This is a genomic window from Aquibium microcysteis, assembly GCF_014495845.1.
GTDB lineage: Bacteria > Pseudomonadota > Alphaproteobacteria > Rhizobiales > Rhizobiaceae > Aquibium > Aquibium microcysteis.
The window spans coordinates 2,716,095-2,773,765 of the sequence record NZ_CP061080.1 but is presented as its reverse complement, the minus strand read 5'-3'; the positions used below and the strand labels follow the sequence as shown (position 1 = coordinate 2,773,765).

The 57,671-nt window shown below is 68.1% G+C and carries 44 protein-coding genes and 1 pseudogene (2 of these 45 cut by a window edge); 31 read left to right on the top strand and 14 right to left on the bottom strand.

The window, feature by feature from the left end; genetic code table 11:
• The 6 genes and pseudogenes from IAI54_RS12875 to IAI54_RS12850 form a co-directional block, all read left to right on the top strand.
• A protein-coding gene (locus tag IAI54_RS12875; protein WP_187972709.1) for an ABC transporter permease subunit crosses the window boundary here: on the top strand, positions 1-851 show its 3' portion. It extends 16 nt beyond the left edge of the window; 851 of the gene's 867 nt are visible here — the last part of the coding sequence; its start codon lies off the left edge, out of view; the stop codon is at positions 849-851.
• On the top strand, positions 851-1,882 hold the full coding sequence (locus IAI54_RS12870; RefSeq protein WP_187972708.1) for a branched-chain amino acid ABC transporter permease: 1,032 nt from the start codon (positions 851-853) through the stop codon (positions 1,880-1,882). Before IAI54_RS12875 ends, IAI54_RS12870 begins: the two co-directional genes overlap by 1 nt.
• Positions 1,875-2,591, top strand: a complete 717-nt coding sequence (locus tag IAI54_RS12865; RefSeq protein ID WP_187972707.1) for an ABC transporter ATP-binding protein — start codon at positions 1,875-1,877, stop codon at positions 2,589-2,591. The genes IAI54_RS12870 and IAI54_RS12865 overlap by 8 nt, the downstream gene beginning before the upstream one ends.
• Before the next feature lie 4 nt (positions 2,592-2,595).
• Positions 2,596-3,276 (top strand): annotated as a pseudogene (locus IAI54_RS12860) (ABC transporter ATP-binding protein); the annotation flags it as partial.
• Between the two features lie 339 nt (positions 3,277-3,615).
• Entirely contained in the window at positions 3,616-5,130 is a 1,515-nt protein-coding gene (locus IAI54_RS12855; RefSeq protein WP_187973149.1) for an amidase, read from the top strand.
• Positions 5,131-5,249: 119 nt separating this feature from the next.
• Positions 5,250-6,950, top strand: a complete 1,701-nt coding sequence (locus tag IAI54_RS12850; protein WP_420838304.1) for an AMP-binding protein — start codon at positions 5,250-5,252, stop codon at positions 6,948-6,950.
• Positions 6,951-7,014: 64 nt separating this feature from the next.
• On the opposite strand, the gene IAI54_RS12845 is transcribed toward IAI54_RS12850, so the two are convergent.
• On the bottom strand, positions 7,015-7,992 hold the full coding sequence (locus IAI54_RS12845; RefSeq protein WP_187972705.1) for an alpha/beta hydrolase family protein: 978 nt from the start codon (positions 7,990-7,992) through the stop codon (positions 7,015-7,017).
• Between the two features lie 744 nt (positions 7,993-8,736).
• Between IAI54_RS12845 and IAI54_RS12840 the strand changes: the two genes are divergently transcribed.
• From IAI54_RS12840 to IAI54_RS12830, 3 genes are all read left to right on the top strand, one after another.
• The gene (locus tag IAI54_RS12840) at positions 8,737-12,801 is read left to right on the top strand and encodes an autotransporter outer membrane beta-barrel domain-containing protein (protein ID WP_187972704.1); all 4,065 of its coding nucleotides are present in this window, start codon (positions 8,737-8,739) and stop codon (positions 12,799-12,801) included.
• Between the two features lie 118 nt (positions 12,802-12,919).
• Complete coding sequence (locus IAI54_RS12835) at positions 12,920-13,588, top strand: invasion associated locus B family protein (RefSeq protein ID WP_187972703.1); 669 nt, start codon at positions 12,920-12,922, stop codon at positions 13,586-13,588.
• The gene (locus IAI54_RS12830) at positions 13,585-14,046 is read left to right on the top strand and encodes a hypothetical protein (protein WP_187972702.1); all 462 of its coding nucleotides are present in this window, start codon (positions 13,585-13,587) and stop codon (positions 14,044-14,046) included. The genes IAI54_RS12835 and IAI54_RS12830 overlap by 4 nt, the downstream gene beginning before the upstream one ends.
• Positions 14,047-14,116: 70 nt before the next feature.
• Here IAI54_RS12830 and IAI54_RS12825 read toward each other — a convergent pair whose 3' ends face one another.
• Positions 14,117-15,265, bottom strand: coding sequence for a LysR family transcriptional regulator (locus tag IAI54_RS12825; RefSeq protein ID WP_235679349.1), 1,149 nt, complete (start codon positions 15,263-15,265; stop codon positions 14,117-14,119).
• On the opposite strand from IAI54_RS12825, the gene atzF reads away from it, so the two are divergent.
• From atzF to hpxZ, 9 genes are all read left to right on the top strand, one after another.
• Positions 15,228-17,060 carry an allophanate hydrolase gene (gene atzF, locus IAI54_RS12820; RefSeq protein ID WP_187972701.1) on the top strand — a complete coding sequence of 611 codons (1,833 nt, stop codon included), beginning with the start codon at positions 15,228-15,230 and terminating at the stop codon, positions 17,058-17,060. The two genes, IAI54_RS12825 and atzF, sit on opposite strands and share 38 nt — an antisense overlap.
• Before the next feature lie 78 nt (positions 17,061-17,138).
• Positions 17,139-18,242 (top strand): BMP family ABC transporter substrate-binding protein, encoded by a 1,104-nt coding sequence (locus IAI54_RS12815; protein ID WP_187972700.1) that lies wholly within the window; start codon positions 17,139-17,141, stop codon positions 18,240-18,242.
• A gap of 904 nt (positions 18,243-19,146) precedes the next feature.
• Positions 19,147-20,256, top strand: a complete 1,110-nt coding sequence (locus IAI54_RS12810) for an ABC transporter permease (protein ID WP_187972699.1) — start codon at positions 19,147-19,149, stop codon at positions 20,254-20,256.
• Positions 20,253-21,173, top strand: coding sequence for an ABC transporter permease (locus IAI54_RS12805; protein ID WP_210321243.1), 921 nt, complete (start codon positions 20,253-20,255; stop codon positions 21,171-21,173). Before IAI54_RS12810 ends, IAI54_RS12805 begins: the two co-directional genes overlap by 4 nt.
• Before the next feature lie 10 nt (positions 21,174-21,183).
• On the top strand, positions 21,184-21,906 hold the full coding sequence (gene biuH, locus IAI54_RS12800; RefSeq protein ID WP_187972698.1) for a biuret amidohydrolase: 723 nt from the start codon (positions 21,184-21,186) through the stop codon (positions 21,904-21,906).
• Between the two features lie 74 nt (positions 21,907-21,980).
• On the top strand, positions 21,981-23,459 hold the full coding sequence (locus IAI54_RS12795; protein ID WP_187973146.1) for an ABC transporter ATP-binding protein: 1,479 nt from the start codon (positions 21,981-21,983) through the stop codon (positions 23,457-23,459).
• A gap of 1 nt (position 23,460) precedes the next feature.
• On the top strand, positions 23,461-24,144 hold the full coding sequence (locus IAI54_RS12790; RefSeq protein ID WP_187972697.1) for a cysteine hydrolase family protein: 684 nt from the start codon (positions 23,461-23,463) through the stop codon (positions 24,142-24,144).
• Positions 24,137-24,913 (top strand): 5-formyltetrahydrofolate cyclo-ligase, encoded by a 777-nt coding sequence (locus IAI54_RS12785; RefSeq protein WP_187972696.1) that lies wholly within the window; start codon positions 24,137-24,139, stop codon positions 24,911-24,913. The genes IAI54_RS12790 and IAI54_RS12785 overlap by 8 nt, the downstream gene beginning before the upstream one ends.
• Positions 24,913-25,305 (top strand): oxalurate catabolism protein HpxZ, encoded by a 393-nt coding sequence (gene hpxZ / locus IAI54_RS12780; protein ID WP_187973145.1) that lies wholly within the window; start codon positions 24,913-24,915, stop codon positions 25,303-25,305. Before IAI54_RS12785 ends, hpxZ begins: the two co-directional genes overlap by 1 nt.
• Positions 25,306-25,402: 97 nt before the next feature.
• Here hpxZ and IAI54_RS12775 read toward each other — a convergent pair whose 3' ends face one another.
• The 11 genes from IAI54_RS12775 to IAI54_RS12725 form a co-directional block, all read right to left on the bottom strand.
• Positions 25,403-26,869: a sigma-54-dependent transcriptional regulator gene (locus tag IAI54_RS12775; protein WP_187972695.1), complete on the bottom strand. Its 1,467-nt coding sequence runs from the start codon at positions 26,867-26,869 to the stop codon at positions 25,403-25,405.
• Positions 26,870-26,984: 115 nt separating this feature from the next.
• Entirely contained in the window at positions 26,985-28,691 is a 1,707-nt protein-coding gene (locus IAI54_RS12770; RefSeq protein ID WP_187972694.1) for a methyl-accepting chemotaxis protein, read from the bottom strand.
• A complete protein-coding gene (locus tag IAI54_RS12765) occupies positions 28,688-29,836 on the bottom strand; it encodes a protein-glutamate methylesterase/protein-glutamine glutaminase (protein ID WP_187972693.1) in 1,149 nt (382 codons plus the stop codon). Before IAI54_RS12765 ends, IAI54_RS12770 begins: the two co-directional genes overlap by 4 nt.
• A gap of 8 nt (positions 29,837-29,844) precedes the next feature.
• On the bottom strand, positions 29,845-30,726 hold the full coding sequence (locus IAI54_RS12760; protein WP_187972692.1) for a CheR family methyltransferase: 882 nt from the start codon (positions 30,724-30,726) through the stop codon (positions 29,845-29,847).
• Positions 30,727-30,768: 42 nt separating this feature from the next.
• Complete coding sequence (locus IAI54_RS12755; RefSeq protein WP_187972691.1) at positions 30,769-31,239, bottom strand: chemotaxis protein CheW; 471 nt, start codon at positions 31,237-31,239, stop codon at positions 30,769-30,771.
• 12 nt (positions 31,240-31,251) lie between these two features.
• Positions 31,252-33,078, bottom strand: coding sequence for a methyl-accepting chemotaxis protein (locus tag IAI54_RS12750; RefSeq protein WP_187972690.1), 1,827 nt, complete (start codon positions 33,076-33,078; stop codon positions 31,252-31,254).
• Between the two features lie 59 nt (positions 33,079-33,137).
• The gene (locus IAI54_RS12745; RefSeq protein ID WP_187972689.1) at positions 33,138-34,838 is read right to left on the bottom strand and encodes a methyl-accepting chemotaxis protein; all 1,701 of its coding nucleotides are present in this window, start codon (positions 34,836-34,838) and stop codon (positions 33,138-33,140) included.
• Positions 34,839-34,901: 63 nt separating this feature from the next.
• Complete coding sequence (locus tag IAI54_RS12740; protein ID WP_235679348.1) at positions 34,902-35,369, bottom strand: chemotaxis protein CheW; 468 nt, start codon at positions 35,367-35,369, stop codon at positions 34,902-34,904.
• A complete protein-coding gene (locus IAI54_RS12735) occupies positions 35,366-37,414 on the bottom strand; it encodes a chemotaxis protein CheA (RefSeq protein WP_187972688.1) in 2,049 nt (682 codons plus the stop codon). Before IAI54_RS12735 ends, IAI54_RS12740 begins: the two co-directional genes overlap by 4 nt.
• The gene (locus tag IAI54_RS12730) at positions 37,411-37,779 is read right to left on the bottom strand and encodes a response regulator (protein WP_187972687.1); all 369 of its coding nucleotides are present in this window, start codon (positions 37,777-37,779) and stop codon (positions 37,411-37,413) included. The genes IAI54_RS12735 and IAI54_RS12730 overlap by 4 nt, the downstream gene beginning before the upstream one ends.
• Entirely contained in the window at positions 37,776-38,114 is a 339-nt protein-coding gene (locus tag IAI54_RS12725; protein ID WP_187972686.1) for an STAS domain-containing protein, read from the bottom strand. The genes IAI54_RS12730 and IAI54_RS12725 overlap by 4 nt, the downstream gene beginning before the upstream one ends.
• A gap of 405 nt (positions 38,115-38,519) precedes the next feature.
• Here IAI54_RS12725 and IAI54_RS12720 point away from each other — a divergent pair, with 405 nt between their 5' ends.
• The 13 genes from IAI54_RS12720 (at position 38,520) to IAI54_RS12660 (ending at position 57,086) form a co-directional block, all read left to right on the top strand.
• Entirely contained in the window at positions 38,520-41,897 is a 3,378-nt protein-coding gene (locus IAI54_RS12720) for a transglutaminase family protein (protein WP_187972685.1), read from the top strand.
• Positions 41,898-41,901: 4 nt separating this feature from the next.
• Positions 41,902-44,307 carry a circularly permuted type 2 ATP-grasp protein gene (locus tag IAI54_RS12715; protein ID WP_187972684.1) on the top strand — a complete coding sequence of 802 codons (2,406 nt, stop codon included), beginning with the start codon at positions 41,902-41,904 and terminating at the stop codon, positions 44,305-44,307.
• A 13-nt stretch (positions 44,308-44,320) separates the two neighbouring features.
• Entirely contained in the window at positions 44,321-45,217 is an 897-nt protein-coding gene (locus IAI54_RS12710; protein ID WP_187972683.1) for a transglutaminase family protein, read from the top strand.
• 100 nt (positions 45,218-45,317) lie between these two features.
• The gene (locus IAI54_RS12705) at positions 45,318-45,701 is read left to right on the top strand and encodes an MmcQ/YjbR family DNA-binding protein (RefSeq protein WP_187972682.1); all 384 of its coding nucleotides are present in this window, start codon (positions 45,318-45,320) and stop codon (positions 45,699-45,701) included.
• Positions 45,702-45,969: 268 nt separating this feature from the next.
• Positions 45,970-47,151, top strand: a complete 1,182-nt coding sequence (locus IAI54_RS12700) for an ABC transporter substrate-binding protein (protein WP_187972681.1) — start codon at positions 45,970-45,972, stop codon at positions 47,149-47,151.
• Positions 47,152-47,238: 87 nt separating this feature from the next.
• Entirely contained in the window at positions 47,239-48,054 is an 816-nt protein-coding gene (locus IAI54_RS12695) for a branched-chain amino acid ABC transporter permease (RefSeq protein WP_235679402.1), read from the top strand.
• Between the two features lie 4 nt (positions 48,055-48,058).
• Complete coding sequence (locus IAI54_RS12690) at positions 48,059-49,048, top strand: branched-chain amino acid ABC transporter permease (RefSeq protein ID WP_187972679.1); 990 nt, start codon at positions 48,059-48,061, stop codon at positions 49,046-49,048.
• On the top strand, positions 49,045-49,806 hold the full coding sequence (locus IAI54_RS12685) for an ABC transporter ATP-binding protein (RefSeq protein WP_187972678.1): 762 nt from the start codon (positions 49,045-49,047) through the stop codon (positions 49,804-49,806). The genes IAI54_RS12690 and IAI54_RS12685 overlap by 4 nt, the downstream gene beginning before the upstream one ends.
• A complete protein-coding gene (locus tag IAI54_RS12680; RefSeq protein ID WP_187972677.1) occupies positions 49,799-50,515 on the top strand; it encodes an ABC transporter ATP-binding protein in 717 nt (238 codons plus the stop codon). The genes IAI54_RS12685 and IAI54_RS12680 overlap by 8 nt, the downstream gene beginning before the upstream one ends.
• Before the next feature lie 51 nt (positions 50,516-50,566).
• Positions 50,567-51,529 (top strand): VOC family protein, encoded by a 963-nt coding sequence (locus IAI54_RS12675; RefSeq protein WP_187972676.1) that lies wholly within the window; start codon positions 50,567-50,569, stop codon positions 51,527-51,529.
• 194 nt (positions 51,530-51,723) lie between these two features.
• Positions 51,724-53,136, top strand: a complete 1,413-nt coding sequence (ligM, locus tag IAI54_RS12670) for a vanillate/3-O-methylgallate O-demethylase (protein WP_187972675.1) — start codon at positions 51,724-51,726, stop codon at positions 53,134-53,136.
• A 352-nt stretch (positions 53,137-53,488) separates the two neighbouring features.
• Entirely contained in the window at positions 53,489-54,409 is a 921-nt protein-coding gene (locus tag IAI54_RS12665; RefSeq protein ID WP_210321242.1) for a methylenetetrahydrofolate reductase, read from the top strand.
• Between the two features lie 193 nt (positions 54,410-54,602).
• Positions 54,603-57,086, top strand: a complete 2,484-nt coding sequence (locus tag IAI54_RS12660; protein ID WP_187972673.1) for an EAL domain-containing protein — start codon at positions 54,603-54,605, stop codon at positions 57,084-57,086.
• Between the two features lie 125 nt (positions 57,087-57,211).
• Here the strand turns inward: IAI54_RS12660 and IAI54_RS12655 are convergent, their stop codons facing one another.
• Positions 57,212-57,671 carry the 3' portion of an enoyl-CoA hydratase/isomerase family protein gene (locus tag IAI54_RS12655; RefSeq protein WP_187972672.1) on the bottom strand. The gene runs 293 nt beyond the window's last position, so the window shows 460 of its 753 coding nt (coding positions 294-753); the start codon falls outside the window, past its right edge; the stop codon is at positions 57,212-57,214.

Here is a 57,671-nt window from a genome sequence, read left to right as displayed (position 1 = left end):
TCTTCACCCTCGAAATCCTGTATTCCATCGCGGTTCTGGTGCTGATCAGCGCGGGGCTCGCGGTGGTGTTCGGCATGATGCGCGTCATCAACCTCGCCCATGGCGAGTTCATGATGATGGGCGGCTATGCCACGATCATTGCGGTGCAGGCCGGGATCAACGTCTACATCGCCATGCTGATCGTGGCGCCGCTGGTGGTCGGGGTGATCGGCCTCGTCGTGGAGCGGCTGGTGATCCGGTTCCTCTACGGCCGGCTTGTGGATACGATGCTCGCCACCTGGGGCCTGAGCCTCGCCTTCACCGGCGCGGCGGTGATGATCTTCGGGAACACGACGACCGGCGTGTCGACCCCGATTTCGGGCTTCACGCTCGGCGCCTACCAGATCAACGGCTACAACTTCTTCATCATCGTCGTGTCGATCCTGCTGCTCGTCGCCGCCTATGCCATCCTGCGCGGGACGCGGCTGGGTCTCGTCGCTCGCGGCACCATGCAGAGCGCGGACATGGCGGCCGCTCTCGGCTACAGCCCGGACCGCGTCTACATGAGCACCTTCTTCGTCGGCTCCGCTCTGGCTGGTCTTGCCGGGGGCGTGCTCGCCCCGCTGGTCGGGCTGGTGCCGACCTGGGGGTCGGCCTACATCGCCAAGGCCTTCATCACCGTGATTTCCGGTGGCGCCTCGATCGTGCTCGGCCTGCTGTCCAGCGCGACCGTCTTCGGCCTCGTCTCGCAGACCTTCACCTTCCTGTCCGGTCCGGTGATCGGCGAGGTCGCGCTGCTGGTGGCGGCCATCGTCCTGCTGCGCCTCCTGCCGCAAGGCATCACCGGGCGCTTCTTCAAGGGACGGCTGTGATGGAGGCGATCAGGCTTCGCGATGCCGCCTGGGTGGTGCTGGCGGGCATCGTTCTGATGTTCGTCGCCCCGCTCGTGCTCAACTACTACACGCTGACGCTGCTCGTGATCTACGGGTTGCTGGCGCTCAGCCTCGGGCTGATCTGGGGTTTCGGCGGCATCCTGTGCTTCGGGCAGGCCGCCTTCTACGGTCTCGGCGCCTATGCCTATGCGGTCTCGGCCGCCAACATCGGCGAGAGCACGGTGCCGATGCTGATCGCGATCGCGGTGCCCTTCGTCTTTGCCTTCCTGCTCGGGGCCATGATGTTCTACGGCCGGCTCACCGACGTCTACATGGGGGTCATCACGCTGGTGGTGACGTTGATCTTCTTCCGCTTCATGAACACGACGGCCGGCCCCGAGTACCAGATCGGCCAGGCACGGCTCGGCGGCTACAACGGCATGCCCGGCTACCAGACGCTGAACGTGCCGGGGGATCCGTCCGCCTACATCTACGATTCCAGCCTCTACTACGTCTCCTTCGTCATCCTGCTCCTCGTCTACGTGCTGGTGCGGCTGCTGCTGGCCAGTCCCTTCGGACGCATCGCGGTGGCGATCCGGGAGAACGAGAACCGCGTCGAGCTGATGGGTTACGACGCGCGCTTCCGGAAGTCGGTGCTGTTCGCGATCGGCGGCGGGATCGCGGGGCTCGCAGGTGCGCTCTATGCCTCCTGGGCCGAGATCGTGACGCCCGGCCTGTTCTCGCTCGGACAGTCGGCCGAGATCATCATCTGGTGCATCGTCGGCGGGCTCGGCACGCTGGTGGGACCGGTGCTGGGCGCGGCCGTGCTCGGCTATCTGAAGTTCGCACTCGGCCAGCAGACGGCGGTCGACAACGTGCTGATCATGGGGCTGATCCTGGTGGTGGTGGTGCTGGTCCTGCCGCGCGGCGTCGTGCCGTCGCTGATGTCGGCCTTCGCCGGAACCTCGCGCCGCAACCGTCCGAATGCGGCACGGCGCGGCCGGCGGGGCAGGGGGCGCACCGATGGCTGACGTCGTTCTGGAGACCCGCGGTCTCACCATGCGCTTCGGCGGCGTGACGGCCGTCGACAACGTGAACTTCAAGCTGCGCCGCAAGGAACTGCGCTGCCTGATCGGGCCGAACGGCGCCGGGAAGACGACCTTCTTCCGCTGCCTCACAGGCATCCTGAAGCCGACCTCCGGCGAGGTCTTCATCGACGACGTCGAGACCACCGGGTGGGATCCGCAATATGTCGCGCGGTTGGGCATCGGCATCAAGACGCAGGTGCCGAGCGTCATGGACGGGCTGTCGGTGCGCGAGAACATCTGGCTCTCCGCCTACCGTCTGTCAGGAACCAAGGAAGCCGACCGGACAACCGCGGAGGTGATCGAGCGACTGGACCTCGGCGACATCGCGCGGGCGACCGTCGGGCGGCTCGCTCATGGCGAGCGCCAGCGCGTCGAGCTCGGCATCGTCATCGCCGCGCGGCCCTGGCTGGTGCTCCTCGACGAACCGGCTGCCGGCATGACCGCCGAGGAGGTGGAGCGCATGGTGGCGATCATCCACGAGATCAACCGCGACGCGGCCCTCATCATCGTCGAGCACGACATGCAGTTCATCCGGTCGATCGCGGCGGAGATCACGGTGTTCTCGCAGGGCGCGATCCTGATGGAGGACAATGTCGAGGCGGTGATGAGCGACCAGCGGGTGCGTGACGTCTATCTGGGCAAGAGGGGGTAGCGACATGACCGATACCCGCTCCGCCCTCGAAATCCGAGGCCTGACCGCCGGCTACGGCCGCATTCCCGTGCTGCACGGGATCGACCTGACCGTCGCATCCGACGAGATCGTCGGCATTCTCGGCCACAACGGCATGGGCAAGTCGACGCTGCTCAAGACCGTGATGGGGTTCATCCCGGCGACCGGCGGTTCGGTGCGGCTCGATGGCGAGGACATCACCGGACTTGCCCCGCACCAGCGCTCGCAGCGCGGCATCGGCTACGTGCCGCAGGGCAGGGGGATCTTCCCGAAGCTGTCGGTCCGCGACAATCTGCGCATGGCCTGGCATGCCGATACCGGGATCGACGAGGCGGAGGCGGTGGAGCGCGTGCTCGCCGACTTCCCGCGCGTCACCCGCCTGCTCGACCGGGACGGCGGGGCGCTCTCGGGTGGCGAGCAGCAGCTCCTGGCCCTTGCCCGCTGTCTGATGGGCAATCCGTGGCTGCTGCTCCTCGACGAGCCGACCGAAGGCATCCAGCCGTCGATCATCGAGGAGATCGAGGACACGCTGACGAAGCTGCGCAGGAGCCGCGGATTAACCGTGGTGCTGGTCGAGCAGAATTTCGAGTTCATCGCCACGCTGTCCGATCGGGTCGTCGTTCTGGAACGCGGCCGCATCACCGGCGAGATCCATGCCGAGGCGCTGAAGGATCCGCGCCAGGTGGAGGAGTTCCTGGGCTTCGGCTCGGTCCGGCGCACGCGTGCGGGCGGCAGCCATGCCGTTTCGTCCCATCCCGCGGCGAAGCCGGCGGGCGCCCGTCCCGCCGGCGGCACCGCGCAGGGACTGCCAGCCGTCCCGACCTTCGGGCCGGCCAGCAATCCGGCTCTGCCCGCCCATGCGGTGCTCTCGCCCGCACCGCCGCGTCACGCGGTCCACACCGCCGCGTCCTATCCATCCTCCATCCCAGCCGCCCCTCCTGCCGCAGCGCCCTCGATGCCGCGACGGCCGGAGCCGGCCGCAACCGATCTTCCCAGGGAGTACCCCATGCACGTCAGGCGACCCACGCTGGAGCAGATGCGCAGCCTCGTCGGCGGCCTCCACATGTCCATGGGTGACCGCGAGCTGATGGACTACATGACCCTGATGGAAGGGACGTTCCAGGCCTACGACGTCGTCGCGTCGATGCCCGACAACCTGCCGCAGGTGAAATATCCGCGCACGCCCGGCTACCGGCCTTCGGCGGCGGAGAACCCGATGAATGCCTGGTATGTGAAGTCGGAAGTGCGTGGCGCGCATTCCGGGCCGCTGTCGGGCCGCACGATCGTGCTGAAGGACAACGTCTGCCTCGCCGGCGTGCCGATGATGAACGGCGCCTCGACGCTGGAAGGCTATACGCCCGACGTCGACGCCACCGTGGTGACGCGAATCCTCGATGCCGGCGGCACGATCGTCGGCAAAGCGCATTGCGAATACTTCTGCCTGTCGGGCGGCAGCCATACCAACGCGACCGGACCCGTGCACAATCCGTGGAAGACGGGCTACATCGCCGGCGGATCCTCCTCGGGTTCGGGCGCGCTCGTCGGGGCGGGCGAGGTGGACATGGCGATCGGCGGCGACCAGGGCGGTTCGATCCGCATGCCCGCCTCCTTCTGCGGCGCCTACGGCATGAAGCCCACGCACGGGCTCGTGCCCTATACCGGCGTCATGCCGATCGAGCCGACGATCGACCATGCCGGGCCGATCACCCAGAACGTCCGCGACAACGCATTGCTGCTCGAGGTGATCGCCGGCGAGGACGGGCTCGACCCGCGCCAGTATGCGCCGCGTCTCGACCGCTATACCGACGCGCTCGGTCGCGGCGTCTCGGGCATGCGCATCGGCGTGGTGCGGGAGGGTTTCGGGCTCGCCAACTCGGAACCGGACGTCGACGGCAAGGTGCGCAAGGCCGCGCAGCGTTTCCGCGAGCTCGGCGCGACCGTCGAGGACATCTCGGTACCGATGCATCTGCAGGGACAGGCGATCTGGACGCCGATCGCGCTGGAGGGCCTCACCGACATCATGATGCACGGCAACGGCTTCGCCACCGGCTGGAAGGGGCTCTACGTGACGAGCCTGCTCGACTATCATTCCAACTGGCGCAGCCGCGCCGACGAACTGTCGAAGAGCCTCAAGATATCGATGTTCGTGGGCGAGTACATGCTCAAGCACCACCGCGGCCACTACTATGCCAAGGCGCAGAACCTGTCGCGGCGGCTGCGCGCGGCCTATGACGCCGCGCTCGGCCAGTACGACCTGCTGCTGATGCCGACCATGCCGATCAAGGCGCAGAAGATCCCGCCGGCGGATGCCTCGCTTGCGCTCTACATCCAGCGCGCCTTCGAGATGATCACCAACACCTGTCCCTTCGACACGACCGGACATCCGGCCATGACCATTCCCGTGGGCCTGTCCGAGGGCCTGCCGATCGGCATGATGCTGATCGGCAAGCATTACGAGGAAAGCACGATCTACCGGGCGGCGTCCGCCTTCGAGCGCATCGGCGACTGGAGGACGATGTAGGCGGCAGGCATCGGGGCGACGGGAGGAACATCGTGAGCGTCTTGTCGCAATCGCTGGCGACCGGCCTGTCGGCGAGCCTGCTCGGCGTGCAGGCGCAGCAACCACCGGCCGATCCATCACTGCGCAGGCCGCAGGGCGGGCTCTCGCAGGTGGCCGGAGACCGGTCCGTCCCGCTTCTGCGCCACACCATTCCACAGGCCTTCGCAGCGACGGTCGCGCGGCGCGGGCCGCACCCGGCGGCGATCTTCCGCGAGGCGGGAAGGCGCTATACCTGGACTGCGCTGGCGAAGGAGGTCGATGCCGTCGCGGCCGGTCTGCTGGCACTCGGACTGCAGACGGGCGACCGCGTCGGCATCTGGTCGCCGAACCGGCCGGAATGGCTGGTGACGCAGTTCGCCACGGCGCGCATCGGCGTGGTGCTCGTCACGATCAACCCGGCCTACCGGACCTCCGAACTCGAATACGTCCTGAACAAGGTCGGCTGCAGGGCGCTGATCACGGCGGAGCGCTTCAAGTCCAGCGACTATCTCGGCATGATCCGCACGCTCGCGCCGGAACTCGAGACGGCGGAGCCGGGACGGCTTTCGTCCGCCCGGCTGCCGGCGCTGAAGGCGGTGGTGCGGATGGGAGCGGAACGCTCGCCGGGCATGCTGTGCTTCGACGAACTCGCCCGTCTGGCAGGACCGGCGCAGCGCAACCGGCTCGATCTCGTGACCGCGACGCTCGATCCGCAGGATCCGATCAACATCCAGTTCACGTCAGGCACCACCGGCGCGCCGAAGGGTGCCACGCTGACGCATGCCAACATCCTCAACAATGCCGATATCGTCACCCGCACGATCCGGCTCACGGATGCCGACAGGCTGTGCATCCCCGTGCCGCTCTACCACTGCTTCGGCATGGTGATGGGCACGCTCGGCTGCGTCACCAAGGGCGCGACCATGGTGTTTCCGGGCGAGGGGTTCGAGGCGGCGGCCGCACTGGAAGCGATTGCCGCCGAACGCTGCACGGCCTTCTACGGCGTGCCGACGATGTTCGTGGCCATGCTCGACAGTCCGGAATTCCGGCGCCACGACGTGACCTCGCTCCGGACCGGAATCATGGCCGGCGCGCCCTGTCCGATCGAGGTGATGAAGCGGGTCGTGTCGGATCTCCACATGCCGGAGGTGACGATCGCCTACGGCATGACCGAGACGAGCCCGGTGTCGTTCCAGTCCGACGTCGACGATCCGATCGGCAAGCGGGTCGCGACGGTCGGCCGCATCGGTCCGCATGTCGAGGTCAAGATCGTCGACGAGAGCGGGGAGACGGTGCCGGTCGGTCAGTCGGGCGAACTGTGCACGCGCGGCTATTCGGTCATGAAGGGCTACTGGGACGAGCCGGAGAAGACGGCCGAGGCGATCGATGCCGACGGCTGGATGCATACGGGCGACCTCGCCACCATCGACCGCGACGGCTGGTGCAACATCGTCGGGCGCGTGAAGGACATGGTGATCCGCGGCGGCGAGAACGTCTATCCGCGCGAAATCGAGGAGTTCCTCTACCGGCATCCGAAGGTTTCCGAAGTGCAGGTCTTCGGCGTGCCCGATCCGCGCTACGGGGAGGAACTCTGCGCCTGGATCGTGCTGCATCCAGGACAGAGCGCGACCGAGGAGGAGATCCGCGCCTTCTGCCGCGGCCAGATCGCCCACTACAAGGTGCCTCGCCACGTGCGGTTCAAGGAGGCGCTGCCGATGACGGTGACCGGAAAGCCGCAGAAGTTCGTCATGCGCGACGCGATGATCGCCGAACTGGGGCTGAAGACCGCGGCGACGGCGTGACGGAGCGGCCGAATGCGGAACCCCGCCGCCGCGCCGCGATCGCGCAGCGTGCTGGCCGAAGGCCTCAGGGCCGCCCGCCGCCGATCTCGCGCAGGAAGCGTCGCAGCGGTTGGGACCAGGCGACCGCCGGCCGGTCGATCAGGCCGTGGCCGTCGCCGGTGGTGGGCGGGAGCAGTGCGAATGTGAGCGGCGCCCCGGTATCGCGATACGCCTGCGCGAGCGCCTGGCTGAGCTGCGGCCCGAAGTAGGAATCGTTCTGCGCATAGAGCCACAGGGCTGGCAGGCGGGCGCTTCTTCCAAACGCGCCGGCCGTGGCGACGAGCCGGTCGGGAGCGCAGTTTTCGCCTGATCTGCCGCGATTGCGTCCGCCGCGGCCGCCCGAGAAGTTCACATAGCCGCGAATGCCGCGCGGATCGGTGGCCGCAAGCGCGACGGCGCCCCAGCCGCCCGCGGACGTGCCGAGGACCAGCGTCTTTCCGGGCGCTATCGAGGGCATCGTCTCCGCATGGTCGATCGCCGCCCGGATCAGCCGGGCCGTCGCAAGCCCGGAGGCGCGATAGTCGGCCCGCTCGCAGCCGCCCTGGTCTTCGACGTAGGGGCCGCCCGCGGGGCCGTGACCCGGACGGAGCGGGATGAGCACGGCATAGCCTTCGGCGAGGAGGAACGCCGTCAGATCCGGGTAGGACGGCATCGTCATGCGCGCGCGGGGCTCGATGCGCTGGTCGGAGCCGTGACTGACGACGGCGAGCGGGAAGGGTGGCGTCCCCGGTGGAAGATGGAAGGTCGCCGGCATGGGGCGGGACAGGCCCTCGACCGGTATCGCCACTTCACGGGTGCCCGTCGCGCCCTCACTGGCCGGCGGGATCGCCTCGATCATGGTCCCGACGGACTGGCACCCCGCCGCCATGGCGGCGAGCAGTCCGGTCAGTGCCGCCGCGGCGTGGAGACGGCGGGCGCCCGTAGCCCTGGTGCTCTCGTCGCGAACCGCGGCCGAGGACCCCCGCCGATGCCGCCGGAGAACGCCGGACGGCGCCCGTTGCATCCATCCCTCCGCGCCCCGCACGGCGTAGCCGCGGGGCGCGGCGCGCTGGCGGAGGACGGAAAGCAACCGGCGGAGCCGCGGGAACGACGCACCTGCGGCGCGGTCCCTGGTCGGCTCCGGCTCGCTGATCAAGATCGACCCCTTCCGAAAGAACCTGCGCCTCGACGGGAGGCCATCGACGCCTCAGCCGGACGTCGGAACGCTTCGCGGGCTGGATCCGGGCCTAGCCGCGGCCACCCCCGTCATTCCGGATGCGCGGCGCCAGCATAATGGCCTAGGTCTATCGCATCGCTTCCTCAGCGGCAACGTCTGGGTGCGCAGAACTGGCGCAGCCCCTCCTCTCCGTGTGTCTCTGCTGCAACAGTGAGGTCAAGAATCGTGGTAGAATTCGCACGCTTTTCCTTGTGGGTCGCCAGATTGCCGTTCATCCCGAAGATCATTCGATCCCGTCGGTATCTTGCTCTCGAGGTTGCAACAAATGTCTGAATCGAAAGGGATTCCGTTGGGTGCCGTCAGTCGATTAGGCAAGAAAGCCAACTGGGAATCTGCCTTTTCGATTTCCGACGTTACTCCGCAGGAGTGCAAGCCTGAATCGAAGGTTAATGCTGTGGTAGAAATTTTGGATTGACCTTTTACTACGTGTAGTGGCGAATGAAAGAGGAGCGATGCGCCCGGGCCGGCACAGGGCTGCTGCGCATTGCGGAATTCCGAATTGCAATTCCGGCCATCTACGGGAGCGGGACGATGTTTTTGACGGGAAAGAAGAAGGCGGAACGTTTCGGCGCCATGCGTGCCGCGCGGTTCCTCGTCGCACCGAAGGGCGAGCGCCGCTGGCTGCTCGGGGGGACGGCTTTGACCGCCGGCGTGGTGGCCGGGCTCGGTGCCCTGATCGCGGTGCCGACGCCAGCCCGCGCCGACTGCGCGACGGGGACGAACTTCATCACCTGCATCGACATGCCGTCCGGCGAGACCGATCCGCAGACGCTCACGGCGACCGACGAGTGGGTCGTCCATGTCGGCGTCGTCGACATCAACGACGTCGAGGACGCGGGCACGATCTCCATCGCTTCCGGCACGGCGGCCGGTGCGGCGCTGCAGGTCAATGCGCAGAACAACAGCGGCCGGATCGTCGTCACCGAGAACTCCTCGATCACGATCGCGGACAACGCCACCGACACGTTCAACACCCGCCATGGCATCCTCGTGGTTCCGGGCGGCTCGACGGACGGTCAGCTCCTCGAATTCGTGATCGCGGGCTCGGTGACGAGCAACGATTCCAATGGCGACGGCATCCAGATCTCCGGCTCGGGCAACGCGACTGCGAGCGCGACCAGCAATGCCGACGACGTGACGATCTCGGTCCTCGAAGGCGGCGCCGTCGTCGGCGAGGATGATGGTATCCAGCTCGCCGGACTGCGCGGTCTCCTGACCATCACCAACGCCGGGCAGATCGGGGGCGGGGATGCGACTCCCTTGCCGTTCGAGCGCATGGGCATCGTGGTTTCGCAGAACCTCGTCCTGACCGACCGCGCCGCGGGCGATGTCGAGATCGAGAACGAGGACGGCGGCGAGATCCTCGGCGGCAACAGCTCGGCGATTCACATCGCTACCGCCGGCGATGCGACCATCACCAACCACGGCACGATCACCGGCCAGGGGGTCGACCGGGCGGGCGTGTACCTGAACGTCGCCGGCGACGTCGTGATCTACAACGACGACACGATCAGCGGTGTCGGCAACGGCATCGACGTGACGGGCGCGGCGAGCAGCGCGATCACCAATGCCAGCTACCAGTCGATCGTCGGCGGCACCAACGGCATCAACCAGACCAGCATCGGCGAGTTCTCGCTCGACAATGCCGGCGGCCTCGTGGCGGGTCTCGCCGGCGACGGTGTGAACCTGGACCTCGTATCGGGTGCCGATGGCGTGACGATCAGCAATCGCGGCCGTGCCGGCACCGGTGACGAGCCGCTAACCCTCGGCGGCGGCGTCCTCGTGGGCAGCGCGAACGGCATCGACATCAACAACGTCCAGAATGGCGACGTCGTCATCAACAACAACGGCTACACGTCCGGCCTCGTCGACTACAGCGGCGGCCTGATCTACGGCGTCGGCGGCAGCGGTATCCAGATCACGGATGCGGATACCGACATCTCCATCGACAACCGCAATACCTACAACTGGTCCGGCAGCAGCATCAGCCTCGGCGGGCTCAATCCCGCCGTCAGCGGCTTCTTCCCGAGCGGCCAGCTCGCCGGGACGAGCTTCACGACCGGCATCTGGGGCGACGAGCACGGCATCGAGATCGACGGCGCAGGCGACGATGGCGGTGCCGTCGGCATCGAGAACGGCAGCGGCCTGATCGTCGGCATCACCGATCACGCGATCGAGGTCTCGGGCCTCGACGGCCTGTTCGTCGACGGTGAGGAAACCGACTTCTACGCGGCCTTCCAGCTGAACAACGGTTCCACGACGGAGAACCCCGAGCAGGGCGGTCTGGTCTGGGGCGGCGAGAACGCGATCGATCTGTGGGACATCGACGGCAACGTCATCGTCAACAACGGTATCGGCACGATCTTCGGCCGCGAGAACGGCATCGAGGCGGAAGACATCTGGCGCGGCGGCGTTCTCGTCACCAACGGCGACGGCGGCCTCATCCAGGGCCTCTGGGGCGACGCGATCCAGATCGGTGAGGTCGACAGCGACGGCACCTATGGCGGCACCGTTGCCATCGGCAATGACGGCTGGATCCTCGCCGGCGACCGCGCCATTGCGGTGGACGACGCGGGCACCGTCTTCGTCTCGTCGACGGGCCTGATCATCGGCGACGGCGACACGGACGAACCGGTCATCGAAATCTCGGGCACCGACACCGGCAAGGTGGGCACCACCTCCGAGGCGGCCGCAGAGATCCGCAACATCGAGGGAGGCATCATCGCGAGCCGCGACCTGCCGCACTTCCTCTACAGCTCCTGGAGTTCTCCGGATCCGACGGAAGTACCTGCCTCGACTTTCGATTCGGTCGCTCTGTGGGCCGACGTCACGAACTTCCAGAGCTTCGTCCTGGGCGGGCAACCGCTCGACGCGTCCGCAATGGAGGACTACGCGGATGCGGCCGAGGATCTGATCGTCGAGACCAGCGACGGGGCCGGCTCGCTGCAGAACGACGCCACCAGCCTCCTGGTGGGTCGGGTCCAGATGAGCGGCGCCAACGACTTCGTGAATGCTGACGACGACAAGGTCGGCAATTCGATCGTCAATGCCGGCGCCTGGTTCGTCACCGGCGAGACCGACATCGACGGGGCGTCGGGCAACGACGTGATCATGAACGGCGGCTGGATCCAGACCGCCTTCGACGACGACGCGAGCGAATCGACGTCCTTCGACGTCGACGTGTTTGCGAATTCCGGGATCGTCAGCATGGCCGACGGCACCGACGGCGACCAGACGACGATCCTCGGCGACTACCTGGGCGGCAGCCTTTCGATGATCGGCGAGAATTTCGTCCCGACCTATGGCGGCGGCCTGCTCGCCGTCGACGTCGACTTCGACGATGCCGCCAGCGACCGGCTCGTGGTCGACGGCGACATCAGCGGCGAGACCGGCGTCGTCATCCGCCGAGCGCAGGGGACTGGGCTCGGCACCTACGGCACCGAAATCGACGTCGTCGAATATCAGAACAACACCTCCGAACCGTCCGACGACGCCTTCTTCATTTCCAGCCTCTCCGACGATTATTATGAGATCGCCGGCGAGGACTACATCCAGGACGGCTTCCTCGCCTGGTTCATCCAGCACGATGCCGGTGACGACGACTACGAACTCGTCAACGACTGGGGTCCGGGCGCGCAGAACGCACCGGCCATCGTCACGGGCGCGCAACAGATCTTCTACGACACCGTGGCGACGGTCGAAGACCACATCTACGGCGGGCAGTTCGGCCAGTCGGGCGGCGGCGGCGCGGACGTCGTGGAGATGGCGCCCCCGGCTGCGGCGTCGTCGCCCGACGGCGGCATCTGGGGCAAGGTCGGCGGCCGCTGGACGGAGCGCGACCGCGAACTGACCATCGGCGGCGTGGGGGTCGACGGATCGTCCGACCAGAGCACCTACAGCGTGCTGGCAGGCGCCGATTTCATTCCCGGCGACGGCTTCTTCCGGTTCGGCGTGTTCGGCGGCTATGTCGGTTCCGACATGGACTTCGCGTCGGACGGCTCCTCGGTCGACTACAGCGGCGGCACCGTCGGCGCCTATGGTGCCTACAACGACGGCGCCTTCTACGCGGACCTGACGGCGAAGGCAGACTTCCTCAACGCCGACTATCGCTTCGGTGCGATGGACGTCGACGCCGACGTCTTCAACTACGGCGTCTACGGCAATATCGGCTACCGCATGGCGCGGGGGACGGCTTTCATCGAGCCGCTGGTCTCGGGCGCCTATGTCCACACCTCGGTCGACGACGTCGCGGCGGCAGGGCACTCGGTCTCCTTCGACGACGGCTCGAGCGCCCGACTCGGCGCGGGCGTCCGGGTGGGCGCGCAGTTCGCCTCCGCCGGTGGCATCATCACCGAAGCCGCGCTGCTCGGCCGGATCTGGAACGAGTTCGGCGACGACAACACGGTCACCGTGTCGGACGGGGTCACGACGGCGACCTTCACCGACGGGCTCGACGGCGTTTTCGGCGAGGTGACGGGCACGCTCACCTTCAAGAGCGCGAACAGCGGCTGGTCCGGCTTCATCTCCGGCACCGGGCAGTTCGGAAGCGACTACCAGTCCTACGGCGCGAATGCCGGCCTGCGCGTCAACTTCTGATCCGCAGGTTCGAACCAGGTCGGGGGGCCGGTCGTCCGCGACCGGCCCCCGTTGATTTCGGATCCTGTCGGGGGACGGCGCGATGCCTGTCGGCACGGAACAGAACGGGATGCGGTACGTGGCCGAAACGTTGCGGCGACAAACCGGATCCACCCGGATCGCGTCGCTCGTCGTCCTGACGGTCCTGGCGTGCCTCGGGACCTATGCGGCATTCCGCGCGTGGGACGGCACGACCGTCGACGCGCGCGTGGTGCCGGCACCGTCGGTGACCCCATCTCCACCGGTCGCGGCGCCCTCCGACGGATCGCCACCCGGTCCGGTGGGAGACGCCGCTACCCATCGGCGCGTCGCGGTCAGCGACCAGCGCAGCCATGGCGACTGGCGCCATTCGTGCCTGACGCGGGAGGACGGGGTGCGAGCCTGTTCGATCGTCCAGACCCTTCTTCACAAGGAGACGCGGTCCCTGCTTCTGTCCTGGCGGATCGTCAAAGAAGGCCGGTCGCTGACGAGCATCTGGCAGACGCCGAAGAACGTCGTCCTGGCCCGCGGCCTGCGTATCGATGCCGGCTTGCCCGATCCGGTCATGCTGCCCTATCAGGGCTGCAACGCCAACAACTGCGTCGCGAGCATCCGGCTTCCCGACGATCTGGTGAACGGATTGAAGACCGTGCCCGGCCTTGCGGTGACCATCTCCCTCGCCGACGGACAGACGCTTCGCCTGCCGATCAGCACCCGGGGGCTGGCGGCGGCGATCGAGGATCTGCGTGCGGACGGAGACGCCAGGTGAGCGCGGGACAGGATGCGCCGGGCGGCGCCTTCGAGATCAGGCAGCTTCGGCCGACGCACGAGTCGCTCGGCCTGCTCGTCGCCTTCCTGAGCGCCACCAGACCCTTCTCCGAGTTTCGCAGCCGCGTTCTGGTGCGGGCCCTGCAGCAGCAGCTCGAGCGGCGCCATCACGTCTGTCTCACGCGCGATGGCCGGTTCGCCGGCTACTGCGGATGGCTCCTGACGTCACGCGAGATCGGCGACCGGTGGCTGAGGGACGAGGGCGAGCTCTCGTCGGTCGCCGACGATCTGGCCGACGTGGTGGCGTGCACCATCGTCTTCTGCCCCGACCGCCGCGACGTCCTGCCCCTGATCCGGCAGGCCCGCGCGCGCAACCCGGGCCGGCTGGCCATCTTCAGGCGCGACCGCGCGCAAGGCGACCGCAAGTCCGCCGTCCGCAACATGCGCTTCGGCGCCTGAGCCGGGACAGGCCCGGAACCCGCAGCGCTGCGGCACCGACGCGACCGGCGATCGTGCGCGGCGGGTGGTCTCACTGCATGGCTGCGCCGGTCGCATCCTTGAGCGCCGTTGCGAGCTGCATGGCGAAGCGGGCGGACGCGACCGGAAGGGTGCGGCCGCGCATCTGGCCGAGGATCAGGTTGCCGGGCTGCAGATCCCGCTCGGAGATCGGGCGGAACAGCAGCGATCCGTCGCCCGGATCACGCAGGCCGATGGGGATCTGAAAGCCGATCACCTTCTCGTGCAGTACGTAGTGGCGGATCAGCTCGAAGCTTTCGGTCTCGACCACCGGCGAGACCCGGCGCGTTCCCCGCCGCGCGGCGAAGTCGAGCAGGTGACGCACGCCGTATTTCGGCGACGGGGCGACGTGGCGCGTGTCGAGGCAGTCGCGCAGCCGCAACTCGGGTTTGCGGGCCAGCGGATGGTCGGGCGTCATCACCACGTTGACCGCCTGCGGAACAGCCTGGATCACCTCGAAATCGACGAGGTAGACCGGCTCGAAGACGAGGGCGAGATCGCTCGAATAGCTCGCCAATTCCTGCTCCGCCTGCGAGCGGTCGCGGATGTTGACGGTGAAGGTCACCCCCGGATGGTCGCGGCGGTAGCGGGCGATCTGCTGCGGCAGGAAATAGGGCAGCAGCGCCTGCGAACAGGCGATCGAGACATGGCCGCGCCGCTCGCCCGACAGGTCGGCCACCTGGCCCTGCACCCGTGACAGGTCGGACAGCGTCGCGCGGTAATGGTGCAGCAGGAGCTCGCCGGCCGGATTGAGACGAACGCCTCCCGGCAGGCGTTCGAAGAGTTCGGCGCCGAACTCGTCCTCGAAGCCGTTGATGCGGCGGTTCAGCGCCGAGGCCGTGATGTTCATGTCTTCCGCCGCCTTGCGCATCGAGCCTGCCCGCGCAACCGCCTCGATCAGCCGAAACGTCTGAAGATGTTTCATGTTTTCCCTCGCTCGTCGCCACTGGTGCCGGATTTGCACCGGGTTGGTGAATTTATAGCAATTTTCGCGAACGGGGAAATCTGCAACGTCTTGGGCAGCAAGTTTCGAGCATTCCGAGGCGCCGCGATGTTCCTTCGATCCCCCGCTTTCCGCAGCGTCGGCATGCCGACCGCCCGCCTTCTCGCGGGCCGGAGCTGACATGGCGCCGGGACCGGCCATCGAAAGCCTGCCCTTCACGCTCGCCGACCTCCGGCGCGCCTATGAAGGGGGCATCTCGCCGGAAGCCGTCGTCGCCGAGGCGTTTCGACGGCTCGATACCGCAGGCGATCCGGGCATCCTGATCCTCGAGATGCGCGAGCAGGCGCTCCGTGCCGCCCGTGCGCTCGGCGCGCCCGACGGCCGCCCGCTCTGGGGGATCCCCTTCGTCGTGAAGGACAACATCGACGTGGCGGGCGTCGAGACGACCGCCGCCTGCCCGGACTTCGCCTACGTGCCGCAGGCGACCGCCTTCGTGGTGTCGCGGCTGATCGAGGCCGGCGCGATCCTGATCGGAAAGGCCAATCTCGACCAGTTCGCGACCGGCCTCGTCGGGGTGCGGTCCCCCTATCCGGTGCCGCGCAACGCGATCGACCCGGACCTCGTGCCGGGCGGCTCCTCGTCGGGCTCCGCCGTCGCGGTGGCGCGCAGCATCGCGGCCTTCTCGCTCGGCACCGATACCGCGGGGTCTGGCCGCGTGCCCGCCGCCCTCAACAACATCGTCGGACTGAAGCCGACCCTCGGAGCCCTGTCGTCCAGCGGCGTCGTGCCGGCCTGCCGGACGCTCGACACGATCTCGATCTTCGCGATGACGGTCGCCGAATCCTACGAGATCCTGGGGGTGACCGCCGCCTACGATGTCGAAGACGCCTATTCCCGGCCGGTGCCGATCCGCCCGCTGACCGCCATGCATGCGGGGATCCGCATCGGCATCCCCGACGAGGCGACGCTCGCGACCTTCGGCGACGTCGCACAGGCGGAGCATTTCAGCAGCACGGTCGTCCGGCTGCGGACGGCGGGCGCATCGGTGACGGAGATCGACTTCGAGCCCTTCTATGCGGTTGCGCGCATGCTCTACGAGGGCGCGTGGCTCGCCGAGCGCGTGGCGGCCGTCGGCCCCCGGCTCGTGGATGCGCCCGGGACGCTGCACCCGACGACGCGCGCCGTCCTCGAGCCGGGGCTGAAACTCAGCGCCGTCGACGCCTTCGAAGGCCTCTACCGGCTGAAGGCGCTGGCGCGGCGCTGCGAGGACCTGATGGAGGACGTGGACCTGCTCTGCGTGCCGACCATCCCGACGGTCGTGACGCTGGCCGAGATCGCGGCCGATCCGATCGGTCCCAACTCGATGCTCGGAACCTACACCAATTTCGTCAACCTGCTCGACCTCTGCGGCATCGCCGTTCCGACGGGGCTGCGTACGGACGGGCGACCGGGCAGCCTCACCGTGCTGGCGCGCAGGGGCGAGGACCATCGCGCGGCTTCGGTGGCCCTGGCGGTCGAAGCCGGGCCGCTCGGCGCGACGGGCTGGCCCCGATCGGTCAGCCGGGCGGCGGCAGACGTCGCCGAGGCCGACGACATCGCGATCGCGGTCTGCGGCGCGCACATGTCCGGCCTGCCGCTCAATCCCGAACTCACGTCGCGCGGCGCACGCTTCCTCAAGGCCTGCCGCACTGCGCCCGAATATGCGCTGCACGCGCTGGCAGGCGGGCCTCCCTTCCGGCCGGGCATGGTGCGCAAGCGCGGCGGCGGGACCGCGATCGAGGTCGAGGTCTGGGCGCTGCCGCGTGCGGCCTTCGGCGACTTCATGGCCGGCATTCCCTCACCGCTTTCGATCGGCAGCGTGGCGCTCGACGACGGCAGCCTGGTCAAGGGCTTCCTCTGCGAGCCCTGGGGCCTCGAAGGCGCGCGCGACATCTCGCACTTCGGCGGCTGGCGCGGCTACCTCCGCGACCGGGACCGGCCGCAGCCCGTGGAGGTGCGCGCCCATGCGGTCTGATGCCGGTCGTCCCGACCCTCGCAATCCGGCGCCTTGCCGCCGTCCCTGCAACCTCCCTCTCAACCCCTGGAGCCTCTCATGACGTCGATGCTTTCCCGTCGTTCCCTGCTCAAGGCCGGCGCTGCCGGCCTGGCCGCGAGCGCTCTGCCTTTCGGTCTCGCCCGCGCCCAGACGCCGATCGTGCTCGGCGCGGTGTATGTCGGTCCACGTGACGATTTCGGCTGGAACCAGGCCCATGCGGTCGCCATGGACATCCTCAAGCAGGTGCCGGGCGTGACCGTCATCGAGGAGGAAAAGGTGCCGGAGACGGACGCCGTCGCCCAGTCGATGGAATCGATGATCAACCTCGACGGCGCCAATCTCGTGCTCGCCACCTCCTTCGGCTACTACAATCCGTTCGTGGTCGAAACCGCCAAGAAGTATCCGAACGTGCAGTTCCGCCACGCCGCGCCGCTCTGGAACGAAAAGACCGATCCCACGAATGCCGGCAGCTATTTCTGCTACCTCAACCAGGCGCACTACGTGAACGGCGTGGCGGCCGGCCTGTCGACGACGTCGAACAAGATCGGCTTCGTGGCGGCCAAGCCGATCCCGTCGGTGCTGTCCAACATCAACTCGGTGCTGCTCGGCGCGAAGAGCGTGAACCCGGCGGCGACCGTGCAGGTCATCTTCACCGGCGAGTGGTCGATGCCGGTGCGCGAGGCGGAGGCCGCCAACGCGCTGATCGACGCCGGCTGCGACGTCATCACCTGCCACGTCGACGGGCCGAAGGTCGTGGTCGAGACCGCCGAGACGCGCGGTGTCAAGAGCTGCGGCCACAATGCCAGCCAGGCGCCGCTCGCGCCGAAGGGCTTCATCACCGGCGCAGAGTACAAGTGGGAGACGATCTACAAGATCTATGCCGACGCCCTGGCCAAGGGCGAGGCGCTGCCGAACTTCATCGCCGGCGGCTATCACAACGACATGCTGCGCAACACGGCCTTCGGCGCGGGTGCGACGCCGGAAGCCGTCAAGGCCGGCGAGGCGGCCATCGAGGCGCTGAAGGGCGGCAAGCCGATCTATGTCGGCCCGCTCAAGGACAACACCGGCAAGCTGGTCATCGAAGGATCGATGGACAATTACGACCCGGTGCTCGACGGCATGAACTACCTGCTCGAGGGCGTGGTCGGATCGATCACCTGATCGCATTGCTCGGCGGGCGGCGGTCTGCCGCCGCCCGGCTGTCCGTCGTTCGATCACCGAGGCTGACGCCGATGACGTCCTTCCGCCCATGCCAGCTGCCCGTGCGCTCACCGGAAACGGGAAAAGGCGCAGACGTCGCGCATTTCCCCTCCCCCTTGAGGGGGTCCGAAGGACGGGCGAGACGCGTGGCTCGCCCCGGCAGGGTGAGGGGTGGGGGTGCCGGCGACACGCGATTGGGGGGAGAACCTGGCGCCGCGGCGTCCCCGTCGACCCCAGCCGCCGTCCGACGACAAGCTCCATCTCGCCACGTCTCGCGCGCGAACCCCCACCCTTACCCTCCCCACAAGGGGGATGGAGTCGCCAGCGCCGCACATTTCCCCTCCCCCTTGAGGGGGTCCGAAGGACGGGCGAGACGCGTGGCTCGCCCCAGCAGGGTAAGGGGTGGGGGTGCCGGCGACACGCGGGCGGGGGAAAGACATGGGGCCGCGGCGACCCCGTCGACCCACGCCGCCATCCGGCGACGAGCGCGGTCTTTCCACGCCTCACGCGCGAACCCCCACCCATACCCTCCCCTCAAGGGGGAGGGGGTCGCCAGCGTCGCGCATTTCCCCTCCCCCTTGAGGGGGTCCGAAGGACGGGCGAGACGCGTGGCTCGCCCCGGCAGGGTGAGGGGTGGGGGTGCCGGCGACACGCGATCGGGGGGACGACTTGGCGCAGCGGAGACCGTCGACCCCAGCCGCCGTCCGAAGACGTGCCCCATCTCGCCATGCCTCGCGCACGAACCCCAACCCTTACCCTCCCCTCAAAGGGAGGGGGTCGCCAGCGCCGCGGCAAGGGGTGGAGTTCGGCCTTGGCGATGTGGGAATGAACCCCGGCGACATGCCGCACAGTGGAGACCTTATCCATGACCGCCGTCGTCTCGCCCCCTGTCGCCCGGCCGATCAGCCTCGGCCCCCGCGCCATGCGCGCCGTCGAGGCCATGGTGATTCCGGCCGGTGCGCTGATTGCCTCGGCGCTGCTCTTCTCCGTCTTCCTGATCCTGCTCGGCAAGTCGCCGGCGACCTTCTTCAGCCTGATCTGGACCGGCGGCTTCGGCTCGTCCTTCTCGATCCAGAACACCCTGCAGCGCAGCGCCCCGCTGATCCTGACCGGCCTCGCCTTCGCCATTCCCGCCCGCATCGGGCTGACGCTGATCGGTGCGGAGGGCGCGCTGGTGCTCGGCGGCTTCACCGCCGCCGCCGTCGCCATCCCGCTCGTCACCGGCGGGGTCGCCCCGATCTTGACGCTGCCGCTGATGGCGCTCTCGGCGATGGCGGTCGGCGCGGTCTGGATCGGCATGGCCGGCTGGCTTCGCCACTATCGCGGCGTCAACGAGACCATCTCGTCGCTGCTCCTGTCCTACATCGCCGTCGCGATCATGAACTTCTTCGTCGAGGGCCTGCTGCGGGACCCGGCCTCGGCCAACAAGCCGTCGACCATGCCGATCGGCGACGCCTACCGGGTCGGCTCCATGCCCGGCACATCGGTGCACTGGGGGCTGGCGGCCGGGCTCGTCCTTGCCGTCCTGCTGTGGATCCTGATGACGCGCACCACCTTCGGCTTCGCCGCAAGGATGACCGGCGGCAACGTCCGCGCCGCCAAGGCGCAAGGGCTGCCCGTCGGCTTCCTGGTCGTCGCCTGCTGCGCCATCGCCGGCGCCTGCGCCGGGCTCGCGGGCTTCTTCGAGGTCGCCGCCGTCCACGGCCAGGCCAATGCCTCGCTGGTCGCTGGCTACGGCTTCACCGGCATCCTCGTCGCCTTCCTCGCCAGGCAGAACCCGCTCGCGGTCGTGCCCGTCGCCATCATGTTCGGCGCGCTCGCCGCCTCCGGCGGGCTGATCCAGCGGCGCATGGGCATGCCCGACGCCACCGTGCTCGTGCTGCAGGGCATCATCTTCGTCGTGCTGCTCGTGTCGGAGACCTTCTACGGGCGCATCCCCTTCCTGCAGGCCAGAACGACGGGAGACCGCACATGACGGGCGCCGACCTCTTCATCGTGCTGATCGCCATGGTCGGCGGGGCGATCCGCGTTTCCACGCCGTTCATGTTCGTGGCGCTCGGCGAGTGCCTGACGGAAAAGTCCGGCCGGATCAATCTCGGCCATGAGGGCAATCTGGTGCTCGGCGCCATGGTCGCCTATGCCGGATCCTACACGACGGGCAGCCCCTGGCTCGGCGTGCTGATGGCAGGCGGTGCGGGCCTCGTGCTCGGCGCGCTGCACGGCTGGATCTGCAAGCTGCCGAAGGTCAACGACATCGCCGTCGGCATCGCCTTCATGAGCTTCGGCACCGGTCTCGCCTTCTTCTTCGGCAAGCCCTACATCCAGCCGTCGGCACCGCGGCTCGAGGCCATCCCGCTCGGCGACTGGACGGGCAATTCCTCGATCGCCCAGGCGCTGCAGGTCAATCCGCTCTTCTTCGTCGGCATCGCGCTCGCCGTGTTCCTGTGGTGGGCCTTCCGCAACATGCGCTGGGGACTGATCCTGCGCATGACGGGGGACAGCGCGGCATCGGCGAAGGCCATGGGCGTGTCGGTCGACCTCGTCCGGCTTCTCGCGACGGCCGCCGGCGGGTTCCTCGCGGGTGTCGGCGGCGCCTTCCTGTCGCTCTACTATCCCGGCAGCTGGAACGAGGGCCTGTCGTCGGGGCAGGGCCTGATGGCGGTGGCGCTGGTCATCTTCGCGCGCTGGGACCCGGTGCGCTGCGTCTTCGCGGCGCTGCTGTTCGGCGCGGCCGGCGCGATCGGTCCCTCGCTGCAGTCCATCGGCATCAGCCAGGGCTACTACTTCTTCAACGCCGCCCCCTACATCCTGACCCTTTTCATCATGATCGCCTCCGCCCGCTCCAAGAGCGCGGCGCGCGAGGCGCCCGGCGAACTGTCGATCGTCAAGTGAGGATACCGAGATGAGCCTTGTCGATGAACGCATCGAGAAAGCCCGCGTGCCGGGCGGCGTGACGGTCGCGTCCGATCCCTATCCCTGGCCGTTCGACGGCGATCTCGGGCCGCACAACACGGCGCTCGTCGTCATCGACATGCAGACCGATTTCTGCGCGCCGGGCGGCTACGTCGATTCCATGGGCTACGACATTTCGCTGACGCGCCGGCCGATCGGCCCGATCCAGACCGTGCTGTCGGCGATGCGTGCGAAAGGCTATTTCGTCATCCACACGCGGGAAGGCCACAAGCCGGACCTCTCGGACCTGCCCGCCAACAAGCGCTGGCGGTCGCAGCGCATCGGCGCCGGGATCGGCGACCAGGGACCCTGCGGGCGCATCCTGGTGCGCGGCGAGCCCGGCTGGGAGATCATCCCCGAACTGCAGCCGGAGCCGGGCGAGGCGATCATCGACAAGCCGGGCAAGGGGACATTCCTCGCCACCGACTTCGACCTCGTCCTGCAGACCAGGCGCATCCGCAACATCATCTTCACCGGCGTGACGACGGATGTCTGCGTCCACACCACGATGCGCGACGCCAACGATCGGGGCTACGAATGCCTGCTGCTGGAGGACTGCTGCGCGGCGACCAAGGTGGAGAACCATCTGGCGGCCATCGACATGATCAAGATGCAGGGCGGCGTGTTCGGCGCGGTGGCGACGTCGTCCGTCCTGCTGGAGGCCCTGCCGTGAGTGCGGCGGCGCTCGCCGCCGACGTCGCGGCGCCGCCGGCCGCCCGGCGCGCGCCATCGCTGGAGACGGCGGGCATGACCAAGATCTTCGGGCCGCTCGTCGCGCTCGACGACGTCTCGATCAAGGTGCAGGCCGGCTCCTTCCACGCGCTGCTCGGCGAAAACGGCGCCGGCAAGTCGACGCTCGTGAAGTGCATCATGGGCTTCTATGCCGCCGACCGCGGCGCCGTGCTGCTCGACGGCGCGGAGGTCGCGGTGAAGAGCCCGCGCGACGCCCGCGACCTCGGCATCGGCATGGTCTACCAGCACTTTACCCTCGTGCCCTGCCTGACGGCGGCCGAGAACCTGGTGATCAGCCGCGCCGATGCGCCCACGATCATCGACTGGAAGGCCGAGATGCCGAAGCTCGAGGCCTTCATGGCGCGCATGCCGTTCCGGGTGCCGCTCGACGCGCAGGTGTCGACGCTGTCGGCCGGCGAGAAGCAGAAGCTCGAGATCCTGAAACTGCTCTATCTCGACCAGCGGTTCCTGATCCTCGACGAGCCGACGTCCGTGCTGACGCCGGGCGAGGCGGACGAGGTGCTCGGACTGCTCGGACAGATGGCGGCGCGGGGCGAGATCACCGTCCTGATGATTTCCCACAAGTTCCGGGAGGTGAAGGCGTTCTGCGATTCCTTCACCGTGCTGCGCCGCGGCCGGCTGACCGGCACCGGCGACGCGCGTACGGCGACGGTTGCCGAGATGAGCAGCATGATGATCGGCGACACGGAAGTGCGCGAGCGCGCCGAGCGCGTCATGCACAACGACCGCTCCGCCGTACTGGAACTCGCCGGACTGCATGCGGAGGACGAGGACGGCCGGCCGGCCATCGCCGCCGTCAACCTGAAGGTCCGGTCGGGAGAGATCGTCGGAATCGCCGGCGTGTCGGGCAACGGCCAGAGCGCGCTGGTGGAGACGCTCGCGGGGCAGCGGCCGCTCTCGGACGGCCGCATCTTCATCCACGGCAAGGCCTTCGAGCCGAAGCGCTCCGATTTCGACCGGTTCAAGGTGTTCGGGCTTCCGGAGGAGCCGCTGAAGAACGCCACCGTGCCGCGGATGAGCGTGGCCGAGAACATGGCCTTCCGCGCCTTCGACAAGCCTCCCATCGCCAGTCTCGGCTGGTGGCTGTCGCCCGGGCCGATGCGGCGCAAGGCGGAGGAACTGATCGCCCGCTACCGGGTGAAGACCACGTCGCCGGACTCGCCGATCGAGTCGCTCTCGGGCGGTAACGTCCAGCGGGCGGTGCTCGCGCGCGAACTGTCGGGCGAGGTGGACGTGCTGATCGTCGCCAACCCCTGCTTCGGGCTCGATTTCGCATCGGTCGCCGAAATCCGCAGCCAGATCATGGAGCAGCGCAACCGCGGTGCGGCCGTGCTGCTGGTCTCGGAGGATCTCGACGAGATCCTGGAACTGTCGGACCGGGTCGCGGTGATGTCGGGCGGCACGATCAGCTACGTCGCCCCCATCGGCGAGACCGACCGCAACACCATCGGCCAGCATATGGCGGGGCACTGACATGGCGATCACCGTCGAAGCCCGGCCCTATGCCTTCCAGCTCGACCCGGCAAAGGTCTGCCTGGTCGTCATCGACATGCAGCGCGACTTCATCGAGCCGGGCGGCTTCGGCGCCGTGCTCGGCAACGACGTGTCGCGGCTGACCCGGATCATCCCCCCGGTGGCCGCGCTGCTCTCGCTGTTCCGCGGCCGGAGGCTGCCCATCCTGCACACGCGCGAAGCGCACCGGCCGGACCTGTCAGACTGTCCTCCCGCCAAGCGACTGCGCGGCGCGCCGGGCTTGAGGATCGGCGACGAGGGCGCGATGGGCCGCATCCTCATCGCCGGCGAACCGGGCAACGCGATCGTGCCGGAACTCGCACCGCAGCCCGGCGAGATGGTCGTCGACAAGCCCGGCAAGGGCATGTTCTGGGCGACCGGGCTCCACGAGACGCTCCAGGCGAAGGGGATCGAGCAGCTCGTCTTCGCCGGCGTCACCACCGAGGTCTGCGTCCAGACCTCGATGCGTGAAGCCAACGACCGCGGCTATGAGTGCCTGCTGATCGAGGAGGCGACGGAAAGCTACTTTCCCGAATTCAAGGCGTCTGCCATCGAGATGATCGTCGCGCAGGGGGGGATCGTCGGCTGGGCGGCGAAGCTCGCGGCGCTCGAAACGGCCTTCGCACGGGAATTCGTCCATGGCTGAGCAGGGACGCTGGGCCGGGCGCAACACGGCCAAGGACATCGTGCGCCACGACGTGTGGCGGCTCCTGGAGGAACACGGCGTCGCCGTCGGCCCCGCCTGGAGCATGATTCCCAACTTCGTCGGCGCCGACGTCGCGGCGTGGCGACTGGCGCAGACGGACGCCTGGAAAGCGGCGCGCACGGTCAAGACCAATCCCGACCACGCCCAGATCCCGATCCGGATCCGCGCGCTCTACCAGGGCAAGACGGTCTATGTGCCGGTGCCCTACCTGACGCACGATTTTCCCTATCTCAGGCTGGACCCGAAGCGGCTCGAGGCCGACGGCATATCCTTCGAGCTGGCCGCCACGGCGCAGGGTTTCATGCAGCACGGGGAGCGTATCGAACTCGAGGACGTCGAACCGCTCGACTTCTGCGTCGTCGGATCGGTGGCGGTCGGCCGCGGGGGAGGGCGGACCGGCAAGGGGGCAGGATTCGCGGACCTCGAAACCGGAATCTTCCGCGAACTGGGTATCGTCGGCGCCACGACGCCGATGGCCACGACGGTCCATTCGCTGCAGATCGTTGCCGACGAGCAGGTGGTGATCGAGGCGCATGACAGTCCGCTCGACTTCGTCGCCACCGAGGTCGAGCTGATCGAGACGCGCAATGCCATGCCGCGGCCTGCCGGCGTGACGTGGGACATGGTGCGGGCCGACCAGTTCGAGACGATCCCGTTCCTCGGCCGGCTGCGCGACCGGATGCTGGCACGCAAGGAGGCAGGCCGATGATGGTCGTGAACGATTCGGAGACGCTGGCGCAGGCCACGGCCGTGTTCGAAGCCTACGAGGCGGCGCTGCTCGCCAACGACAATCCCACCCTGGAAGCGATGTTCATGCCGTCGCCGCTGACGATCCGCTACGGCGTGGCCGAGGTGCAGCACGGTTACGAGGAGATCCGCGCTTTCCGCAAGGCGCAGGCGCCGTTCGAGCGGAGGCTCGCGCGCACCGTCATCACCACCTACGGCACGGATTTCGCCATTGCCTCGACGCTGTTCTTCCGGGACGACTTTCCAGGAGAGGTGGGACGGCAGATGCAGACCTGGGTTCGCACCGGAGACGGCTGGAAGGTTGCGGCCGCGCATGTGTCGATGATGCCCGACCCGACCGCAGGAAGCCGCTGAGGCCCGGCGCGACCTTTGGTCGGCTCCGCAGGTTTCCGGCGTCCGTCTTCGGGCAGGTCTTTGCTCCGGAACCGGGGCCGGAACCGGATCGGATGCGTCAGGAGGCTGCGTTCTCCCATGCCTCGATGCGGCGGTAGAGGGTCGACGGGCTGACCTCCAGCAGCTGAGCCGCCTTCGGAATCGAGCCGCCGCTGGCGGTGATCGCGCGCTCGATCGCCTCGCGGATGGTCGCCTCGAGCGGACCGACGGCCTGTTCGGGCCGGCCGGGTCCGTCGATCGGAGGCGCGGTCGTCACGATCCGATGTCCGTCGGACGGTAAGGCGGGGGGATGCGGACCGGAGGCTTCCGCCGATGCGCGGATGTCGGCCGGCAGCATGGCGGGCTCGATGGTCTCGCCGTCGTTCAGGACGACGAGACGGCGCATCAGGTTTTCCAGCTGCCGGACGTTGCCCGGCCAGGCGTGGCGCCGCATCGCGGCCAGGACATCGACCGACAGGGGAGAGACCTTCTTGCCTTCCTCTTCCGAGAAACGGGCGAGGAAATGCTGCGCCAGCTCGACGATGTCCTCTCCGCGGTCGCGCAGCGGCGGCAACTCGATCGGGATCACGTGGAGGCGGTAGTAGAGGTCCTCGCGAAAGCGGCCGGCCTGAACCTCGGCTAAGGGGTCGCGGTTGGAGGCGCAGACGATGCGGACGTCGGCGCGCTGCACCCGGTCCTCGCCGAGGCGCTGGACCTCCTTGCTCTGGAGGAAGCGAAGGAGCTTGGCCTGCAGCGCGACGTCCATCTCGCAGATCTCGTCGAGGAACAGCGTGCCGCCGTCAGCCGAGAGCGCCGCGCCCTTGCGGTCGGCTGTCGCCCCGGAGAACGCGCCGCGGACATGACCGAAGATCTCGCTTTCCAGCAGGTCCTTGGGAATGGCGGCGCAGTTGAGCGTGACGAAAGGTCCGCCGGCGCGCCTGGACGTGCGGTGGACGGCGTCGGCGCAGAGTTCCTTCCCGGTGCCGCTTTCGCCGAGGACGAAGACCGTCGCGTTGGACGGCCCGGCGTTGCGGATGATGCGATAGACGGTCTGCATGGCCGGCGAGCGACCGATGAAGCGGCAGAAGCCTGCCGCGTCGCCGAGTTCGCGCTTCAGCGTCGTGACCTCGGCCTTCAGCCGCGCGCGTTCGGTGGCGTTGGTGACGGTGACCGCCAGACGGTGCGCGTTGAGCGGCTTGACGATGAAGTCGAAGGCGCCGCGCCGCATGGCATCGACGGCGAGGTTGATGGATCCGTCCGCGGTGATGACCACCGCCTCCGTCTGGTCGCCGCGCTCGCGCATCGCGTCGAGTACGTCCAGCCCCGTCATGTCGGGCAGGCGCACGTCGAGCACGAGGGCATCGTAGGCAGCCGACTTCAGCAGCGCGAGCGCTTCGGCGCCGGTCGCCGCAGTCTCCACCGCGAAGTCCTGCTTTTCGAGAATCGCCCGGTATGTCGCCGCCAGCGAGGGCGTGTCCTCGACCACGAGGACGACCGGACGCCTCCTCCCCGATGTCTCGTCGCTGGCCACAGCCTTGAACTGCATTTTCGCCCCACCTCGGCTGTCCCTGCCGGACAGCCACGGAGCGTTCTATCCGAGATCCCTTAAGGATCGACGAAACCGGGCGGGTCGCGCAGCGTGGCCACCGGGGTCCGGTGTGTCACGTCGTGCCGGCGGAACGCCTCGCGGCGACACGGGCGGCGAAGGCGTCGTGGATGCGGCGCTCGTCCTCCATCGTGTAGCCGCTGCGCAGCTTGTCCAGCGTCTCGAGCAGGGATGCCACGAGGTCGTCGTTCCCGTCCGCTTCCGCAGGATCCACGCCGTCCGCCAGCCGTGACGCTCGTTCGGCAAGCTCGTTTGCGCGCGTGCGGCCTGTCCTGATGTCGCGAGCGGCGTCTTCCAGGGTCGAGGCCATATCGGGTCCTTCCGTTTCGAGGGTCTGGATCGCATCGCTGGTCCGACGGTCGATCGCCGTCAGAAGATCCACCGCCGACTGCGCGGTGGCTTCGATGCCGCCGATCTCGCGTGCGAGGTCGCCGCTGGCATCGGCCCTGATCCTCGCCGTGATGCCCGCGCAGGCGCGCAAGGCCTCCACTGCGGCCTCGGCGGACGTCACCGTCTCCACCGTCAGGTCGCGCAACTGCTGGGCCACGACGTTGAGGGCGCGTCCGCGGCTGCCGAGCTGGGCGCATTTCACCGTGGCGTTGAGGCTGAGGATGCGCATCTCCGCCTCGACGTCCTGAACAACCTCGACATGCGCCAGGAGTTCGGACACCGCGCTGGCCATCCGTTCGGCGAGGGCATCCAGTTCGGTCCGCTCCGACGCACAACGGCCGAGCAACCCGATCGCCTGGTGCAGAGCCTTTGCGAGCACGGCGATCGGGCCGTCGTCCGACCGTCCCGACCGTCCCGACCGTCCGACCAGCGCCGCGGCCGCGCGCACCATGTCGAGGGCGTCGCGGGACAGGCCGGTCAGTGCATCCTCGGCGGAGGCCATGTCGGCATCGTATTCCGCGACCGCGGCGGCCAGCTGCTCCGCCTGCAGCCTTGCGATCGGACCCAGCTGCGCGGCGGAGGCGTCCGGATGCGATTCATCGCCGTCCCCATCCGGAGGTATCGGAGCCAGGGCCTGCTCTGCATGTTCGATCCGCTGCCGCATGCGGTCGCCCGACTGCAGGGACAGAACGACGGCGCCGACGCGCGACGCGATCTGGCGGACGGTCTCGCCGGTGCGCCGGCTCACGTCTTCGGCGGACTGGCGGCGGTCCTCGACCCGCGCGAGATGCCCGGCGAGGTGGTCGCCGAGACCGGCCAGCGTTCCCGCATGCGAAAGCTCGAAGGCCAGGCGCTTGCCCGCCACGGCCTGCAGGTCGCCGCGCAGGCGTCGGAACAGGTCGGAGAAGCGGGAAACCGTCGTTCCCGCCTCGCGCGACAGACGGTCGATGTCGACCGTGAACACCTCGAAGCCTTCGATCTGGCCGATCTCGGCCGCGACGACGCGGGCATTCACCGACAGGATGCCGATCATCTTGACGCTGCGCTGCAGATCCGCGATCGGCGACGCCGAGCTGACGAGGGCGCGGTTCAGTTCGTCCATCGTCTGGCGCTCGCGCCCGAAAGCGGCGGTGACCTCCCTTGCCCGGTCGCCGATCGAGGCGATGTTGCTGCAGGCCCGGTCGAGTTCCTCGCTCCGGATGTCGCGCGGCAGCGCCTCGAACAGTGCCGAGTTCCTGTTCAGGTCCCCGACGCACTTCATGAGCTTGCTGCCGGCACCCGCCACGGAGGCATCGATCGCCGCGCGCGTTCCGGCCAGGTCCGCGAGGACCGACTGCCATGGCGAGGACGAAGGGCCGGCAGACGGGTTCATCGGGCGGCTTTCTCCAGCGTCGCGACGCGCGTCTGCTTCATGATCTCGGCAGCGATGCCGTCGAGCGGCATGACCTTGGTGACGGCGCCGCGATCGACGGCCTCCTTCGGCATGCCGTAGACGATGCAGCTGTCCTCGTCCTGCGCGATCGTGAAGCTGCCCATGGCCCGCATTTCGAGCATGCCCGCCGCTCCGTCGTCGCCCATTCCGGTGAGGATGACGCCGACGGCGTTGGCGCCGGCATTGTGGGCGGCGGACCGGAACAGGACGTCGACCGACGGGCGGTGCCGCGATATGTGGGGTCCTTCCACGATGTCGACGACGTAGCTGCGAGCCGTGCGGCGCAACAGCATGTGGCGGTTGCCGGGCGCGATGAGCACGCGGCCGCGCAGCACCGCGTCGCCTTGCTCCGCTTCCTTCACCGCGGGCGGGCAGAGGCTGTCCAGCCGGCGTGCGAAGGTGCCGGTGAACTTCTCGGGCATGTGCTGGACGATCAGCACGGGCGGGCAGGTGGCCGGCAGGCTCTCCAGCACGCTCCGCAGCGCCTCGGTGCCGCCCGTCGACGCACCGATGCAGACGATCGGTTCCGTCTGCGGGATCATCGCGCGCAAGGTGGCCATGCGTCCGGCCGACAGCGGTGGAATGATCGCATCGGCCTTGAGTTTCGGCTCGACCGTGAGCACCGGCACGGGACGGCGGAGCGCACGCAGGCGCGCGTGCGCCGCCGCCTTCGCTGCGTCGCAGATGCGCATGCGCGATTCGAGCAGGTAGTGCGCGGCGTCCATTCTCGGCTTCATGACGACGTCGACCGCACCGGCCTCCAGGGCCTGCATGAAGGTGTCGGATCCTTCCTCGGCGAGACTGGAGCAGACGACGACCGGCAGCGGGCGCTGCGACATGATCTTTCGCAGGAAGGTCAGGCCGTCCATCCGCGGCAGCTCGATGTCGAGGAAGATGACGTCGGGCACTTCGGCGCGGATGCGCTCGGCCGCGACGTAGGGATCGGGCGCCGTCGCCATGACCTCGAGATCGGGATCGGCGTTGATGATGTCGGTCAGCGCCTGGCGCACCGATGCCGAATCGTCGACGATCAGCACCCGGATCTTGTCGCCGGTGCGGGCAGTGACGGGACTGGTTCCAGGCATGGCTGTCCTCAGATCTTCTGGAATACCGCGGGTGCCACCTGAGCGAGGCCGGGCATGTTGCCGACCATCGACTCGGAGTGGCCGAGCATGATGTATCCGCGCGGCCGGAGGTGCCCGGCGAGGCGCTTGACGACGGCGCTCTGATCTTCCTTCTCGAAGTAGATCAGGACGTTGCGCACGAAGATGATGTCGACGTCGCGGTCGTAGGGATAGGTCTCGTCCATCAGGTTGAGCCGCTCGAAGGAGGCGAGGCTGCGCAGTTCCGGCACGATCCTCACCTCGGGCCGGAGGGCCTTGCGGACCGGCTCCATGACGTAGCGGGCGCGCATGTCCTTCGGCACCGGCGCCATCATGTCGGCCGGATAGACGCCGCTGCGCGCCTGGTCCAGAACCGCGGTCGAGATGTCGGTGCCGAGAATGGCGAAACGGAAGGCGTTGCGCCTCGTCGTCATGTCGTGCAGCACCATGGCCGCAGTATAGGCTTCCGCGCCGGTCGAGGCGGCGGCGCTCCAGATCTTCAGGAGCGGCATGCGTTCCCGCGACCGCTCGGCCAGCAGTGCGGGGACCAGGCGGTCGCGCATGATGTCGAAATGCTCGACCTCGCGGAAGAAGTCCGTCTTGTTGGTGGTGATGACGTCGATCAGGTGCGTGATCTCCGAATCGAGTGTGCGGGTTTCGATGACGAGCCGGCAATAGGTCTGCATGTCCGGAATGCCGAGGACGCGAAGGCGCTTGCGCAGGCGGCCTTCGACCATCAGCCGTTTCGTCGGCGGCAGCCTGATGCCGACCTTGTTGCCGATGAAGGTGGCCAGCCGCTCGAAGTCTCTGTTCGACAGGCTGTCTGCGGGATCGACGTCCGGATCGGGCAGGCGGTTGTGTGCGGCAAGCATTGCAGTCTCCTGCGGGCGCGGATGCGGCCCATCGTCTGCGGTTCAGTTGGGCAGCGCGTCGAGAGTGTCGGCGTTCGAGAGGGAGAACAGGCGGTCGAGGTCGAGCACGGTGACGAAGGCACCGTTGCGCCGGCCGATCCCGGCGATGACGCGGGAGTCCCAGCGGCGGCCCGTCGGGGGCGGCGGCGAAAGCGTCTCGTCGTCGAGCACCGTCACCTCGAAGACCCGGTCCGTCTTGAGCGCCAGCGTCAGTTCGCGGCCCTCCGCGTGGAAGCGGAGCACCACGATGCGCGTGTTCTCGTCATCGCCGGTCACCGGCAGTCCGAGCGTCGCGCGAAGATCGAGCACGGGCACGCCCTCGCTGCGCACGTCGATCATGCCGAGCAGGTTGGAGGGCGCGTTGGGCAGACGCGAGATCGGCCTCAGTTCCAGGATCTCCTGTACCTTCTCGACCGGGGCGGCGTAGATTTCTTCGGCGGCGCCGAGCGTGACGAACTGTGACGTTCCGGACATGGTTCCCTCCGTTCAGGCGGCGTTGCGCCGGGTGAACTCGGCGTCGAGTTCGTCGGCGCCGTTGTCGAGATCGAGGTCGAAGCCGCCCTTCGCGTGGTCGCGGCGCGCGCGCTTCATGTGCGGCGCAGCGACTGCGACCGCCTGCCTGATGTGGTCCTCGCGCAGCCCGCCACGAAGGGCGGCGGCTCCGGCGGCGCGAACGGCCGACCTTTCGCCGGCGGCGCCCAGCCGGAAGTAGGCGATCGCGTTCTGGAGTTCGCCCGCCTGCATCGAGAGTTCCTCTGCAGTCGTGGACATCTCCTCGGCGGCGCTCGAATTCTGCTGCGTCACCTTGTCGAGCTGCTGGATCGCGCCGTTGATCTGGGATGCGCCGACGTTCTGCTCGCGGGTCGCGGCCGTGATCTCCTCGACCAGTTGCGCCGTCCTCTGGATGTCCGGCACCAGCCTGCCCAGCATCTCGCCGGCCGACTGCGCAGCCTTGACGGTCTCCGACGAGAGGGTCGAGATCTCGGCGGCAGCCGCCTGGCTGCGTTCGGCGAGCTTGCGTACTTCGGACGCGACCACGGCGAAGCCGCGGCCGTGCTCGCCGGCCCTGGCCGCCTCGACGGCGGCGTTGAGCGCGAGCAGGTCGGTCTGGCGCGCGATTTCCTGCACGACCAGGATCTTCGAGGCGATGGTCTGCATGGCGCCGACGGCCTTCTCCACCGCCGAGCCGCTGGCGATGGCGTCGGCGGCCGACTTGCGGGCGATCTTCTCGGTCTCCGACGCGTTTTCCGCGCTCTGCTTGATGGTCGAGGCCATTTCCTCCATCGAGGCCGAAGCCTGCTCGGTGGAGGCGGCCTGCTCGGCCGCGCCCTGCGAGAGCTGTTCGGCCGTGGCCGAAAGCTGCTGGCTGCCCGAGGAGACGTTCTCGGCCGCACCGCTGGCGTTGGTCATGACGTCACGGAGGCGCCCGACCATCTGCTTCAGCGAGATGCCCATGACGTCCTTCTCGGAGCGGGGCTCCGGCTCGACGCGCAGGTCGCCGGCCGCGATGGCGTCCACCACCCTGGCCGTGTCGAGGAGGTTGTCGACCATGAACCGGAGGCGGGCGAGGATGCTCTCGGCGTCGCCCTTGGCGGTGAGGATCTCGACCGCCAGATGGCCGCTCGCCACCTCGCCGACGATCGAGCGGACATAGTCCGGTTCGCCGCCGACGTTGCGCATGATGCCGGAGGTGATCCGCCAGGCGATCGTCCCACCGATCGCGGCAGCGGCGGCGATGGCGGCGAGCGTGGTCATCAGCGCGAAGTCGAACACGGCCTCGTTCCGGGCGCCGGCCGCAGCGCCGCCTTCGGTGCTGATGCGCACGAGCGTGTCGAGATGCTCGTTGAACTGCTCGAAGAGGGCCAGCGCCGGGCCGTCATAGATACTCATCGCCGCGGCCTTCTGGCCCTGGGCCGAAAGGCGCATGGCCCGGTCGTGCTCCGCCATGTAGGCGCCGAAGGTCCGGGCGAATTGCTCGAAGGCCGAGCGCTCCGCCTCGGTCGTCAGGAGCGCGGCGTAGCGTGCGCGCTCTTCCTCGATCCGGACGAGTAGAGCGTCGGCTGCGGACGACCAGCGATCGACAGCGGCCTGCTCCGTCGCCACGACATGCTCGAGTTCCGTCACGCGCAGGTCGGTGATGAGCGTGTTGAGGCGATGGACCGCATCGATGGAGGGCATCGCCTTCTCGACGATCTCCGTGGACGCGCCCTTCATCGTGTTCATCTGCCAGAGGGCCATGGCGCCGAGAGCCGCGGCGAGGAGGATGAGGAGGCCGAAACCGGCTCCGAGCTGTCCCTTGAGGGTGAGTTTCATCGTGGGGATCCTTGGATGGGGTTGGGCTGCAGCGTTCACGACGCACTGCTACCGGCTGGTCAGGCTGCGTTGCGGCGGGTGAACTCGGCGTCGAGCGCGTCGCCGGCCATGTCGAGCTCGAGGTTGAAGCCGCCCTTGTGCTGGCGGCGGGCGGTCATGTGCGGAGCGCGCGCGGCGATCGCCTCGCGTATCTCGTGATCCGCCGCCGGAGCCGTCCGCGGCGCGGAGACAGGCCTTGCGGCGGCCGGAGCGGCGGTCTGCGAAGCGCCGGCTCCGTCGATCCGGAAGAAGGCAATCGAGGACAGAAGCTGTTCGGCCTGGCTCGCGAGTTCCTCCGAGGTTGCCGCCATCTCCTCGGCAGCCGCGGTGTTCTGCTGCGTCACCTTGTCGAGCTGCTGAATCGCGGAGTTGATCTGCGCGGCGCCGGCATTCTGCTCGCGCGTCGCAGCCGAGATCTCCTCGACGAGCTGTGCGGTGCGCTGGATGTCAGGCACGAGCCGGGTCAGCATCTCTCCGGCCGACTGAGCGGCCTTGACCGTGTCTCCGGAGAGGGTCGAGATCTCGGTCGCCGCGGCCTGGCTCCGCTCGGCGAGCTTGCGGACCTCGGAGGCCACCACCGCGAAGCCGCGGCCATGTTCGCCGGCCCGCGCGGCCTCGACGGCGGCATTCAGCGCAAGCAGGTCGGTCTGACGGGCGATTTCCTGCACGACCAGGATCTTGGTCGCGATGGTCTGCATCGCGTCGACCGCCTTGCCGACCGCAGCGCCGCTGGCGATGGCATCGGCCGCCGACTGGCGCGCGATCCGCTCGGTCTGCGAGGCGTTGTCGGCGCTCTGCTTGATGGTGGAGGCCATCTCCTCCATCGACGACGACGCCTCCTCCGTCGAGGACGCCTGCTCGGTCGCCCCCTGCGAGAGCTGCTCGGCGGTCGCCGACATTTCCTCCGACCCGGAGGCGACGTTTCGCGCCGCGCCGGACACCTCGCCGACGACCGACCGCAGCTTGGCGGCCATGTCGTTCAGGGCGTCGACGAGATCGCGGATCTCGTCGTTTGACCGGACTTCCGCACTTGCGGCGAGATCGCCTGAAGCGACGGCATTGGCCAGGTGGACGGCCGACGACAGGTTGCGCTTGACGCTGCGGGTGAAGAAGGCGGAAAGGCCGAGTGCGGCCAGCGTGGAGCCGACGCCGAGCGCGATCATCAGCGTGGACAGCATCTGGAACAGCTCCTCCGAGAGGTCCATCAGCTTCTTCACCGTCTGGTTCTGGTAGGCGCCGAGCTCGACGATCTCCTTCAGGGCCGGTTCCACCGCGGGATAGAGGTCGTTGGCGACGAAGGCCTCGAGTGCGGCGGTATCCCGCGCCGCGAGGATTTCTTCGAGCCTGTCCACCGCGGCGTCCGCGGCGACGAGATGCGGCTTCAGGCGCGCGACGATCACCGTCTCGCTTTCGGTGAGGCTGCCCTTGAGATAGGCGTCCCAGTCCTTCCGGATCAGCGCGCGGGCATCGGCGATCGACGCCTCTACGGTCGCCCATTCGGCAACGCCGTTCTTCAGGTTCACGGCTCCCGTCGGAATCGTGATCCCGTAGGAATCCGACATGTCCTTCAGCTGTTCCATCGGGACGACGCGGTCATGGTAGATCGAGGTGATCTTCCCGTGCATCTCGTTCAGGCCGTAATAGCCGGCACCGCCGACGGCGGCGATCGCAAGGAAGGATACGGACTGGATCAGGACGATCTTGGCGGCGATGGACTTCATGGCGCCGCGTTTCCTGGTCTTCTGGTTCGACATCGACTTGGTCTTTCGGTGAGAGGGGGGCGGTCAAGCCGCGGCAAGCGTTGCGAAAATCTTTTCGACGTTGGGAATGATCACGAAGGCTTCGTTGCGCTTGGCGATGCCCTGGACGAATTCGGCCGGCCAGCGCATGCCCACGCGGGGGGCGGCTTCCTGCACGCCGGCATCGAGATCGACGACCTCGTGCACCTTGTCGGCGAGGAGCCCGGCAACGAGACGTTCGTCGTCCAGGCGAACCTCGACCACGACGATGCGCGTATCCTCGGTCGCCTCCCGCCGATCCATGCCGAACAGCACGCGGAAATCGGCGAGGGGGACGACGCTGCCGCGGACGTTGATCAGCCCGAAGACCGCATCCGGAGCGCTCGGCACGCGGGTGACGGGAACCACTTCGAGAATCTCGCGGACGCTTTCGGCGTCGATGGCGAAGGTCTCGTCGTCGAGCCGCATCGTCAGGGCGCGCATGGTCCTGTGTTCGATGGTCGTCGCGTTCATGCTGCCCTCCCGAGAGACTTGGCGGTGCTGCGCTCGTCGAGATCCTGGCCGGAGCCGACGAGGTTCAGCACGTCGAGGATGAGGGCGACGGAGCCGTCGCCGAGAATGGTCGCGCCGGAGAAGGTCTTCAGCCCGGCGTGAAGCCGCGAGAGCTGCTTGATGACGGTCTGGTTGTTGCCGATGATCTGGTCGACGACCAGGCCCACACGGGTCTCGCCGGACGAGACGATCACGACCTTCGGATGGAGGTCGGCCGGAGCCTCGGTGCGAAAGATTTCGCGCAGCCGCAGATAGGGCACGAGGGCACCCCGGACATTGAGGAAGCTGCGCCCTTTCGGAGCGATCTCGGTGTCCCGCGGGAGTTCGACGCACTCCTCGACGGCGGCGAGGGGGATCGTGTAGCGGCCGTCGCCGACCCGGACGAGCAGGCCGTCGATGATGGCGAGCGTCAGGGGCAGTCGCAGCGTCGCCGTCGTGCCCTGTCCGGGCCGGCTCGCGATGTCGATGCTGCCGCGAAGACCTTCGATGGTCTTCTTCACCACGTCCATGCCCACGCCGCGGCCCGAGAGCGCCGTCACTTCCTTCGCGGTCGAGAAGCCGGGGTGGAAGATCAGCTGGAAAAGCTCGCTTTCGGCGAGCGCCTGGTCGGCCGAGATCAAGCCGGCTTCCACCGCCTTGGCCCGGATGCGCCCGGCGTCGAGCCCGGCACCGTCGTCGGCGATCGATATCGCGACCTCCGCTCCGGCGTAGACGGCCGAGAGGCGCAGCGTCCCGGTCGGAGCCTTGCCGTTCATGAGGCGGGCGTCCGGCCTTTCGAGTCCGTGATCGGCGGCGTTGCGGATCAGGTGCACCAGCGGGTCCGCCAGCTGCTCGATCATGGTCTTGTCGAGTTCGGTCTCCTCGCCGCTGGTCACGAAATCGATCTCCTTGCCGAGATCGTGCGAAAGATCGTGCACGAGCCGGCGGAAGCGCCCGAACAGCGAGCCGATCGGCACCATGCGGATACCCATCGTGGTGTCGCGCAGGCTGGCGCTGAGCCGCTCCAGGTCTTCGGCGACCGACTTCAGGTTCTGGTCCGTGGACGCCGAGGCCAGCTGGCTCAGGCGGGCCTGCGCGATGACCAGTTCGCCGACGCGGTCCATCAGCGAGTCCAGCCGTTCGGCGGGCACGCGCAGCGACGTGCCCGCCTTGTCTGCCCGGAAGGAGCGGGCGGGAACTGCCCCACTACCGCCTCCGCTCCTTCCGGCCCCGGTCGCCGCCCCTTGCGGGATCGAAGAGGCGGCGTGCCCCACCGAGTCGTGGTTCTCTTCATGGACGTCCGCATGCACCTCGGGCATGACCGGCTGGTCGGGATCGAGGGGCTCGATCACCAGGTCGTCGCCGGTCATGGAGAGGAACATGAAGACGTCCTCGACGCTTTCGCGCGGCACGTCGGCCTGCAGCGTGACTTCCCACTCGAGGTAGGAGGCCTCCGGATCCAGGGCACCGAGTTCGGGAACCCCGCCGATGACCGCGCGGACGTCGCACGGACCGAAAGCGGACAGTTCCTCGAGCAGGAGGATCGGGCTGGTTCCGAGGATCAGCGCGTCCGACGGCAAACGGAAGCGCACCCTCCACCCCGTGACCGGCTCGGCCGCCGATACAGGATCGGCCACCGGGGTCGGTTCTGAGGTGCTGCTGCCGACGGCCTCGCGCAGAGCGTCGAGGATCGGTTCTCCACCGCTGTCGCTGGCGTCGGGTGACTGGACCAGCGCGTGGATATGGTCGCATGCGCCGAGCGCGATGCGGATCAGGGCCGAGCTCGCCGGCGTACGGCCCTTGCGAACGCCGTCGAAGACGGTCTCGAATTCGTGCACGAAGGCTGCAGCCGCCGTATAGCCGAACATGGCTCCGGAGCCCTTGATGGTGTGGAGAGCGCGAAACACGCTGTCCACGAGCGCGAGGTCTCCCGGCGTCCGCTCGAGTTCCATGAGACCGGCCTGCAGGGTCTCGAGGAGATCCGCGGCTTCGGTGCGGAAGGTCTCGTTGGCATCGGTCATGGTCATGCGCCTGCAACCTTCTTCACGACGGCCAGGAGCTGGTCCTGCCGGAAAGGCTTGACGATCCAGCCGGTCGCCCCGGCTGCCTTCGCCTGCTGCTTGAAGCTCTCGTCGGACTCGGTGGTCAGGAAGACGATCGGAATGCCGCGGCTCGCCGGATGGGTGCGATACTTGCGCACGAACTCGAGGCCGTTCATGCCGGGCATGTTCAGATCGGTGAGGATCGCGTCGACCGGCGCGGAGGTGGCCTTGTCGTAACCGTCGCTGCCGTCCACCGCCTCGACGACGGCATAGCCGGCGGAGGCGAGCGTGAGGCTCACCATCTGGCGGACGGACGAGGAGTCGTCGATCGTGAGGATGGTCTTGCTCATGCGGCGTTCCTTTCGTCGTGGGCGATACCGGTCCAGGTACCGCCGCTGCGCAGCAGCGAGGCGTCGAGCGGATCGGCGAGGCCGACCTTTCCCATGACCTCGTCCAGCGCTCCGCCCGGGGGCACCAGCACGTCCATCCGCTTGCCGAGGCAGCGCGCGAAGTTGTGCGCGGCCACCAGGATCTGCAGGTGGCAGACGTCGACGGACTGGAGTTCGCGCGTGTCGACGGTAACCTCGTTGCCGGTGGAGAGGGCTTCGAGGAAGTCGCGCGCCGAGCGGGACCCATCGCGGATCGTCAGATGACCTTTCCAGTGAATGACGTGTCGGGCGTCCATGTTGGCTCGTCTCTCGTGGTTTCGTCCGGAGCGCGCCGCGCATGCTCCCTGTCGTGCCAAAACAGAAGCAACGGGCGTGCCAACCGAGAAAGTTCAACGAATCCAATGAGAATGACCGATCCGGCCGGCGCATCGCGAGGGCCCGACGGCGAAACGCCACGGCGTTCTTCGCAGTATGCAATGCGTCCTTTGCAGATCGGGAAAACGTGGACCGTCGCGCCCGCGCCGGCCGGCCGCGACGCGCGGCGGCTGCCGCCGACGCCCGTGGACTAGGTCGTCGACGAAGCGGGCGGAGGGAGGCGGCCTACTCGGACCGACCGACGAAACGGGTCGTCTCCGCCCAATACGATTGTGCAACGCAACGGAATGTGGAACGACTTCGCCGAGACCAACGGAAGGGTTCCCATGTCCATCAAGGCGGCCATCCATCACCTCACCGCGTATCGCTACGACCGGCCGGTCATGCTCGGGCCGCAGGTCATCCGCCTGCGTCCGGCGCCGCACAGCCGGACGCGGGTGATCTCGCATTCGCTGAAGGTGACGCCGGGCGAACATTTCGTGAGCTACCAGCAGGACACCTACGGAAACTGGCTGGCGCGTTTCGTCTTTCCGAGCCCGGTGACGGAACTGCGCATCGAGGTCGACCTCGTCGCCGACATGACGGTCTACAACCCCTTCGACTTCTTCGTGGAGGAGAGCGCCACGACCTGGCCTTTCGAGTATCCCGAAGACATTCGTGCCGACCTCGACGTCTATCGCCGGCCGGCTGCGGCGGGGCCGAAGCTCCAGGCGTTCCTCGACACCATCGACCGCAGCCCCAGAGGCACCGTGGATTTCGTCGTGGATCTCAACGCGCGACTGGCGCACGAGATCGGCTACGTGATCCGCATGGAACCCGGCGTGCAGGAGCCCGAGGAGACCTTCGCGATCGGCACCGGCTCCTGCCGCGATTCCTCCTGGCTGCTGGTGCAGATCCTGCGCCACCTGGGTTTCGCGGCCCGCTTCGTGTCGGGTTACCTGATCCAGCTCAAGCCGGATCTCGTGGCGCTGGACGGGCCTGCGGGAACCGCGCACGACTTCACCGACCTGCACGCCTGGGCGGAGGTCTTCATCCCGGGCGCGGGGTGGATCGGGCTCGATCCGACCTCGGGTCTGCTGACGGGCGAGAGCCACATTCCGCTCGCCGCCACGCCGCATTACCGCAACGCCGCGCCGATCTCCGGCGGCTATTTCGGGCAGGCGGAGACCAGCTTCGACTTCGACATGACGGTCTCGCGCGTGGCCGAGCACCCGCGCATCACGAAACCCTTTTCCGACGAGTCCTGGGAGGCGCTCGACGCGCTCGGCCGCAAGGTGGATGCGGCGCTGGCCGCAGGCGACGTCCGGCTGACGATGGGCGGCGAGCCGACCTTCGTGTCGATCGACGACTTCGAGGCGCCCGAGTGGAACACCGAGGCCGTCGGCCCGACCAAGCGCTTCTTCGCCGACCGGCTCATCCGGAGGCTGCGCGACCGCTTCGCGCCGGGCGGCTTCCTGCATTACGGCCAGGGCAAATGGTATCCCGGCGAGACGCTGCCGCGCTGGACCTTCTCGCTCTACTGGCGCCGCGACGGCAAACCGATCTGGAACGATCCCGCGCTCATTGCGCCCGAAGGGGGCATCGGTTCCGTGCGGAAGGATCAGGCAGAGGCGCTCCTGCAGGGCATTGCCGGCCATCTCGGCATCGAGACCGACCATGTCCTGCCCGCCTACGAGGATCCGGGCGAATGGCTGCTGCGGGAAGCGAATCTCCCGGAGAACGTGACCCCCGGGAATTCGCGGCTGAAGGACCCCGAGGAGCGGCACCGCATCGCGCGCGTGTTCGAGCGCGGCCTCACCGAGCCGTCGGGCTATGTCCTGCCGGTCCAGCGCTGGCAGGCGCGGGCGTCCGGTCCCCGCTGGCGGTCGGAGAAATGGAGGAGCCGCCGCGGCTACATCTTCCTGGTGCCCGGCGACAGTCCGGTCGGCTACCGCCTGCCGCTCGGCTCGCTGCCGTGGATCGCGCCGTCGCACTATCCCTTCGTCAATCCCGCCGATCCGACCGAGCCGCGGCAGCCGCTGCCGGACGCGTTCGTGTTTCCGGCTTCGTCACGTGCCGCAACCCCTGCCGGCGTTGGTCTCGGGACCGACGGGCTGGGCGGGACCGCCCAGCCGATCGCGTCCTTCACGGCCTCCGACACGCGATCGGGACGCGTCGAGCAGGCGGCCAGCGAACTCGAAGGGGCGGTCCGCACGGCGATCACCGTGGAACCGCGCGACGGGCGTCTGTGCGTGTTCATGCCGCCGGTCGAGCGTCTCGAGGACTATCTCGAACTGGTCGCGGCGGCGGAGGAGGCGGCCCGCGACCTCGGCATGCCCGTCCACATCGAAGGCTATGCGCCGCCGGTCGATCCGCGCATGAACGTGATCCGTGTAGCGCCCGATCCGGGGGTCATCGAGGTCAACATCCACCCGGCATCGAGCTGGGAGGATTGTGTCGCCACCACCGAGGCGATCTACGAGGAGGCGCGGCAGTCCCGGCTTGGTGCCGACAAGTTCATGATCGACGGCCGCCACACCGGTACCGGGGGCGGCAATCACGTGGTGGTGGGCGGGGCGACGCCGATGGACAGCCCCTTCCTGCGCCGGCCCGACCTGCTGAAGAGCCTGATCCTGCACTGGCAGCGGCATCCGAGCCTGTCCTACCTGTTCTCCGGCCTGTTCATCGGCCCCACCAGCCAGGCGCCGCGGATCGACGAGGCGCGCCACGATTCCCTCTACGAACTGGAGATCGCGCTCTCGCAGATCCCGAGCCACGGCGAGGCGCAGCCGCCCCTGCCGTGGCTGGTCGACCGCCTGCTGCGCAACATCCTGATCGACGTCACGGGCAACACGCATCGCGCCGAGATCTGCATCGACAAGCTCTATTCGCCGGACGGGCCGACGGGCCGGCTCGGGCTCGTCGAGTTCCGGGGCTTCGAGATGCCGCCCAACCCGCGCATGAGCCTTGCCCAGCAACTGCTCATCCGGGCGCTGATCGCCCGCTTCTGGGCGTCGCCGCTGACCGGCACGCCGGTCCGCTGGGGAACGGTGCTGCATGACCGGCTGATGCTGCCGCACTTCGTCTGGGAGGATTTCCTCGACGTGCTGCGCGACCTCACCGACCACGGCTTTCCGCTGCGGCCGGAGTGGTACGAGGCGCAGGCCGAGTTCCGTTTCCCGTACTGCGGGGAGGTGGAGGTCGAAGGCGTGCACCTGGAACTCCGCCAGGCGCTCGAGCCCTGGCACGTGCTCGGCGAGACCGGCGCGATCGGCGGCACGGTGCGCTACACCGACAGTTCCGTCGAGCGCATGCAGGTGAAGCTCACCACGACCGACCCGGAGCGCTATGTCGTGGCCTGCAATCGCCGCCGCGTGCCGCTGGCGAAGACGTCGACCGGAGGCGTCGCGGTCGGCGGCGTGCGCTTCAAGGCCTGGCAGCCGGCGATGGCGCTGCACCCGGTGCTGCCGATCAACGCGCCGCTGACCTTCGACGTCTTCGACACCTGGAGCGGGCGCGCCATCGGCGGGTGCGTCTACCACGTCGCGCATCCCGGCGGGCGCAACTACGAGACCTTCCCGGTCAACGCGAACGAGGCGGAAGCGCGGCGGCTCGCCCGGTTCGAGCCGCACGGCCACACGCCCGGCGCCTACGCGCCGCAGCCTGAAACGCCGCACCGCGAGTTCCCCATGACGCTCGACCTGAGACGCGCGCCGGGGATCTGAGGAGATGGCCGCCAGGGTCGAGCCCGCACACAAGGATCCGATCGCCCAGCTGATCGCCGGCTACCGAACGTCCGAAACCATTCCCGACGAACTGCTCGGGCCGGGCAGGGCAGTCCGGCCCGTCTGGCGCGGCTTCCTGGAGGCGCTGGCGGCCATGAAGCCGCAGGAACTTTCCGAGCGGATGGCGCGCGGCGACCAGTATCTGCGCGACGCCGGCGTCTTCTACCGGCAATACGGACGCGACGAGGCCGTCGAGCGCGACTGGCCGCTGAGCCACATTCCGGTGCTGATCGACGAGGCCGAGTGGACGGCACTCGAGGCGGGACTGGTCCAGCGGGCGGATCTCCTCGAGAAGATCGTGGCGGACGTCTACGGCGAAAACCGGCTGGTCACGGAGGGCCACCTCCCGCCCGCGATCGTCGCGGGAAACCAGGAATGGCTGCGGCCGCTCGTCGGAGTCACGCCGCGCTCCGGCCATTTCCTGCACTTTCTGGCCTTCGATCTCGGCCGCGGCCCCGACGGGGAATGGTGGGTGCTGGGCGACCGGACGCAGGCGCCGTCCGGTGCGGGTTTCGCGCTGGAGAACCGCATCGCGACGGCACGGGTCTATTCCGACCTCTACGGGCGGGCCAACGTGCACCGGCTCGCCGGGTTCTTCCGCGCCTTCCGCGACACGCTGCAGGGCCTGCGGGACGGCGAAGACAGCCGCATCGGCATCCTCACGCCGGGGCCGCACAACGACACCTATTTCGAGCATGCCTACATCGCCCGCTATCTCGGCTTCATGCTGCTGGAAGGCGAGGACCTCACCGTGCGCGACGGTGAACTGATGGTGCGGACCGTCGCGGGTCTGCGACCGATCCGCGTGCTGTGGCGCCGGCTGGACGCCGCCTGGGCCGATCCGCTCGAGCTCAACGAGGGGTCGCGGCTCGGCACACCCGGCCTGCTCAGCGCCATCCGCGCGGGCAACGTCACCATGGTCAACGCGCTGGGAAGCGGCGTGGTCGAGGCGCGGGCGTTCCTGGCCTTCATGCCGCGCATCTGCCGGGCACTCCTCGGGGAGCCGCTCAAGCTGGCGAACGTCGCCACCTGGTGGTGCGGGCAGTCGGCCGAGCGGGAATACGTCAAGGCCAATGCCGGACGCATGACCATCGGCAAGGCCTTCTCGACGCGCCTGCTGTTCGACCTCGACGACGTCTCGGCGATCGGCGGCGCCTTCACGCGCGAGATGCACGAGACGGTGGGGAACTGGATCGACCATGGCGCGGGCCAGCTGGTGGGCCAGGAAGCGGTGACGCTGTCGACGACGCCGGCGCTGGTCGAGGGTCGCCTCGTCCCGCGCCCGATGAGCCTGCGCGTCTTCCTCGCACGTACCGGCGACGGCTGGAAGGTGATGCCGGGCGGCTTCGCCCGCATCGGCCGCACGGCCAGCTCCGCCGCGCTCGCCCTCCAGGAGGGCGGGTCGGCCGCCGACGTCTGGATCGTCAGCGGCAAGCCGGTGCCGCCGGACACGATGCATGCGTCGAACGGCAAGGCCTTCGCGCGCCAGCAGCCCGGCGTCCTGCCGAGCCGGGCGGCCGACAATCTCTTCTGGCTCGGGCGCTATGTGGAGCGCACGGAAAGTCTGGTGCGGATCCTGCGTGCCTATCATGTCCGCCTCGCCGAGGCCGCGACGGCGGAAACCCCGCTGCTCAAGCTCTGTGCCGAGCATCTGGACGGTCTGGGCGTCGCGCGTTCCGACGAATGGCCCGCTGCCCTCGGCGACACCATCGCAGCCGCCGCGCGCTCCGCAGGCCACGTGCGCGACCGCTTCTCGTCCGACGGATGGATGGCGCTGACCGATCTCGCCAAGACGGTGCGCGCGATGCGCGGCACGGCGCAGCCCGGCGACGACATGTCCCGGGCGATGAGCGTGCTTCTGCGAAAGCTCTCCGGCTTTTCCGGTCTGGTGCACGAGAACATGTACCATTTCGCGGGCTGGCGGTTCCTCACGATCGGCCGTTCGCTGGAGCGCTCGCTCTCGATGGCACACCTCCTGGCGCGCCTGGCCGACGAGCAGGCGCCGGACGGGAGCCTCGACATGGCGGTGGAGATCGGCGACAGCGTCATGTCGCACCGGCGCCGCTATGCGGTGGCGACCAACCGGGCCACCGTCGTCGACCTTCTTGCGCTCGACACCCTCAATCCGCGCTCGGTGATCTTCCAGCTCGGCGAGATCGCCGGCCACCTGGATTTCCTGCCGGGTCAGGACCCGCATCAGCCGCTGACGCCGCTGCGCCGCGCTCTGCTGAAGCTCAGGACGGGGCTCGAACTGCAACTGCCCGAGACGCTGGACACGCAGGCGCTTCAGGCGCTCGGCGCCGACATCGCCGCGCTGTCGGACGCGTTCTCCGCCAAGTACATGCGATAGGGACCGTCCTCGCATGCTCTACGACATCACGCTGCGAATGGCCTATCGCTACGACTTCTCGGCCGATGCCGGCCGCCACATCGCCAGGCTGATGCCTGCCGACGTTCCCGGCGAACAGCGTCTCGTTGCGGGATCGCTCGGCATCGTCCCGAAACCCGACGAATGGGTCAACTTCGTCGATTTCTTCGGCAATGCCTGCGTGGAGGTCGGCTTCGACCGCCCGCATACGGAGATCGTTTTCGCCGTGCAGTCGCGCGTGGAGCGTCACGCGCCGGGAGAGATCCTCGACATGTCGCCGCCGCTCGCCGGGCTGGCGGACGAAATCTTCGCCTGGCGCAGCATGGACGGAACGTCGCCACACCACTTCCTCGGCGCTTCGCCGCGCGTCCCGATCGAGCAGGTCACGACCGATCACGCCCGCGCCATCGCCGTGGATGGCCGAAGCGTGCTCGAGACGGTGCGTGCGATCGGGCTGGCGCTGCACGAGGAGATGCGTTTCGACCCGAAGGCGACGACGGTCGAGACACCGATGCTCGAGGCCTTCGAGCGGCGCCACGGCGTGTGCCAGGACTTCACGCACGTCATGATCGCCTGCCTGCGCGGCATCGGCATCCCTGCCGGCTACGTCAGCGGCTTCCTGCGGACGATCCCGCCGAAGGGCGAGGAGCGGCTGGAGGGTGCGGACGCCATGCATGCCTGGGTTCGCGCCTGGTGCGGCGCCGACCTCGGCTGGGTCGAGTTCGACCCGACCAACGCGATCGCCGCCGGCGAGGACCACGTGGTGGTGGCGCGGGGCCGCGACTATTTCGACGTCTCGCCGATCAAGGGCACGATGCGCACGGCGGGTCCGCAGTCGAGCACGCATTCCGTCGACGTGGTGCCGGTTCGCGAGGCGGCGAAGGCCTCCTGAGAAACCGATTCAACCGCTTCACGTCGCGCATGAAGCGGCCGGTGCAGGTGCCCCGCCGGGCGATCGATGCTATGCTGTCGGAGTCACGGGGAAGACTTCCATGCCAGACGGCTTTCGCGCCCGCGTGGGCGCCATCTGCGGCGCGCTCCCGGGCGCGCAGGTCTCCGATCCCTGGGGCGGAGGGCACGACGCATGGAAGGTCGGCGACCGCATGTTCGCGTGCATCGGCGCGGTGCTGCCGGGCGTCGCCGTGAAGTGTCGCGACGTCGAAACGGCGACCATGCTGAAGGACGCGGGTGTTGCGACGCATGCCCGGTATTTCCACAAGAGCTGGGTCCTGCTGCCGGAGGAGACGGGCGACGACGAGCTTCGGCACCGGCTTCTCTCGTCCTACGAGATCATCCGCGACAAGCTGCCGGCGGCTCTGCGGCGGCAGCTCGCTTCGCCCGGGGCGAACCGATCCGACGGATCCGGACGCCTGTGATGTCGTGTATACAGGATGGACGAACTGCGCAGAGCCGGCGCTCGATGGCATTCGTCCACACCCGTTCAAAGGGGCGGCGGCTTTCGTCGTCCCATCCCGGAAGAACCCCCGGAACCGGCGAGCATCCACAGCGCCGCGCAGCGCTTGCCCGGCGTTCACGACCTGCGGATCGATTCGCGCGCCGTCGTGCACCCTCCATGCCCATTGATTTCGGCGGCGCTGTGTATACACTGCCGCGTGGCTTCACTGCATTCTGGGAGGAAAACAGATGCCAACGAGAACGACGCTCGCCCTTGCCGTTGCGGCGGGACTTACCTGGTCGGCCGGCGCGCAGGCGCAGGAGACCGTCAAGATCGGCGTGATCCTGCCCTATTCGGGACCCTTCGCCGACGCCGCCAACCAGCTCGACGCCGGAATCAAGCTCTACATGCAGCAGAATGGCGACATGGTCGCCGGCAAGAAGGTCGAGATCGTGCGCAAGGACACCGGCGGCCCGGCCCCGGACGTCGCCAAGCGTCTGGCGCAGGAACTCGTCGTGCGCGACGGCGTCGACATCATCGCCGGCTTCGCCCTGACCCCTGAAGCGCTGGGCGCGGCCGACGTCGCCACGCAGGCCAAGAAGCTCATGGTGGTGATGAATGCCGCCACGTCCGTGGTCACGGAGAAGTCGCCCTACATCGTGCGCACCTCCGTCACGATCCCGCAGGTCAACTACGCTTTCGGCAAGTGGGCCTTCGAGAAGGGCGGCGTGAAGCAGGCCTATACGCTGGTGGCCGATTACGGCCCGGGCCACGACGCGGAGAAGTCCTTCGCCAAGGGCTTCACGGAAGCCGGCGGTACCGTGATCGGCGCCGACAAGACGCCGGTGGCCAATCCCGACTTCTCGGCCTTCGTGCAGCGCGTCAAGGATGCCAATCCGGAAGCGGTCTACATCTTCGTCCCCGGCGGCGGCCAGCCGGCGGCGATCGGCAAGGCGCTGTCCGAGCGCGGGCTGACCCCGCCCGCCACCAAGATCTTCGGCCAGGGCGAGCTCACCCATCCCGAGGCGCTGGAGAGCATGGGCGAGAACGCCCGCGGCATCGTCACCACCTTCCACTACACGCTGGAGCGCGACGATCCGCTGAACAACGCCTTCGTCGAGGCCTACCGCGGCGCCAACAACGGCCGCAGCCCTGACCTGTTCTCCATCGGCGGCTATGACGGCATGCACCTCGTCTACGAGGCGCTGAAGAAGACGAACGGCGATGCATCGGGCGATGCGCTCGTCGAGGCGGCCAAGGGCATGTCCTGGGACAGCCCGCGCGGCCCGATCTCGATCGATCCCGAGACCCGCGACATCGTGCAGAACGTCTACATCCGCGAGGTCCAGGAGGTCGGCGGCAAGCTCCAGAACGTGATCATCGACACGATCGAGAACGTGAAGGATCCGCTGCACGGCGCCAGCAACTGACGCCAAGCCCCTAGTCTCGAATCGGAAATCGGCGCTCACGTGACCGGCAATCTCCTGATCGTCCTCTTCGACGGCTTCGCCTTCGGGATGCTTCTCTTCGTCCTGTCGGTGGGGCTGTCGGTCACGCTGGGGCTGATGAACTTCGTCAATCTCGCGCATGGCGCCTTCGGCATGCTCGGCGGCTATCTGGCCCTGGTCGTCACACGCGAGGCGGGGCTGTCCTTCTTCCTCGCGCTGCCCGCGGCCTTCTTCGGCGCCGCGGTCGTCGGCATCGCCTGCGAGCGCACGCTGTTCCGCCGGCTCTACCGGTCGGGTGAACTCAACCAGGTCCTCTTCACGGTGGGCCTGGTCTTCGTCGCCACCGCCATCGCCACCTTCGCGTTCGGCACGGGTCAGCAGCCGATCCAGATCCCCGAGATGCTGCGCGGTTCGGTGGAGGTGGGCGGCCTGCGCCTCGGCATCTACCGCATCTTTCTCATTCTCGTCGCGCTCGCCGTCACCGCGGCGCTCGTCTTCGGGCTGGAGTTCACCCGCTTCGGCGCGAAGGTGCGGGCGGCGGTGGACAACCAGCGCGTCGCGCAGGGGCTCGGCATCGACGTCGACACGATCTTCGCGATCACCTTCGCGCTCGGTTGCGGGCTTGCGGGACTCGGCGGCGCGCTCGCCATCGAGATCGTCGGCCTCGATCCGACCTTCGCCTTCCACTACCTGATCTACGTCCTGATCGTGGTCGCCGTCGGCGGGCTCGGCTCGATCGGCGGATCGTTCCTCGCGGCCGCGCTGCTGGGCATCGGCGACGTGGCTGGCAAGTATTTCGTGCCGGAACTCGGCTCCTTCCTCATCTACCTCCTGATGGTGGGCGTCCTGTTCTGGCGTCCGCTCGGCCTGTTCGGAAAGCGCTGACGCCATGGCCGATCCGACCACCGACCGTTCCGGAGTTCACGCCTGGATCAGGCGCCAGGGGCGCTGGAACGCCTTCGAGATCGCATTCTGGATCGCGGTCTTCGTGCCCTTCTTCTTCTTTCCGACCTATCTGACGCTGGCGAGCCAGATCGCCATCGCGGCTCTCTTCGCCCTCTCGGTCGACCTGATCCTCGGCTATGCCGGCATCATCACGCTCGGACACGCCATGTTCTTCGGCCTCGGCGCCTATGCCGCCGGCCTGCTCACCAAGACGGGATGGGGCGAGCCGCTGAGCGGGCTCCTGATCTCAGGCCTCTTCGTGGCGCTGGTCGGCTTCGTGGTCTCCTTCGTGATCGTGCGGGTGCAGCACCTGGCGCTGCTGATGATCACGCTCGGGCTCGGGCTCCTGACGCTGGAACTCGCCAACGCGATGAGCTGGCTCACCGGCGGCACCGACGGGCTGCAGGGCGTCTCGGTCTGGCCGATCTTCGGTACCTTCGACTACGACCTGTGGGGCTACACCGCCTATTCCTACACGCTCGCGGTGCTCTTCGTCGCTGTGCTGGTCGCCCGGCGCATCGTCCACTCGTCCTTCGGCCTGTCGCTGCGCGGGATCCGCGAAAACCTGAACCGCATGCCGGCGATCGGCGCGCCCTACCAGCGTCGCCTTCAGGTGATCTACACGATCTCCGCCGGCATGGCGGGTCTGGCGGGCGCGCTGCTGACGCAGACCACCTCGCAGGTGGCGCTCGACGTGCTGTCCTTCCAGCGTTCCGCCGACGTGGTGGTGATGCTCATCCTCGGCGGGACGGGGCGGCTCTATGGCGGCATCATCGGGGCGATCATCTTCATGGTGGCGCGCGACCAGCTCGCCGGCATCAACCCGCAATACTGGTATTTCTGGATCGGCATCCTCCTGATGATCGTGGTGCTCGTCATGCCGAAGGGCATTCTCGGCTTCCTCGCGCAGGCGTGGGAGAGGATGCGGCGATGAGTCCGGAAACCTTCGCCCTGCGCACCGAGAACCTCCGCAAGCGCTTCGGCTCGCTGGAGGTGGCGCGCGACGTGTCGATCGCGCTGCCGCGCGGCGCCCGCCATGCGCTGATCGGGCCGAACGGTGCCGGCAAGACCTCGCTCGTCAACCTGATCACCGGTCAGCTTCCGCCGGATTCCGGCCGGGTCCTGCTCGACGGGCAGGACATCACGCGGCTGAACCGCGCCGCGCGCGTCAAGGCAGGGCTCGCCCGCACGTTCCAGATCAACCAGCTGTTCCCCGCGCTGACGCCGATCGAGGCGATCACGCTCGCCGTCACCGAGCGCAGAGGCACCGCCGGCCAGTTCTGGCGCAGCCTCGCCTCGCATGGCGAGGCAATCGACGAAGCGTGGGGAATCCTGGCGCAGCTGCGCCTGACCGAGGTGGCGACGCGGCCGACGCGGGTGCTTGCCTACGGCCAGCAGCGGCTGCTCGAGATCGGGCTGGCGCTCGCCACGCGGCCGAAGGTTCTGCTGCTCGACGAGCCGGCCGCCGGCGTGCCGAAGGGCGAGAGCGCGGAGCTCTTCTCGGTGATCGCAGCACTGCCCGACGATATCTCGGTGCTGTTCATCGAGCACGACATGAGCCTCGTCTTCAAGTTCGCCGCCCGCATCATCGTGCTGGTGTCCGGCGGCGTGCTGCTGGAGGCCGAGCCGGACGTGATCCGCACCGACCAGCGCGTCCGCGACGTCTATCTGGGGCAGGCGCATCATGGCTGAACCGCTGCTCGAACTCGACGACGTCAGCGCCGGCTACGGCGAGGGGATCGTGCTCGACCACGTCTCGGTGTCTCTGCCCGCCGGCGGCAGCCTTGCGCTGCTCGGCCGCAACGGCGTCGGCAAGACGACGATGATCCTGACCATCATGGGCCATCTCCAGCTCGCGGGCGGCCGGATCCGCTTCCGCGGCCAGGACGTCTCGCGGCTGCCGCCGCACCAGCGCGCGCGGCGGGGCATCGGCTGGGTGCCGCAGGAACGCGACGTCTTTCCATCGCTGACCGTGGAGGAGAACCTGACCGTCGCGGCGCGGCCCGGGCGCTGGGACCTCGCCTCGATCTACGGCCTGTTTCCGCGGTTGCGGGAACGGAGGGGCAACATGGGCAACCAGCTGTCCGGCGGCGAACAGCAGATGCTGACGATCGGCCGCACGCTGATGACCAACCCTGCCGTCCTGCTGCTCGACGAACCGCTGGAAGGGCTGGCGCCGATCATCGTCGAGGAGCTGACCGCCGCCATCCGTCGCATGGCGAGGGACGAGGGCATGGCGCTGGTGCTGGTCGAACAGCATGCGGAGGTCGCGCTCGAACTGACCGAGGATGCGGTGGTCATCGAGCGCGGCGTGATCGCGCACCGGGCACGGTCTCGCGACCTGCTCGCGGACCGCGAGACGCTGGACCGCTTCGTCGGGCTCAACCTCGCCGCGGAATAGATTCGGAACGCGCCCGCCGGCAAAGCGGGTGAAACGGGAAAGGACTGGACGATGAGTGAGCCGTGTTTCGACGTGGCGCATCTGGGGCATATCGAGCTTCTGACGAACCGCTTCGAGGAAAGCCTCGACTTCTTCGTCAGGGTCTACGGTCTGACGGAGAGCGGGCGGGACGAGAATTCCGTCTATCTTCGAGCCTGGGACGACTACGAGTTCCACTCGCTCAAGCTGACGCGATCCGATACGACGGGCATGGCGCATTGCGGCTACCGCACCTCGTCGGAGGCGGCGCTGCACCGGCGCGTGGCGGTCATCGAGAAGATGGGGCTCGGCATCGGCTGGACCGAGGGCGACCTCGGCCACGGGCCGAGCTTCCGCTTCCATTCCCCCGACGGCCATGTCTTCGAGCTCTACTGGGAGACGGTCAAGTATGCCGCACCGGACCCCGAGCGGCCGGCGCTGAAGAACGTGGCGCAGCGCTTCCACGGACGCGGTGCGGCGCCGCGCCGGATCGACCACTTCAATCTTCTGGCCACCGACGTGTCGAAGATGCGCGCCTTCATGGTGGAGGCGATGGGCAGCCGTGTGACGGAACTGATCCAGCTCGACAACGGGCGCATCGGCGGGTGCTGGTTCACCGTCAACAACAAGGGCTACGACATGGCCTGCACGGAGGACCATTCGGGCGCGCGCGGACGCTTCCACCACATCACCTATGCCGCCGACCATCGCGACGACATCCTGCGTGCCGCCGACGTGTTCCTGGAGAACGGGGTCTTCATCGAGACGGGGCCGCACAAGCACGCGATCCAGGGGACGTTCTTCCTCTACGTCTGGGAGCCGGCCGGCAACCGCGTCGAAATCGCCAATGCCGGAGCGCGGCTGATCCTCGATCCGGACTGGCCGACGGTGGTCTGGACCGAGACCGACCGCAGGAAGGGCCAGGCCTGGGGCCTCAAGACCATCGAGAGCTTCCACACGCACGGCACGCCGCCGGTGGCGAAGGCGGCGGAATAGGCGGTCGCGCGGGGGCGGCGATCGCCGTCGGAGCCCGGTGGGTCGCCCTGACTGCGCCGGCAGCGGCCGGGGCGCCGGAATCCACCGCCCGGGCACCCCGGTACCCGCGACGGCCGCGCTTGCCTCTTGCAAACGCCGCCACCATTTGCCAAAGGTGATGTATACACGAACCTTGATCCATGGGAGGAACCCAGATGAACAGATTCAGTCTCCAGGCGGTTTTGGAGAAGGCGGGTAATCCCGTCCAGCTCCTCCGCAACTCCAAGACCGGCATGTATGTATACCCGGTGGTCGCTCCGGAGTTCGCCAACTGGCGTGACGAGCAGCGCGCCTGGCGCGAATCGGCGGTGCTGTTCGATCAGACGCACCACATGGACGAGCTGATCGTGGAAGGCCCGCAGGCCGAGGAATTCCTCGCCCATCACGGCATCAACTCCTTCGGGAACTTCGACCTGAACCGTGCCAAGCACTACGTGCCGGTCACCCCGAACGGTCACGTCATCGGCGACCACATCATCTTCCGCGAGCGCCAGGACAAGTTCATCCTCGTCGGCCGCGCGCCGACCTCGAACTGGCTGATGTTCTGTGCCGCCTGGGGCAAGTGGAACGTGCGCCTGAAGTACGATCCCCGCTCGCCGTCGCGGCCCGAGGGCGAGCGCGTGCTGCGCACGCACTACCGCTTCCAGATCCAGGGTCCGGATGCGCCGAAGATCTTCGAGAAGATGAACGGCGGGCCGATCCCGGAGATCAAGTTCTTCCACGTCGACTGGATCAACGTCGGCTCGCGCAAGGTCCAGGCGCTGCGGCACGGCATGTCGGGTGCACCCGGCCTCGAGATCTGGGGTCCCTACGAGGACAAGAACTACGTTCTCGGCGCCATTCTGGAGGCGGCCAGGGAGGCTGGCGTCAACCTCGTGCGCTGCGGCAGCCGCGCCTACTCCACCAACACGCTGGAGTCGGGCTGGATCCCGTCGCCGCTGCCGGGCATCTACACCGGCGACGGCATGCTGGCCGACTATCGCGAGTGGCTCGGCGCCGACAGCTACGAGGCGGCCGGTGCCATCGGCGGTTCGTTCGTGTCCGACAATATCGAGGACTACTACGTCAACCCGTTCGAGCTCGGCTACGACTTCTACATCGGCTGGAAGAAGCAGGACTTCGTCGGCAAGGACGCGCTCGTCAAGATGAAGGAGCGCAAGAACCGCAAGAAGGTCACCTTCGAGTGGAATGCCGAGGACGTGGTCAAGGTCATCGCGTCCGCCTTCAAGCCGGGCGAGGACCACTACAAGTGGATCGACTTCCCGCAGCCGAACTACGCCTCCACCTCCGCCGACATGGTCATGAACGGCGACAAGATGGTCGGCATGTCGATGTTCAACGGCTACTCCTACAACGAGCGCTGCATGCTCTCGCTCGGCGTCGTCGACCAGGACATCCAGATCGGCGACGTGCTGACGCTGAAGTGGGGCGAGCCGGAGCAGACCGGCAAGACCTCGACCGAGAAGCACAAGCAGGCCGAGATCCGCGTCCGCGTCTCCCAGACGCCCTACGCGGCCGAAGCCCGCACCAACTACGCCGACAGCTGGCGCACCAAGGCGTCGCGCTGACGCTGGTCGCGACGGGCGCTCCGTCGGAAAAGGACGCACGGGCGGCGGATCATTCCGCCGCCCGTCGCTTTTGGTCGATCCGATGGCGCGCGGACGCGATGGCGGCGGAGGTCGGGCGGGCCATTGTAGCCGCGTCGCTCCGGAAGACGCGCGGTCTGCGGCCTGTAGAGCGTCGGCTCCGCCGCACTGTGTATGCACTTGGGCCTTTGGTGCGCGACGCGGGAATACGCTGCCGCCTCTGCGCTGGCGTCGCCAGACGGGGTTTTCACGCGTTTGCGCCGTGACATGTCGCAGCCGGGTTGCGATCCGACGCGCCCGTCGTGTATACATGATCGAACAAAGGAGGATGACCATGGCCTTTTTCAAGCAAGCCGCGACCGAGGGATCTTCTGCCGGATCCGAGGTGCTGACCGGTGCCTTCGTCGAGGGCTATTCCATCGAGGTCATGCCCCGTACGGCGGCCAAGATCGACGACTTCAAAGCCCTCCTGCCGACGGGAACGCGCGTCTACATCGCTCATATCGAGGGCACGCCGATCGAGGAGATGGTGGAGACCGCCGCAAGGCTCGCGGGCGACGGTTTTCCGGTGATGCCGCATTTCCCGGCACGCATCATCCGCGACGGGGCCATGCTCGAAGACTGGATCCTGCGTTATCGGGACGTCGGGGTGAGCCAGGCGCTCCTTCTCGCCGGCGGCGTGACGAAGCCGCACGGCGAACTCGCGTCCTCCATGGATCTCATGGAGAGCGGGTTGTTCGACAAGCACGGGTTCAAGCGCCTGCATGTCGCCGGCCATCCCGAGGGCAACAAGGACATCGACGCCGATGGCTCCTCGCGTCAGGTCGACGCCGCGCTGCAGTGGAAGCAGGCCTTTTCCGAACGGACCGACGCGGCCATGGCGATTGCCACCCAGTTCGCCTTCGAAGCACAGCCCGTGATCGCATGGGCGGAGCGGCTGAAGGCGGCCGGCATTTCGCTGCCGATCCACGTCGGCATCGCCGGTCCCGCGAAGCTCCAGACGCTGATCAAGTTCGCCATGGCCTGCGGCGTCGGGCCCTCCATCCGCGTGCTGCAGCGCCGCGCCATGGATATCCGCAAGCTCGTCATGCCCTACGAGCCGGCCGACGTGCTCGCCGATCTCGCCGCCTACAAGGAGCAGAATCCGGGCAGCCTGATCGAGCAGGTGCATTTCTTCCCGCTCGGCGGCATCAAGGCGTCGACGGACTGGGCCAACGAGACCGTGCGGACGGGAGCGCTGCGCCGCACCGCCTGAGCCTTCGGGGGCGCGCGGCCGCGAGGTCGGTCCCGATTCCGTCGGTCCAGGCTCCGCTCACCCGGGGTGGCCGGACGCCGATCCCTGCGTCCGGAGCCGGCTCGCGCGGCGGGATCCCGTGCGGTTAACCTCATATTTTAGAATAGACTGTAGGCTCTCCCACAATGAGAAGGCGCAATGCCGGGAGACCTGGATGGGGGCGAAAGAACCGTCCGATTCCGCCTCTGTGGATGTCTGGGCACATGCGCTGGAACGGGCGAGCCTCGGCGTATGGGACTGGGACCTGCGCACCGGCATCTGCACCTATTCCGACACCTGGTTCCGGATGCTCGGCTACAAGCCGGAGGATTTTCCGCGCGGCGGAGATCTCTGGATAAGCCTCATGCATCCCGACGACCGGGAGAAGACGATCGCCAAGGGCGATCGGCACCTGCGCGGGGAAACACCGTCGATCGAGGCCGAAATGCGCCTGCGCCACAAGGCGGGGCACTGGGTGTGGGTGCTGGACCGCGGCGGTGTCGTCGAGCGCGACGCGGCGGGAGCGCCGCTTCGGGTGGTCGGCGTCCAGACCGACATCAGCGGCCAGAAGGCGTCCGAGGCGGCGCTGCGCAGCATCAAGGAGCGGTTCGCACTGGCACTGGCTGCCAGCCGGACCGGCATCTGGTACTTCGACATCGCCACGAAGAGGAGCTTCTGGGACAGCAACACGCATGTCATCATGGGCCTTCCGCCGCAGGAAGGCACCGTCCCGAGCGACACCTGGGTCTCCTTCCTCCACCCCGACGACCGGGACGAGGCGGTGGCCACGCATGCGGATCTCTCCCTGTTCGAGCACGGCGACCGTCGGATGCGCTACCGGATCGTGCGTCCGGACGGCGAGGTGCGGCATCTCGAGACGCTGGCGCGATTCTCCGGCGATCCGGCCCCCCATGGCAGCATCGTGGGAACGGTGCGTGACATCACGGAGGAAGTGCTCGCCGCCGAAGCCCAGCGCAACGAGGAGAAGCGCCTGCGCGTGACGCTGGCATCGATCAGCGACGGCGTGGTGAGCACCGACCGCAAGGACCGCATCACCTTCGCCAACCCGGCTGCGGCGGAGATGCTGGGCCTCCCGCCGGAGGCGCTGCTCGGGCGGCGCAGCGAAGAGCTTTTCGCCCGTCCGGGGTCGGTGGGGGACCTGCCGGGCTTCGATGCCGCAGCCGCCGGCCTGATGGTGCTGCCCGGCAGGCAGGGGCGCGGCATCCTGGTTCGCTGCACGACCAATCCGATCACCCGCGCCGACGGCTCCGTCAGCGGCTTCGTCCACACGCTTCTCGACGTGACGCACGAGCAGAAGAAGCAGCGGGAACTCGCCTACGCCGCCGAGCATGATTCCCTGACGGGGCTCTGCAACCGCGCGGCCTTCGAGACCATCCTGCAGGCGCGCGTCGCCTCCGCCGGTCGCGCGCCCTTCGCGCTCCTCTACATCGACCTCGACCACTTCAAGGCGCTGAACGATTATGCCGGTCATGCCGCCGGCGACCGTGCGCTGGTGATGATCGCGCATGCCATCGCCGCCAGCCTGCCCGGCGGCTCCGTCGTCGCGCGTCTGGGCGGCGACGAGTTTGCTGCCGTCGTGGACTGCCGCGACGAAGGCGGCGCGGAGCGCCTGGCGGAAGCGGTGCTGGCGGCCATCGGCAGCGCGGATCTCGGCAGCAATGCGAGCTATCGGCGTCTCGGTGCGAGCGTCGGGACCATCGTCGTTGCCGAGGATGGGCTGCATGCGCCGGACGTCATCGCCCATGCCGACGATGCCTGCTATGCCGCGAAGGCGGCGGGACGCAACCGTCTGGTCGCGCATACGCAGACCGGGGAGCGCCTCGTCTCGCGCCTGACCGCCGCGCGACTGGTCGGCGACATCGCCGATGCCAAGGATGACGGCCGGCTCCGGCTCTACGGCCAGGAGATCCGCTCGCTTGCGAGCCCGGACGCTCCCGGGGAGAAGATCGAGCTGCTCGCCCGCCTCGTCGACCAGCAGGGACAGTTCGTGCCGCCGGCAACCTTCATTCCTGCAGCCGAGCGTTTCGGCCGTGCCGCAGCACTCGACCGCTGGATCATCGCGAGGCTGCTGCGGGAGCATGGGCACATCCTGCGGCCCGGCGGCCTGACCGTCGGCGTCAACCTTTCGGCGCAGACCCTGAGCGATCCTCTGCTCTGGGACTACGTGCACGGCCTCGTCGAGGAAACGGGAGCATCTCCGGAGCGGGTGGTGTTCGAGATCACCGAGACGGCGGCGGTCACGAATTTCGAGGCCGCCGACCGCTTCGTCCGCCAGGCGCGCAACCACGGCTGCCGGATCAGCCTCGACGATTTCGGTGCCGGCCTGTCGTCATTCGACTATCTGAGGCGGTTTCCCGTCGACAGCCTGAAGATCAATGGCTCCTTCGTGGAGAACCTGCCGACCAGCCGCTTCGACCGCCAGATCGTCGCATCGATCAGCCGCGTGGCGCGCGGGCTCGGCTACGACGTCATCGCCGAGAAGATCGAGAACCAGGAGACCGTCGGCATTCTCCAGGGAATGCACGTCCAGTTCGGCCAGGGATATCTGTTTCACAAGCCCGAACCGATCGAGACTCTCGTGCAGCGTCGTCTCGAGCTCCTCGCTGCGCCAGCGGCGAGTCAGGCTTCCGGCCTCTGATCCCGCTGCGGAAGCGGCCGCGGCTCACAATGTGTGAAACGATCGAGGATGCGAAAGAAGGCCCACTGAAATCCTCCAGATTTTCGGCTTGAGCTGATCGGAGACGGGCAGTCTTTCGCATCCTCTCAGGTCTTCGGCCTGCCTTTCGACAGGAACGCCTCCCGGGCGTGGCGATGCTCCTCCGAACCGAGGCAGGCGACGTAGGACTCCATCTCGGCGGCGAGCACGCGCTCCAGCTGGTCCAGCGCAAGAAGCGACTTCAGATGTCCCTTCGGCCCTGGCAGGTTGGCCGCAAGCGCTGCCGACCAGCGGTCGGCGGCAGCAGGAAGATCCGCAGGCTCCACCACTTCGTCGGCTATTCCGAGCGAGCCGGCCTCCGCAGCTTCGACGATCCGCCCCGACAGGAGCAGCTGCCGCGCGCTGGCGGTCGGCATCCGGGCGGGGAGGGTCCAGCCGAGCGCCATGTCCGGCGGCAGGCCGATGCGGCCGAACGAGGCGCAGAATTTCGCGGTCGTGTCCGCGACCACCGCGTCGCAGCAGAGCGCGAGCGAGAAACCGGCGCCGAAAGCCGGGCCGCTCACCGCC

What these genes read in the sequence shown, in the direction of transcription:
- IAI54_RS12675 (WP_187972676.1), top strand. Translation starts at nt 50,567, where the DNA reads ATGAGTGAGCCGTGTTTCGACGTGGCGCATCTGGGGCATATCGAGCTT.
- hpxZ (WP_187973145.1), top strand. Translation starts at nt 24,913, where the DNA reads ATGGTCGTGAACGATTCGGAGACGCTGGCGCAGGCCACGGCCGTGTTC.
- ligM (WP_187972675.1), top strand. Translation starts at nt 51,724, where the DNA reads ATGAACAGATTCAGTCTCCAGGCGGTTTTGGAGAAGGCGGGTAATCCC.
- IAI54_RS12770 (WP_187972694.1), bottom strand. Translation starts at nt 28,691, where the DNA reads ATGAACCCGTCTGCCGGCCCTTCGTCCTCGCCATGGCAGTCGGTCCTC.
- IAI54_RS12660 (WP_187972673.1), top strand. Translation starts at nt 54,603, where the DNA reads ATGGGGGCGAAAGAACCGTCCGATTCCGCCTCTGTGGATGTCTGGGCA.
- IAI54_RS12665 (WP_210321242.1), top strand. Translation starts at nt 53,489, where the DNA reads ATGGCCTTTTTCAAGCAAGCCGCGACCGAGGGATCTTCTGCCGGATCC.
- IAI54_RS12785 (WP_187972696.1), top strand. Translation starts at nt 24,137, where the DNA reads ATGGCTGAGCAGGGACGCTGGGCCGGGCGCAACACGGCCAAGGACATC.
- IAI54_RS12750 (WP_187972690.1), bottom strand. Translation starts at nt 33,078, where the DNA reads ATGAAACTCACCCTCAAGGGACAGCTCGGAGCCGGTTTCGGCCTCCTC.
- IAI54_RS12720 (WP_187972685.1), top strand. Translation starts at nt 38,520, where the DNA reads ATGTCCATCAAGGCGGCCATCCATCACCTCACCGCGTATCGCTACGAC.
- IAI54_RS12760 (WP_187972692.1), bottom strand. Translation starts at nt 30,726, where the DNA reads ATGCTTGCCGCACACAACCGCCTGCCCGATCCGGACGTCGATCCCGCA.
- IAI54_RS12745 (WP_187972689.1), bottom strand. Translation starts at nt 34,838, where the DNA reads ATGAAGTCCATCGCCGCCAAGATCGTCCTGATCCAGTCCGTATCCTTC.
- IAI54_RS12680 (WP_187972677.1), top strand. Translation starts at nt 49,799, where the DNA reads ATGGCTGAACCGCTGCTCGAACTCGACGACGTCAGCGCCGGCTACGGC.
- IAI54_RS12845 (WP_187972705.1), bottom strand. Translation starts at nt 7,992, where the DNA reads ATGCAACGGGCGCCGTCCGGCGTTCTCCGGCGGCATCGGCGGGGGTCC.
- IAI54_RS12735 (WP_187972688.1), bottom strand. Translation starts at nt 37,414, where the DNA reads ATGACCATGACCGATGCCAACGAGACCTTCCGCACCGAAGCCGCGGAT.
- IAI54_RS12705 (WP_187972682.1), top strand. Translation starts at nt 45,318, where the DNA reads ATGCCAGACGGCTTTCGCGCCCGCGTGGGCGCCATCTGCGGCGCGCTC.
- IAI54_RS12710 (WP_187972683.1), top strand. Translation starts at nt 44,321, where the DNA reads ATGCTCTACGACATCACGCTGCGAATGGCCTATCGCTACGACTTCTCG.
- atzF (WP_187972701.1), top strand. Translation starts at nt 15,228, where the DNA reads ATGGCGCCGGGACCGGCCATCGAAAGCCTGCCCTTCACGCTCGCCGAC.
- IAI54_RS12755 (WP_187972691.1), bottom strand. Translation starts at nt 31,239, where the DNA reads ATGTCCGGAACGTCACAGTTCGTCACGCTCGGCGCCGCCGAAGAAATC.
- IAI54_RS12810 (WP_187972699.1), top strand. Translation starts at nt 19,147, where the DNA reads ATGACCGCCGTCGTCTCGCCCCCTGTCGCCCGGCCGATCAGCCTCGGC.
- IAI54_RS12790 (WP_187972697.1), top strand. Translation starts at nt 23,461, where the DNA reads ATGGCGATCACCGTCGAAGCCCGGCCCTATGCCTTCCAGCTCGACCCG.
- IAI54_RS12815 (WP_187972700.1), top strand. Translation starts at nt 17,139, where the DNA reads ATGACGTCGATGCTTTCCCGTCGTTCCCTGCTCAAGGCCGGCGCTGCC.
- biuH (WP_187972698.1), top strand. Translation starts at nt 21,184, where the DNA reads ATGAGCCTTGTCGATGAACGCATCGAGAAAGCCCGCGTGCCGGGCGGC.
- IAI54_RS12695 (WP_235679402.1), top strand. Translation starts at nt 47,239, where the DNA reads ATGCTTCTCTTCGTCCTGTCGGTGGGGCTGTCGGTCACGCTGGGGCTG.
- IAI54_RS12730 (WP_187972687.1), bottom strand. Translation starts at nt 37,779, where the DNA reads ATGAGCAAGACCATCCTCACGATCGACGACTCCTCGTCCGTCCGCCAG.
- IAI54_RS12775 (WP_187972695.1), bottom strand. Translation starts at nt 26,869, where the DNA reads ATGCAGTTCAAGGCTGTGGCCAGCGACGAGACATCGGGGAGGAGGCGT.
- IAI54_RS12690 (WP_187972679.1), top strand. Translation starts at nt 48,059, where the DNA reads ATGGCCGATCCGACCACCGACCGTTCCGGAGTTCACGCCTGGATCAGG.
- IAI54_RS12715 (WP_187972684.1), top strand. Translation starts at nt 41,902, where the DNA reads ATGGCCGCCAGGGTCGAGCCCGCACACAAGGATCCGATCGCCCAGCTG.
- IAI54_RS12740 (WP_235679348.1), bottom strand. Translation starts at nt 35,369, where the DNA reads ATGAACGCGACGACCATCGAACACAGGACCATGCGCGCCCTGACGATG.
- IAI54_RS12685 (WP_187972678.1), top strand. Translation starts at nt 49,045, where the DNA reads ATGAGTCCGGAAACCTTCGCCCTGCGCACCGAGAACCTCCGCAAGCGC.
- IAI54_RS12855 (WP_187973149.1), top strand. Translation starts at nt 3,616, where the DNA reads ATGCACGTCAGGCGACCCACGCTGGAGCAGATGCGCAGCCTCGTCGGC.
- IAI54_RS12795 (WP_187973146.1), top strand. Translation starts at nt 21,981, where the DNA reads ATGACCAAGATCTTCGGGCCGCTCGTCGCGCTCGACGACGTCTCGATC.
- IAI54_RS12765 (WP_187972693.1), bottom strand. Translation starts at nt 29,836, where the DNA reads ATGCCTGGAACCAGTCCCGTCACTGCCCGCACCGGCGACAAGATCCGG.
- IAI54_RS12870 (WP_187972708.1), top strand. Translation starts at nt 851, where the DNA reads ATGGAGGCGATCAGGCTTCGCGATGCCGCCTGGGTGGTGCTGGCGGGC.
- IAI54_RS12805 (WP_210321243.1), top strand. Translation starts at nt 20,253, where the DNA reads ATGACGGGCGCCGACCTCTTCATCGTGCTGATCGCCATGGTCGGCGGG.
- IAI54_RS12725 (WP_187972686.1), bottom strand. Translation starts at nt 38,114, where the DNA reads ATGGACGCCCGACACGTCATTCACTGGAAAGGTCATCTGACGATCCGC.
- IAI54_RS12840 (WP_187972704.1), top strand. Translation starts at nt 8,737, where the DNA reads ATGTTTTTGACGGGAAAGAAGAAGGCGGAACGTTTCGGCGCCATGCGT.
- IAI54_RS12865 (WP_187972707.1), top strand. Translation starts at nt 1,875, where the DNA reads ATGGCTGACGTCGTTCTGGAGACCCGCGGTCTCACCATGCGCTTCGGC.
- IAI54_RS12700 (WP_187972681.1), top strand. Translation starts at nt 45,970, where the DNA reads ATGCCAACGAGAACGACGCTCGCCCTTGCCGTTGCGGCGGGACTTACC.